Annotated in this window: 48 protein-coding genes (1 of these 48 running past the window's edge); 25 read left to right on the plus strand and 23 right to left on the minus strand. The window is 74.6% G+C overall.

The features are described 5' to 3' along the window. Positions 1-119: 119 nt before the first annotated feature. The 5 genes from ACF073_RS06320 to ACF073_RS06340 form a co-directional block, all read right to left on the minus strand. Positions 120-203: a putative leader peptide gene (locus tag ACF073_RS06320; RefSeq protein ID WP_309486338.1), complete on the minus strand. Its 84-nt coding sequence runs from the start codon at positions 201-203 to the stop codon at positions 120-122. Positions 204-330: 127 nt separating this feature from the next. Continuing rightward, complete coding sequence (locus ACF073_RS06325) at positions 331-903, minus strand: GNAT family N-acetyltransferase (RefSeq protein ID WP_392067194.1); 573 nt, start codon at positions 901-903, stop codon at positions 331-333. Positions 904-992: 89 nt separating this feature from the next. After that, positions 993-2327 carry a hypothetical protein gene (locus tag ACF073_RS06330; protein WP_392067195.1) on the minus strand — a complete coding sequence of 445 codons (1335 nt, stop codon included), beginning with the start codon at positions 2325-2327 and terminating at the stop codon, positions 993-995. 198 nt (positions 2328-2525) lie between these two features. After that, positions 2526-3791, minus strand: coding sequence for a GAF domain-containing protein (locus tag ACF073_RS06335; RefSeq protein WP_392067196.1), 1266 nt, complete (start codon positions 3789-3791; stop codon positions 2526-2528). Between the two features lie 305 nt (positions 3792-4096). Further along, positions 4097-5734: an acyl-CoA dehydrogenase family protein gene (locus ACF073_RS06340; protein ID WP_392067197.1), complete on the minus strand. Its 1638-nt coding sequence runs from the start codon at positions 5732-5734 to the stop codon at positions 4097-4099. A 215-nt stretch (positions 5735-5949) separates the two neighbouring features. On the opposite strand from ACF073_RS06340, the gene ACF073_RS06345 reads away from it, so the two are divergent. The 3 genes from ACF073_RS06345 to ACF073_RS06355 all read left to right on the plus strand — a co-directional run bounded on the left by ACF073_RS06345 (position 5950) and on the right by ACF073_RS06355 (position 8294). After that, the gene (locus ACF073_RS06345; RefSeq protein WP_392067198.1) at positions 5950-7143 is read left to right on the plus strand and encodes a YihY/virulence factor BrkB family protein; all 1194 of its coding nucleotides are present in this window, start codon (positions 5950-5952) and stop codon (positions 7141-7143) included. A gap of 160 nt (positions 7144-7303) precedes the next feature. Further along, positions 7304-7597, plus strand: coding sequence for a hypothetical protein (locus tag ACF073_RS06350; RefSeq protein ID WP_392067199.1), 294 nt, complete (start codon positions 7304-7306; stop codon positions 7595-7597). Positions 7598-7607: 10 nt separating this feature from the next. Then, positions 7608-8294: a helix-turn-helix domain-containing protein gene (locus ACF073_RS06355; RefSeq protein ID WP_392067200.1), complete on the plus strand. Its 687-nt coding sequence runs from the start codon at positions 7608-7610 to the stop codon at positions 8292-8294. Here the strand turns inward: ACF073_RS06355 and ACF073_RS06360 are convergent. The 4 genes from ACF073_RS06360 to ACF073_RS06375 form a co-directional block, all read right to left on the minus strand. Then, positions 8280-8678, minus strand: a complete 399-nt coding sequence (locus tag ACF073_RS06360) for a VOC family protein (RefSeq protein ID WP_392067201.1) — start codon at positions 8676-8678, stop codon at positions 8280-8282. The two genes, ACF073_RS06355 and ACF073_RS06360, sit on opposite strands and share 15 nt — an antisense overlap. Before the next feature lie 24 nt (positions 8679-8702). Beyond that, complete coding sequence (locus ACF073_RS06365; protein WP_392067202.1) at positions 8703-9560, minus strand: DUF817 domain-containing protein; 858 nt, start codon at positions 9558-9560, stop codon at positions 8703-8705. Positions 9561-9734: 174 nt separating this feature from the next. Next, positions 9735-10259 carry a hypothetical protein gene (locus tag ACF073_RS06370; RefSeq protein ID WP_392067203.1) on the minus strand — a complete coding sequence of 175 codons (525 nt, stop codon included), beginning with the start codon at positions 10257-10259 and terminating at the stop codon, positions 9735-9737. A gap of 121 nt (positions 10260-10380) precedes the next feature. Further along, positions 10381-11013 carry a VOC family protein gene (locus ACF073_RS06375; protein WP_392067204.1) on the minus strand — a complete coding sequence of 211 codons (633 nt, stop codon included), beginning with the start codon at positions 11011-11013 and terminating at the stop codon, positions 10381-10383. Positions 11014-11074: 61 nt separating this feature from the next. On the opposite strand from ACF073_RS06375, the gene ACF073_RS06380 reads away from it, so the two are divergent. The 3 genes from ACF073_RS06380 (at position 11075) to ACF073_RS06390 (ending at position 13132) form a co-directional block, all read left to right on the plus strand. Continuing rightward, positions 11075-11626 carry a membrane lipoprotein gene (locus ACF073_RS06380; protein ID WP_392067205.1) on the plus strand — a complete coding sequence of 184 codons (552 nt, stop codon included), beginning with the start codon at positions 11075-11077 and terminating at the stop codon, positions 11624-11626. A 253-nt stretch (positions 11627-11879) separates the two neighbouring features. Next, positions 11880-12743: an oxaloacetate decarboxylase gene (locus tag ACF073_RS06385; protein WP_392067206.1), complete on the plus strand. Its 864-nt coding sequence runs from the start codon at positions 11880-11882 to the stop codon at positions 12741-12743. Then, positions 12740-13132, plus strand: a complete 393-nt coding sequence (locus ACF073_RS06390) for a hypothetical protein (protein WP_392067207.1) — start codon at positions 12740-12742, stop codon at positions 13130-13132. Before ACF073_RS06385 ends, ACF073_RS06390 begins: the two co-directional genes overlap by 4 nt. 190 nt (positions 13133-13322) lie before the next feature. On the opposite strand, the gene ACF073_RS06395 is transcribed toward ACF073_RS06390, so the two are convergent. Further along, a complete protein-coding gene (locus tag ACF073_RS06395) occupies positions 13323-13544 on the minus strand; it encodes a hypothetical protein (protein WP_392067208.1) in 222 nt (73 codons plus the stop codon). 205 nt (positions 13545-13749) lie between these two features. Between ACF073_RS06395 and ACF073_RS06400 the strand changes: the two genes are divergently transcribed. Then, positions 13750-15315 (plus strand): carboxylesterase/lipase family protein, encoded by a 1566-nt coding sequence (locus tag ACF073_RS06400; protein WP_392067209.1) that lies wholly within the window; start codon positions 13750-13752, stop codon positions 15313-15315. 80 nt (positions 15316-15395) lie between these two features. On the opposite strand, the gene ACF073_RS06405 is transcribed toward ACF073_RS06400, so the two are convergent. Next, positions 15396-15608 (minus strand): hypothetical protein, encoded by a 213-nt coding sequence (locus tag ACF073_RS06405; protein ID WP_392067210.1) that lies wholly within the window; start codon positions 15606-15608, stop codon positions 15396-15398. Positions 15609-15871: 263 nt separating this feature from the next. Between ACF073_RS06405 and ACF073_RS06410 the strand changes: the two genes are divergently transcribed. Then, positions 15872-18562: a hypothetical protein gene (locus tag ACF073_RS06410; protein ID WP_392067211.1), complete on the plus strand. Its 2691-nt coding sequence runs from the start codon at positions 15872-15874 to the stop codon at positions 18560-18562. Between the two features lie 104 nt (positions 18563-18666). Here ACF073_RS06410 and mmuM read toward each other — a convergent pair whose 3' ends face one another. Further along, positions 18667-19590, minus strand: a complete 924-nt coding sequence (gene mmuM, locus ACF073_RS06415; RefSeq protein WP_392067212.1) for a homocysteine S-methyltransferase — start codon at positions 19588-19590, stop codon at positions 18667-18669. Positions 19591-19844: 254 nt separating this feature from the next. Between mmuM and ACF073_RS06420 the strand changes: the two genes are divergently transcribed. Next, the gene (locus tag ACF073_RS06420) at positions 19845-21584 is read left to right on the plus strand and encodes a DUF2264 domain-containing protein (RefSeq protein ID WP_392067707.1); all 1740 of its coding nucleotides are present in this window, start codon (positions 19845-19847) and stop codon (positions 21582-21584) included. A gap of 178 nt (positions 21585-21762) precedes the next feature. After that, a complete protein-coding gene (locus ACF073_RS06425; RefSeq protein WP_392067213.1) occupies positions 21763-22575 on the plus strand; it encodes an isocitrate lyase/phosphoenolpyruvate mutase family protein in 813 nt (270 codons plus the stop codon). Here the strand turns inward: ACF073_RS06425 and ACF073_RS06430 are convergent. From ACF073_RS06430 to ACF073_RS06455, 6 genes are all read right to left on the minus strand, one after another. Further along, on the minus strand, positions 22509-23225 hold the full coding sequence (locus tag ACF073_RS06430) for an alpha/beta fold hydrolase (RefSeq protein WP_392067214.1): 717 nt from the start codon (positions 23223-23225) through the stop codon (positions 22509-22511). The two genes, ACF073_RS06425 and ACF073_RS06430, sit on opposite strands and share 67 nt — an antisense overlap. Continuing rightward, on the minus strand, positions 23222-23800 hold the full coding sequence (locus tag ACF073_RS06435; RefSeq protein ID WP_392067215.1) for a TetR/AcrR family transcriptional regulator: 579 nt from the start codon (positions 23798-23800) through the stop codon (positions 23222-23224). Before ACF073_RS06435 ends, ACF073_RS06430 begins: the two co-directional genes overlap by 4 nt. A gap of 112 nt (positions 23801-23912) precedes the next feature. After that, positions 23913-26771: a glycoside hydrolase family 2 TIM barrel-domain containing protein gene (locus ACF073_RS06440; protein ID WP_392067216.1), complete on the minus strand. Its 2859-nt coding sequence runs from the start codon at positions 26769-26771 to the stop codon at positions 23913-23915. 113 nt (positions 26772-26884) lie between these two features. Then, positions 26885-27178, minus strand: coding sequence for a hypothetical protein (locus ACF073_RS06445; protein ID WP_392067217.1), 294 nt, complete (start codon positions 27176-27178; stop codon positions 26885-26887). Further along, a complete protein-coding gene (locus ACF073_RS06450) occupies positions 27175-28419 on the minus strand; it encodes an ROK family transcriptional regulator (RefSeq protein WP_392067218.1) in 1245 nt (414 codons plus the stop codon). Before ACF073_RS06450 ends, ACF073_RS06445 begins: the two co-directional genes overlap by 4 nt. Before the next feature lie 170 nt (positions 28420-28589). Then, positions 28590-29840: an FAD-binding protein gene (locus ACF073_RS06455; protein ID WP_392067219.1), complete on the minus strand. Its 1251-nt coding sequence runs from the start codon at positions 29838-29840 to the stop codon at positions 28590-28592. Positions 29841-30013: 173 nt separating this feature from the next. On the opposite strand from ACF073_RS06455, the gene ACF073_RS06460 reads away from it, so the two are divergent. From ACF073_RS06460 to ACF073_RS06485, 6 genes are all read left to right on the plus strand, one after another. Next, entirely contained in the window at positions 30014-31372 is a 1359-nt protein-coding gene (locus ACF073_RS06460) for a radical SAM protein (protein ID WP_392067220.1), read from the plus strand. A 235-nt stretch (positions 31373-31607) separates the two neighbouring features. Then, positions 31608-33104, plus strand: coding sequence for a cellulose binding domain-containing protein (locus ACF073_RS06465; protein ID WP_392067221.1), 1497 nt, complete (start codon positions 31608-31610; stop codon positions 33102-33104). Positions 33105-33358: 254 nt separating this feature from the next. Continuing rightward, positions 33359-34453, plus strand: coding sequence for a ribosome small subunit-dependent GTPase A (gene rsgA, locus ACF073_RS06470; protein WP_392067222.1), 1095 nt, complete (start codon positions 33359-33361; stop codon positions 34451-34453). A gap of 608 nt (positions 34454-35061) precedes the next feature. After that, positions 35062-36450, plus strand: coding sequence for a bifunctional transcriptional activator/DNA repair enzyme AdaA (locus ACF073_RS06475; protein WP_392067223.1), 1389 nt, complete (start codon positions 35062-35064; stop codon positions 36448-36450). 59 nt (positions 36451-36509) lie between these two features. Then, positions 36510-37043, plus strand: coding sequence for a methylated-DNA--[protein]-cysteine S-methyltransferase (locus tag ACF073_RS06480; RefSeq protein WP_392067708.1), 534 nt, complete (start codon positions 36510-36512; stop codon positions 37041-37043). Positions 37044-37171: 128 nt separating this feature from the next. Beyond that, positions 37172-38452, plus strand: a complete 1281-nt coding sequence (locus tag ACF073_RS06485; RefSeq protein ID WP_392067224.1) for an SGNH/GDSL hydrolase family protein — start codon at positions 37172-37174, stop codon at positions 38450-38452. A 169-nt stretch (positions 38453-38621) separates the two neighbouring features. On the opposite strand, the gene ACF073_RS06490 is transcribed toward ACF073_RS06485, so the two are convergent. Then, positions 38622-39623, minus strand: a complete 1002-nt coding sequence (locus tag ACF073_RS06490; RefSeq protein WP_392067225.1) for a helix-turn-helix domain-containing protein — start codon at positions 39621-39623, stop codon at positions 38622-38624. A gap of 402 nt (positions 39624-40025) precedes the next feature. Here ACF073_RS06490 and ACF073_RS06495 point away from each other — a divergent pair, with 402 nt between their 5' ends. The 3 genes from ACF073_RS06495 (at position 40026) to ACF073_RS06505 (ending at position 43997) form a co-directional block, all read left to right on the plus strand. Then, the gene (locus ACF073_RS06495) at positions 40026-41414 is read left to right on the plus strand and encodes a protein phosphatase 2C domain-containing protein (RefSeq protein WP_392067226.1); all 1389 of its coding nucleotides are present in this window, start codon (positions 40026-40028) and stop codon (positions 41412-41414) included. A gap of 69 nt (positions 41415-41483) precedes the next feature. Further along, a complete protein-coding gene (locus tag ACF073_RS06500; RefSeq protein ID WP_392067227.1) occupies positions 41484-43226 on the plus strand; it encodes a pyruvate dehydrogenase in 1743 nt (580 codons plus the stop codon). A gap of 327 nt (positions 43227-43553) precedes the next feature. Beyond that, the gene (locus ACF073_RS06505; protein ID WP_392067228.1) at positions 43554-43997 is read left to right on the plus strand and encodes an ATP-binding protein; all 444 of its coding nucleotides are present in this window, start codon (positions 43554-43556) and stop codon (positions 43995-43997) included. 144 nt (positions 43998-44141) lie between these two features. Here ACF073_RS06505 and ACF073_RS06510 read toward each other — a convergent pair whose 3' ends face one another. Then, positions 44142-45185, minus strand: a complete 1044-nt coding sequence (locus ACF073_RS06510; protein WP_392067229.1) for a DUF2637 domain-containing protein — start codon at positions 45183-45185, stop codon at positions 44142-44144. A gap of 282 nt (positions 45186-45467) precedes the next feature. Continuing rightward, a complete protein-coding gene (locus tag ACF073_RS06515; protein WP_392067230.1) occupies positions 45468-46310 on the minus strand; it encodes a (2Fe-2S)-binding protein in 843 nt (280 codons plus the stop codon). 176 nt (positions 46311-46486) lie between these two features. On the opposite strand from ACF073_RS06515, the gene ACF073_RS06520 reads away from it, so the two are divergent. Next, the gene (locus ACF073_RS06520; protein ID WP_392067231.1) at positions 46487-47269 is read left to right on the plus strand and encodes a GntR family transcriptional regulator; all 783 of its coding nucleotides are present in this window, start codon (positions 46487-46489) and stop codon (positions 47267-47269) included. Between the two features lie 354 nt (positions 47270-47623). Here ACF073_RS06520 and ACF073_RS06525 read toward each other — a convergent pair whose 3' ends face one another. Together ACF073_RS06525 and ACF073_RS06530 are read right to left on the minus strand one after the other, a co-directional pair. Then, positions 47624-48388, minus strand: a complete 765-nt coding sequence (locus ACF073_RS06525; RefSeq protein ID WP_392067232.1) for a hypothetical protein — start codon at positions 48386-48388, stop codon at positions 47624-47626. Between the two features lie 167 nt (positions 48389-48555). Then, positions 48556-50229, minus strand: a complete 1674-nt coding sequence (locus ACF073_RS06530; RefSeq protein WP_392067233.1) for a PucR family transcriptional regulator — start codon at positions 50227-50229, stop codon at positions 48556-48558. Between the two features lie 356 nt (positions 50230-50585). Here ACF073_RS06530 and ACF073_RS06535 point away from each other — a divergent pair, with 356 nt between their 5' ends. The 5 genes from ACF073_RS06535 to ACF073_RS06555 all read left to right on the plus strand — a co-directional run. Beyond that, the gene (locus tag ACF073_RS06535) at positions 50586-51479 is read left to right on the plus strand and encodes an FAD binding domain-containing protein (protein ID WP_392067234.1); all 894 of its coding nucleotides are present in this window, start codon (positions 50586-50588) and stop codon (positions 51477-51479) included. Further along, a complete protein-coding gene (locus ACF073_RS06540; protein ID WP_392067235.1) occupies positions 51479-52060 on the plus strand; it encodes a (2Fe-2S)-binding protein in 582 nt (193 codons plus the stop codon). Before ACF073_RS06535 ends, ACF073_RS06540 begins: the two co-directional genes overlap by 1 nt. Before the next feature lies 1 nt (position 52061). Continuing rightward, positions 52062-54446 (plus strand): xanthine dehydrogenase family protein molybdopterin-binding subunit, encoded by a 2385-nt coding sequence (locus ACF073_RS06545; protein WP_392067236.1) that lies wholly within the window; start codon positions 52062-52064, stop codon positions 54444-54446. Between the two features lie 209 nt (positions 54447-54655). After that, the gene (locus ACF073_RS06550) at positions 54656-56116 is read left to right on the plus strand and encodes an NCS2 family permease (protein ID WP_392067237.1); all 1461 of its coding nucleotides are present in this window, start codon (positions 54656-54658) and stop codon (positions 56114-56116) included. Positions 56117-56163: 47 nt separating this feature from the next. After that, positions 56164-57142 carry the 5' portion of an XdhC family protein gene (locus ACF073_RS06555; protein ID WP_392067238.1) on the plus strand. The gene runs 173 nt beyond the window's last position, so only the first 979 of its 1152 coding nucleotides appear in the window; its start codon is at positions 56164-56166; its stop codon lies off the right edge, out of view.

Here is a 57142-nt window from a genome sequence, read left to right on the forward strand (position 1 = left end):
TCCTTCGGGACTGGCGGGAAAACGGCTCTGACCTGCGCATACGAGCGCATACGACAAGCGTGCGCGGCAGGCGCGCACAGATGATCAGGTGCGAGGAGGGGGCGGCGTTGCTGGAGGCGTCAGCTCGCCGGACATATGGCGCTGGACATGCGGCCGAGGTCGACGTGCCGCCGACTCACCAAGGCAATTCCAGTTCCAGACATGACGGAAGCGTGTCACGCCAATCTGGACAGAGTCCAGCTTCGTCCAATAAGTGGACACCCTTGTCTCGAAATGTGGAACAAGGGTGTCGTCGCTCACATGCGTCGTCAGGGGGCTTGTCGTAGCAGGTCAGGCGGGGTATGCCCCGGGCCACGGCCCGGGCGTCGCGGCCTCGGGCTCCAGCTCCACCTTGGTGTCGAACAGCTTGAACCCGCGCCGCTGGTAGTTGTCCATGGCGTGCTCGCCGTCCTTGCTGCACGTGTGCAGCCACACCCGCTTGGTCGGCGCCCGCCCCGGCCACCGCTCGGCCAGGTCCCAGGCGCGGGCGGCGCCGTACGCCAGCAGGTGGCCGCCGATGCGCCGGCCGCGGAAGGCGGGGATCAGCCCGAAGTAGACGATCTCGACCACGCCGTCGTCCTGCGGCTCCAGCTCGGCGTAGCCGGCCGGCGTGCCCCGGTCGTAGGCCACCCAGGTCTCCACGCCGGGCCGCTCCAGGTGCTCCTGCCACCGCGCGTACGTCCAGCCCAGCCGGTCGGTCCAGCGGATGTCGCCGCCGACCGAGGCGTACAGGAACCGGCTCAGCTCGGGGGAGGGCACCTCGGCGCGGACGATCCGGACGTCCCCGTCGGGGGCGCCGGCGGGCAGGAGATCGGCCGGGGACGTCTGTTCGAGGGACCAGGTGGTGACAGGGACGCTGCTCATGCGGGCCAGGGAATCATCCCCCCGCCCGGTCTGTCGATCGGCCCGGGACGCCCCGGCCGGGACCGGGAGCGGCCGCCGTCCCGCCGGGGTCAGTCCACGGAGCCGTCGAGGGCGGCCAGGGGCAGCGCGAACAGCATGCGGTCCGAGAGCGACCACACCTCGCCCGTCTCCTGCCAGTAGGAGAGGGAACCGGCCCCCTGCGCCCAGCAGCGCTCCGAGGCGTCGGCGCCGCAGCGGGCGGCCCGGGCGTCCGCGGTGTCCTGCCGCCACATTCCGCCGTGCCCGTCCTGAGTGCCGGGCAGCTGTCCCACATACCAGGACGACCGGTCCGCGCCCGGGGCCCGGTACGACAGCACGCCCCGGATCCCGGCCGCCCGGGTCCGGTACGCCTCCACCGGGTCCGCCCGCCCTGCGGCATCCGTGGCGAGCAGCCCGGCGCGCGCCGGATCGGTACTGAACGCGTACCGCCACAGCCGGGCGGGCCGGTCGCCGCCCGGCGCGGTCCACTCCGCGGCGGTCAGGCTGTCGGGCGCCGTGCCGCGGTCCAGGGCGAGCGCGCCGGGGCAGGGCGGCCCGGCGGCGGCGCAGGGGCCGGAGGTGTAGCGGTACGAGCCGACCGCGGGCAGGACGTAGCGGTAGCCGCCGGCGGACCAGCCGCCGGGCACCCGGCCGATCGCGGGGGCGTCGGCCGTGGTGCGCTGGATGCGGTCGAGGTCGTAGACGTAGAGCGCGTCGGCGCTGCCGGCCGTGGTGGTGACCAGCAGTTTGTTCTCGTACCAGACCATGCCGGTGATGCCCGAGGCCAGGCCCCGGTAGTCCCGGCCGCCGTCGACCGGCACCACCAGCAGCGCCCAGCGGTAGGCGAGGTGCGCGGGGTCGTCCGCGTCGACGAGGGCGATCCGGGCCAGGCCGCGCTCGCCCGGGCGGCCGGCGGTGGTGCTGTGGGTCCACCCGGCCAGGACGACCCGGTGGCTGCCCCAGACGCCGTCGTCGTCGGCGTCCCCGGAGGTGGTCACCGAGGCCGGCCGCCAGTCGGTGGTGGCGGTGTCGGCCGGGTCCCAGCAGTAGGCGCGGGCCGGGTCCGGCTCGACGGGCAGGGAGGCGCGGTCGCCGGCGGAGCAGTCGGCGGCCTCGCGCAGCTCGCGGTCCGCGTCGCGCAGTACGGCGTCCACGCCGACCGGCCGGCCCATCGAGGCGGCGAGCCGGTCCAGGGTGCGGGCGGGGACCAGCCGCTCCTGGAGCCGGAGCCGGCCGGTGTCCGCCGCGGAGGTGAGCGGCTTGAGCGTGCCCGGATCCTCGGTGACCTCCGCCTGGGACGTGCTGATCAGCGTGGCGGTGGCGGTGAGCGCCAGGGCGGCACCGGTCAGGACGGCGCGCAGGGCCGCGCCCCGTCTGCGCCGGCGGTGTCTGCCGCGATGCTTCATCTCTCCTCCAGAGGGCGGGCCAACTGCGCCTGACGTGCCGTACGTTGACGCGCGGAGCAGGTGGGGAGGCCCGTACGGGATGCTACGGCAGGAAGGGGGCCGCCCGGGCCAAGACCCCGCAGATGGGCGGAAGGTGTCCGGACGGTGCCGGTGCCGCGGAGGTGGATGCCCAGGTCGGAGCGGTCCGGTCCGATCGTCCTACGGGGCGTTCCGCTTCCGCGCGACGGCCGGTGCCGTCGACTGGGGGAGCAGGGCGCGGGGATCGTCCGGAAGGACAACTTCCACTTCCGTGTTGTCGCAGAAACGATACGGCCGATGTTGCAGAAGTTCCCCGAGGTACCGCCTGATTCTGGACATCTCCGCCCGTACGGTAACCGTTCTGGACGGATCGCCGAACAGGTCCTCGGCCAGTGCCGCCGCCCCGCGCCCGGCGCGGTGTTCGGCGAGCAGGAACAGTAATTCGGCGTGCCGCGGACTGAGTTCCCGCGACCACGAGCCCGCCGAGGCCGTGACCGTCACCGTGCAGCGGGACGGCCGGGAGAGGTCCAGCAGGATCCGGCGCGCTGCCGTGGCGAGCGGTTCCTCCTCCGCCCGCAGCAGCCAGCCGTCGGCCAGCGGCTCCACCCCGCAGGAACCGAGCGAGGGCAGCCACCGGCGGCCCGGCGTCAGCGACTTGGGCAGCGACACGCGCCGCACATAGGGCATCCCGGTCACGGCCGCCGCCCAGCCGTGGCGGTCCACCACCAGCGCCCGCCCGGTCAGCCGGGCCAGCACCGGCGCCGCCACCGCCCGCAGCCGCTCGAGCGAGCACAGATGCAGTTCCCGCAGCCGGGCCTCGCCCAGCTTGGCCACCGAGTCCACCCAGGCGAGCGTGGCCGGATGCATCGTCTCCAGCGGGCCGCTGACATCCACCACACCGAGCAGCCGGCCGTCCCGCGGATCGGTGATCGGGGCGCCCGTGCAGGTCCAGGAGGTCTGCGACCGTACGAAGTGCTCGGCGGCGAACACCTGGACGGGCCGCCGTACGACCACCGGGGTGCCCACGCCGTTGGTGCCCACGACGTCTTCGCGCCAGTCGGCGCCGAGTTCGAACCCGAGCCCGTCGGCCTTGCGCAGCACCTGCGCCGAGCCCTCCCGCCACAGCACACGTCCCTCGGGGTCGGCGACGACCATGATGTGCTGGGCGACGTCGGCGACCGAAAGCAGCCCCTCCCGGAGCACCGGCAGGATGTGCCGCAGCGGTGACTCCTCCCGTCTGCGCCGTACCTCGTCGGAGGGCAGCAGGCGCGATCTGACGTCGTGTTCGGGGTCGACGCCGCCGCGCAGCATCCGCCCCCAGGACTGCTCGATCACCGGCCGGGGCGCGATCCGCGCACGTTGTCCGGCGAGCGTCGCCTCGCGCACCTCGTTCAGCAGCCGTGCCGCCTGCGCCGCGTCCACGGCGGCCAGACGCGCCACGTTCACCGGCGGGTTCCCCACTGCGGTCCTCCCGGAAAGGGCTTCGAACACACTTGTCAAGCCGTCCGGGCGGCGGTTTCCGGTCCGGCTGTGGCTTCCATACTGCCGCTCCGGGAATGGCGGAGGCACAGACTCCGCGCATGTGCCCCCATAAGTTGCAACCCCCTGCAACCCTGGTGAACCGCCGAAAGGTGGCTGAGACTTGACCCCGGCCGCCCGCGGGCGGCGCCTTCGGCGTCCCATGGGCCCGAGAGGCGGGGGTGGTGCCGTGTCGGCGCAGCACCACCCCCTCCGTAAGACCCGGCGGCGGATCAGGACACCGGGCGGGCCCGTTCCACGATCGCCGCCAGGTCCAGGCTCGGGGGCAGCGTGCCGAAGGACGCGCCGTGGTCGCCGCCCAGGCGGGAGGCGCAGAAGGCGTCCGCGACCTCCGGCGGGGCGTGGCGGACCAGCAGCGAGCCTTGGAGAACCAGTGCGAGCCGCTCGGCCAGGCGCCGGGCCCGGCCCTCGACGGCGTCCAGGTCGGCGAGGTCGCCGAAGAGGTCCTTCACCGCGCGGTCGAGGCGGTGGTCGGCGCCGTGGGCCCGGCCGATCTCGGTCAGACACGCGTCCAGCGCCCCCGGCGCCCGCCGCAGCGCCCGGAGCACATCCAGCGCCTGGACGTTCCCGGCGCCCTCCCAGACCGAGTTCAGCGGCGACTCCCGCACCAGCCGGGGCAGGCCGGACTCCTCGACGTACCCGTTGCCGCCCAGGCACTCGGCGGCCTCCACGGCCACGGGCGCACAGCGCTTGGTGATCCAGTACTTGGCGGCCGGCACCGCGAGCCGCAGGAAGGCGAGCTCCTGCTCGCTCGTGTCGTCGCAGGCCGCCGCGAGCCGCAGCGCGAGCGCGGTGGCCGCCTCCGACTCCAGCGCGAGATCGGCCAGGACGTTGCGCATCAGGGGCTTGTCGGCGAGCTTCCCGCCGAACGCCTCCCGGTAGGTGCAGTGGTGCACCGCCTGGGCCACCGCCTGCCGCATCAGGCCCGCCGAGCCGAGCGCGCAGTCGAGGCGGGTCGCGGCGACCATCCCGAGGATCGTGCGCAGCCCGCCGCCCTCCTCGCCGACCCGGCGTGCCCAGGTGCCGGCGAACTCGACCTCGGCGGAGGCGTTGGCACGGTTGCCCAGCTTGTCCTTCAGCCGCTGGAGGAGGAAGACATTGCGTTCGCCGTCGGGCAGGACCCGCGGCACCAGGAAGCAGGTGAGCCCGCCCGGCGCCTGCGCGAGCACCAGGAACGCGTCCGACATGGGCGCCGAGCAGAACCACTTGTGCCCGGTCAGCAGGTACGTGCCGGGCTCGGCGAGCGGCACCGCGCGCGTGGTGTTGGCCCGGACGTCGCTGCCGCCCTGCTTCTCGGTCATGCCCATCCCGAAGAGCGCGCCGGGCTTCTGCCCGGCGGGCCGCAGCTCCTGGTCGTAGAGCGTGGACGCCAGCCGGGGCTCCCACTCGGCGGCCAGCTCGGGGTCGGTGCGCAGCGCGGGCACGGCCGCGTGCGTCATCGACAGCGGACAGCAGGTGCCCGCCTCGACCTGGGTCCAGACCAGGAATCCGGCCGCCCGGCGCACATGCCCGGCCGGCCGGGTCCAGGCGTCGGTCAGCCCGGCGGAGACGCCCTTGCCGAGCAGCCGGTGCCAGGCCGGATGGAACTCGACCTCGTCGATCCGGTGGCCGTAGCGGTCGTGGGTGCGCAGCCGGGGCGGGTGCTCGTTCGCCTGGGTCGCCCACTGCTGCAGCTGCGCCGAGCCGGCGGACCTGCCGAGCGCGGACAGCTCGGTGCGCACCTCCGCCAGGACGTCCGGCGCGGCGTACCGCTCGACGGCCTCGGTGAGGGCGCGGTCGGCGGTGAAGACGTCGTAGCCGGCCAGCGGGGGCGGCTGGTTCGTCACGGTGTGGGTGGAGGTGCCTGCCATGATGGCGAACCTACCCGGGACAGGACGGTGCTGACCTCCAGAGTGGCACAGGACGCCACGGAGTGCCCGGACCGGTTCCGCACCGCCGCCCGCCCCGGTTCCCGGCGGTGCCGGGCCGCTCCGAGGCCGGTCCGGACCCGCTTTCCGGCCATGGCCGATCCGGCCGCGGGCCCCGGAAGGTGAGGACGGTCCCGTGTGGCGGATACCTTTGGGTCGTGCAGCCAGCAAGTGATACCCCCGAGCGGCCGGCCGGTCGGCTCCACCGGGCCAGGGCCCTCTACCGGAACGTCTCCAAGCGCAGGACCGTCTGGCTGCTGCTGAAGGACACCGTCAACTCCTGCATGGAGTACCGCATCCTGGGCCTGGCGGCCGAGGCGGCGTTCTTCACGCTGCTGTCGGTGCCGCCGCTGCTGCTCAGCCTCATCGGGCTCCTCGGCTACGTCGACGACTGGACCGGCGCCGACACCATCCAGAGCCTGGAGACCAACCTCCTGGAGGCCTCGCGCACGGTCCTGTCGGACAAGGGCGTGAAGGAGATCGCCGAGCCGATCCTGCACGACGTGATGCAGGGCGGCCGGCCCGACGTCATCTCCATCGGCTTCCTGTTCGCCCTGTGGTCGGGCTCGCGCGCGGTGAACGTCTTCATCGACACCATCACCGTCATGTACGGCCTCGACGGCGTCCGCGGCATCGTCAAGACCCGGATCATGGCCTTCCTGCTGTTCATCGTGGCCCTGCTGATCGGCTCGGTCGCGCTGCCGCTGATGGTGGCGGGACCGGACGCGGTGGTGCGGTTCCTGCCCTGGTCGGAGACGGTCGTCCAGGTGCTGTACTGGCCGGTCGTCATCGTCCTGTCCATCGTCTTCCTGACGACGCTGTACCACGTCTCGGTGCCGGTCCGCTCCCCGTGGATCGAGGACGTGCCGGGCGCCCTGGTCGCCCTCGCGATGTGGGTCCTGGGCAGTTTCCTGCTGCGCATCTACCTCACGCACACCATCGAGGGCGCGACCATCTACGGCTCGCTGGCCGCCGCCGTCGCCGTGCTGCTGTGGATCGGTGTGTCCGCCTTCGCCGTGCTCGTCGGCGCGGCCGTCAACGCGGCGATCGACCGGGTCTGGCCGGCCGCGGCCACGGCCGCCGCGCGCGAGGCCAACGAGCGGCTGCGCGAGGCGCAGGTCGTCGAGTACGTCGCCCGCGCGGCGGCGGCCCGCGAGTACGACCCCGACCCCGACGACCCCGACATGCCGTCCGAGTTCCCCGAGCGCTGGTCCCGTTTCCTGCCCCCGGAGGACGTGACGGCCCGCCTGCGCACTCATGCGAAGAACCCCCACCACCACACGCACCGGGCGCACGAGGTGAACGGCACGAACGGCACGAACGACGGGACACCGCCCCCTCACGGGCACTGACCGCCGGCCGAGCCCGCCGGCCGGGTCACGGCCCGCCGCGCCCGCTCACGGCTTCCGGGCGCCGCCGCGGCCGTCGAGCGGGGGCCGGCAGACCTTGCTCCGCGCGTGCCGCGAGCCGCCGTGGGCGGTGCGCGGGGCGGACCGGGCCCCGCTGACGGCGATGCCTGATCATCCCGAGGGCGGCGAGCCGGCGATCGCGCGCGGCTCCGCCCCGTACACCTGCGGTGACGCCCCGGGCAGCGCCCCGCAGGTGCCGGGGCGACCGCCCGGACGCCCCGACGGTGACGCTGATCGGCGCCTGCCTGGCCCCGGCGCCGACCGGCCGCGTGACACCGAGGACACCCTCGCCGCCCTCGCCCGCGGGGCCGGCTGCGGCAACGCCTTCGCCCTCTCCAGCGCCTTCGGGCGGGTGTACGGGGTCGGTCCCCGGGAGCACCGCACGCGCGCGGCGTAGCCTGGCGTACGTGTACGAGGAGCGCCCGTCCCGGCTGGCCGGCGCGGTGGTGTGGCACCGCGGGCCGCAGGACCCGGCGGACGTCCGCCCGGTGCTGCCCGACGGCTGCATGGACCTGCTGTGGAGCGAGGGCCGGCTGCTGGTCGCGGGACCCGACACCCGCCCCTACGCCCCGCAGGGCCCGGCCCGTTCCTGGGCGGGCGTCCGCTTCTTCCCCGGCACCGCACCCGCCCTGCTCGGCGTACCGGCACACGAACTGCGTGACCTGCGCGTGGAGCTGGCGGATCTGTGGCCCGCCGCACGGGTTCGGCGGCTGTCCGAGCGGATCGCGGCGGCCCCCGACCCGGTGACCGCCCTGGAGGACCTCGCCCTGGACCGGGCGGCGCGGACAGGGGCCCCTGACCCGGCGCTGCGCTACGTGGTGGAGTGCCTGGAGGCGGGCCGTACGGTGGCCGCGACGGCCGCCGGACTCGGCATCGGAGAGCGCAGGTTGCACCGCCGCTGCCTGACCGCGTTCGGCTACGGCCCGAAGACCCTGGCCCGCGTCCTGCGCCTGCAGCGCGCCCTGGCCCTGGCCCGCTCCGGCGTCCCGTACGCCGAGACGGCGGCCCGCGCCGGATACGCGGACCAGCCGCACCTGGCCCGTGACGTACGGGAGCTGACGGGGGAGACGCTCGGCGGGCTACTCGCCCGCTAGCGGGGCGAACAGGTCGACGCCGTTGCCGTCGGGGTCGTGCACGACGGCGTACCGCTGCCCCCAGAAGGCGTCCCACGGCTTCAGCTCGCCGTGGTGGCCGGCGCCCACCAGCTCCTCGTACCGGGCGTCGACCTCGGCGGGGGAGTCGCAGCGGAAGGCGAGCGAGACCCGCCCCGCGCCGGCGGGCGGCCGCCATCCGGGGTGGAAGGAGCGCAGGGTCTCCTCGGTGTCCAGGGCGAGCACGAGCCCGCCGGGCAGTTCGGCCTCGACATGCGGCTGGTCCTCGGCTCCCGGCGGGAAGACCAGCCCGAGGCGGCGGTAGAAGGCGAGCGAGGCGGCCAGGTCGGAGGCGACCAGGCCGATCACGGCGAATCGTACGGTCATGCGGCCACCGTAGGCGGCGGCCGGTCAGCCGGTCTTGAAGGAATCGGACACCGGCGGCGGACGCCGGTCCGGTGCCGGGCGCACCGCGGGGTGTTCGGGTCCGCTCGCGGCGAGCCGCTCGACGAGGACGAACGTCACGCTGATCAGCAGGGACCAGGCGCCGAACTTGGCCGGCGGCACCGGCTGCCAGCCGCCGAGCTGCTGCGGATAGCTCCAGGCGCCCGCGTAGGTCGCGGCGTTCTCGGCGACCCACAGGAAGAAGCCGATCAGTACGAACGAGACGGCCAGCGGCATCCGGTAGCGGTGGGCGCCCACGCTGAAGCCCACCCAGGTCCCGGCGGTCGCGGCGGTCATGGCGAGGGCGAGCGGCCAGCGCAGGTCCGGTATCCAGTGGTGGGTGAAGAAGTTGAGGTAGACGGCGGCGGCCACCAGGGTCGTGGCGGCGGCGCGGTAGCGGGTGAAACGCAGCCGCATCAGCCGCCGGGCCCGGCACACGTAACTGGCGACCGCCGCGTACATGAAGCCCCCGTACAGCGGCACACCGGCGACCTTGGTGAGCGCGTCCTCCGGGTAGCTCCACGATCCCAGGCGCACCTTGACCAGCTCGAACAGCAGCCCCAGCAGATGGCACACGGCGATCACGGCGGTGTCCCGCCGGGTCTCCCAGCCCACCCGGCGGGCGACCAGGGTGAGCAGGACGCCGTACACCAGGACCAGGTCGTAGCGGGCCACGGGCAGCGGGGGCAGCAGCCGGGACGCCCCGATCCCGGTCAGCAGCGCCACGGCGAAGGCGCAGGCGCGGGCCTGGACCGCCCCGAACCGCACGAACTGCGCGAGCCCGTGCCGCAGCCGCCTCGGCACGGCCCTCTCCTCGTTGCGCATGCCCCCTCCTCCGCACGCCGGCGAGGGCCCGATCCTAGAGGGGTAATTGAACGTGTTCAAATAGTGGGGCGGGTGACGGGTGCGCCGAGCCGTGGGGAAGGGCGCGGCAGGCCGGCGGGCGGGACCGGTTCCGGTCCCGGGCGGTGTCCCTGCCGTCCCGCCGGGCGGCCCGTCCTAGCCCGCCCACTCCCGCAGGAGTTCCTCCCGCTCGGCAGCCCGGGGCGAGCCGCCCTCCCAGGCGCGGCCCCACTTCGCCATCGCCGCGAGCGTCGTCGCCATCGTCGCGGCGCCCTCCGTGAGGCGGGCCAGCAGGGCGCGGGAGAGGTCGACCTCGGTCTGGGGGTAGCCGACGGCGGCGGCGACGTAGGCCGCCAACTCGTGTTCGCCGCCGGCCGATCCCACGCGCACGGTCAGCTGCGGCGGAGCCTCGTCCGCCACGCCGCCCAGGGGCAGGGCCAGCTCCCGCACCGTCCCCAGAGCCAGGCCGGCGACCGCGCCGACCTGCCGCCTCAGCGTCTTCACCGGGACGTCCGCCACCGTCAGGGCCCGCACGTCCTCCCACAGGAAGAGACCGGACTGCCGCTCGCCGAGCGCCACCACGCCCTCCGGTGCCAGCCGCACCCCGGGGGCCAGGCCCGCAGGCTTCGCGCCCACGTACACATCGCCCTCGGCGATCCAGAACAGGCCCACCATGGCCATGGTTGCTCACTTCCCCCGACGGCGGCGGCGCCGCCGTTCACACGACGAACGGTCAGGTCGCCTTCCGCAACGCGCGAAGGAGCAGGGAAGTTCCCGCCTCCCGTGCCCCGGCCGCGCGGCCTCAGCCGAAGGAGACCGGCCCGTTCGGGGTGTCCAGGGTGAAGGAGAGCGCGACCGGTCCCGTGGCGAGCGCCAGCGAGGTGCCGAGGGCCGCCAGCGGACCGCGCACCCGTTCCGGGTCGGGCGCCGAGGCCGACACCGCCAGCAGCGGCGTGACCGGCAGCCCGGAGGCGGCCGGGTGCGGCGAGTCGCCCCAGTCGATGAGGAACGGCACCAGGCCCGCGCCCTCCCCGGGGCCGGTGTCGGTCAGCCGCCACCGCAGTACGGCGCCGTCCGGGGTGCGGCGGCTCATCGGCCGTACCGGACCCGGGTCGTGGCCGACCGCCCGCGCACCGGCGACCGCCGCGTCCAGATCGGGCGGGCTGATCGCCCAGGTCAGTACGGCGGGCGCGGCCAGCCGGTCGACGCCGAACGGCCGCGGCCCCGTCGGCGCGGGCTGCTCCGGGTCGGGCCCGATGATCTCCAGATAGCTCCGGCCGCCCAGCCCCACCAGCTGGTTCCGTGTGCCCAGTGCGAGGTGCACCCCGCCGGGCGCCGGCACGATCCCGGTGCGCCGCGCGAATTCGGCGACCGTCGCGCCCAAGTCCGGCGTGGCGAGGACGAGATGGTCCAGCAGGGGCGGAATGGCGTTCATCGCGCGAGAGGTTACGGGATCGGGGCGGCCCTGTGAAACGGCTGTGCGGCACCATGGGCGCATGATCCGTACCGCACGCGCCGCGCTGCCGCTGCTCGCCCTCCTGCCCGCCCTGCTCACGGCGTGCGGCACCGGGAAGGCGGGGTCCGGCGACGGCCGGGACCCGGCACCCGCGGCCGTCTCGCGGTCCGAAGCGGACGCCCGGCTGCGCGCGTCGGGCATCGCACCGGAACTGGTCTATCTCACCGAGGCGCCCGGGTTCACGCTCGCCGAGCAGTCCGTCGGGGTGAACGGGGACGACGGGTTCTCCGTCGCGTACTGGGCGAAGGACGGTGCCGTGCTGCACCTCTACGCCGAGCGGGGCAGCGCCGCCGACTGCCCCGAGGGGTATGTCTGCCGGGCTCCGGCGAAGGGCCGGGTGGTGCGGATCAGCGGGGAGAAGGTCGCACCCGGCGTGCTCCGCCGGGCCGCGGACGCCGTCCACCGCCCCGCCCCGGAGGAACTCGCCGCCATCCTCCCGCCGGCCCGCACGGCAACGGCCCCGGTGGAGCGCGGCGACCTCCCGGCGTACGGCGACGGGGCGCCCGACAACAGCGTGGGCGAGGGCGGGTGAGCCGGGCCCGCGACGGCGGCCGAGGCGGTGAGCGGACGGGGCGCCCGCCGCTCACCTGAACGGCGGCCTCACCTGGCCGTTCGGCTCGCCGAGTGACGTTTCTGCGGTGAACCGCCTCCGCCATTGGGGTGAGTAAAGCTGGCGTAGACGGAAGGTCACGTGACTATCTAGAGATGCTCTTGTCTTGGCAAAGGGCGTCGAGACGCGTGGCCCATCCGGTCCCGTGTCACCCACCCACCGGAGGAGCCGGACCTTGACTTACGGGAAGAAGCTGCGCGAGCGCATCGCCGGGCCCGGGACCACACCGCTGATCGGCGTGTACGACATGTACTCGGCGTCGATCGCGGCCAAGCACTACGACGGGATGTTCGTATCGGGCTTCGGTTTCGCGGCCTCGTACTACGGTTTGCCGGACATCGGGTTCATCGCCTGGCCCGACATGGTGGCCTTCGTCCAGCGGCTGCGGGGCGCGTTCCCGCAGCACCATCTGCTGGTCGACATCGACGACGGCTACGTCGACCCCGAGGTCGCCTGCCATGTCGTCGAGGGGCTGGAGCGCATCGGCGCCTCCGGTGTGATCCTGGAGGACCAGAAGCGGCCCCGCCGCTGCGGTCACGCCGACGGCAAGCAGGTGCTGCCCCTCGACGAGTACCTGGAGAAGCTGGAGAAGGTCCTGGCCACCCGCCACGACATGGTCGTCGTCGCCCGTACGGACGCCACCGACGAGCACGACATCCTGCACCGGGCCGAGCGGCTGGCCGCGACCGACGCCGACGTGGTGCTGGTCGACGGTGTGCGCAGCGTCGAATGGATCGACCGGATCCGGAAGGTCGTCGGGAACAAGCCGCTGCTGTTCAACCAGATCGCCGGCGGCAAGTCGCCCCGCCTGTCCCTCGGCGAACTCTCCGACCTCGGCGTGGACGTCGCCATCTACAGCACCCCGTGTCTGTTCGCCGCGCACGAGGCGATGGACTCCGCGCTCTCCGAACTGAAGTCGGCCGACGGGCGGCTGCCGGAGGTGGATCCCGCCAGCGGGGTCGGCGTGAAGGCCTCCACCACCCTGCTGGAGCGCAACATCGCCCGCGACCGGCGCACCTCCGAGGGCGTGGGCGTGTGACCGGTGCCGTACCCCGGCTCGGCCTGGCCGCGGCGGTCGCCGCCGCGCTCCTCGGGGCCGGTGCGGTACCCGCCGCCGCGGCCGGGAGCCTGATCACGGTGATCGACAACTCCCATGCCGATTCCTGGCTCGAAGTCGATCGCGCGGGCAACGTGGAGAACGGCAGCGGTACCGCGGGCAGCGACCACGACGGCAGCGCCGTGGACGTGGTCGAGGCCCTCGCCGAGGCGTCCGGCCGGTCGGCGCCCGCCGAGGCTCCCGCCCGGCCGGAGCGGGCCCGGACCCCGGTCCGGTCGGAGCCGCCGCAGCCCCCCGTCCGGTCGGCGCCGGCTCAGGCCCCCGACGGGGCGGAGGTCTCGCAGGCTCCCGTCCGGTCCGAGGAGGACTGAGGGGCGGCCGGCCCGAGGAACGGCTGTTCCGGGGAGCCGCTGTCCCCAGCCGCGGCTTTCCCGGGGTGGCTGTTCCCACGGGCGGCTTTCCCAGGGGCGGCTGTTCCGAGGGGCGGTGAGCAGGAGGGCGGCCGGGCACTCCGTGCGGGGGAGGCCCGGCCGCCGCCGTGCCGGCGGTCCGCCCCGGGGCTCAGTCCTCCTGGAGATCCGGCAGGCCGTTCTCGTCGGTCTCGACGTCCTCCTTGGGATCGTGCTCATCGGCCGGGCCCGCCGGGTCCGCCGGGCCGGCGACGGCGGGGCGCTGCTGTGCGGGGGCGAGGGTGCGGGAGACGGCGTGTGCCGTGCCGTAGGCGGCGACCAGGGCGACGGCGGCCACGGCGAGGACCGCGGCGATACGCGTGGTGTGCTTCATGGTCCGCAAACGATCTTCACCGCCGCCGCGTCACCGTACCCGCCCCGAACGGACCGCCGATGTCACGCGGTCGGCCGGGTGTCCACCGAACGGCCCAGTGGGTGGCCTCTGCACCCGGAATACCCGGGCGCCCTGTGATGCTCTGACATCACGGCGCACAGGGCCGCTGTGCGGGTGCGGGAGCGCGGTGAAGGGCTGGTGGACGATGACGGCGGACCGGACGGGCCCTGTGGTCACCACGCCCCACGGGGCGGTACGCGGCCGGTACGAGCGGGGGATCGCGGTCTTCCGGGGCATCCCGTACGCCGCGGCGCCGTTCGGGCCCCGGCGGTTCCGGCCGCCCGAGCCGCCCGAGCCCTGGGACGGGGTGCGGGACGCCGGTGCCTTCGGGCCGACCGCGCCGAAACCGCCGTACTCCGAGGCGTTCGCCCGGTACCTGTCCGACCCGGAGATCCCCGGCGAGGACTGCCTCAACCTCAACGTCTGGACCCCCGAGCCGGGGCCGGGCGCCCGGCTCCCGGTGCTGGTCTGGCTGCACGGCGGCGCGCTGACCAGGGGATCGTCGGCCGTGCCGGTGTACGACGGCGGCCACTTCGCCCGCGACGGGGTCGTCTTCGTCTCGGTCAACTACCGGCTGGGCGTGGAGGGCTACGGGCTGTTCCCCGACGCGCCCCCGAACCCCGGCCTGCGCGACCAGCTCGCCGCGCTGAGCTGGGTGCACACGGCGATCGGCGCGTTCGGCGGCGACCCGGACCGGATCACCCTGTGCGGCCAGTCGGCCGGTGCCATCAGCGTCGGCGCCCTGCTCGCCGCGCCCCGGACGCGGGGCCTGATCCGGCGGGCGGTGCTGCAGAGCGGGGCGCCCGAGGCCGTCGACCGGGACAAGGTACGGCGGATGGTGCGCCGGATGGCCGCCCGGCTCAGGATCCCCGCCACCGCCGAGGCGTTCGCCGCCGTCGACCGCGCACTGCTGCTGCGCACCCAGGCCGAGGTCGGCCGGCTCAGCAGCCCCTTGCTGGGCGGCCCCGCGTTCGGCATCGTCGTGGACGGCGAGCTGGTGCCCCGGGATCCGCTGAAGGCGCTGACCGAGGACGGCGCCGCCGGGGGCGTCGACCTGCTCGTGGGCTGGACCCGGGACGAGTACCGGCTGTGGCTGGCGCCCGGCGGCCTGGTGGAGCCCATCGACCGGCTGGGCGCCGTCGCCCTCGCCGGGGCCATGGCCCGCTGCCGCGCCGGGCACGAGGTCCCGCGCGGCTACCGCGCCCTGCACCCCGACGCCGGGGCCGCCGAGACCGTCGGCCAGATGGTCACCGACCACCTGCTGAGGCTGCCGCTGCACCGGCTGGCCGACGCGCACCCCGGCGCCTCCTACGTGTACGAGTTCGCCTGGCCGTCCCGGCTCCCGGGCCTCGGCGCCTGCCACGCGCTGGAGCTGGGGTTCGTCTTCGGCACCGGGGACGCGCCCGAGTCGAAGAGGCTGGCCGGCGAGGACACCCCGCCGCAGCTGTGCGAGGCGATGCACACCGCGTGGGTGCGGTTCGCGACGACCGGGGACCCCGGCTGGCCGGCCTGGGACGCCACGCATCCGGTGCGCGTCTTCGACGACGGCGGCCCGGATCTCGTCCACGGCCCGCGCGACGCGGAGTTCGCTCTGTGGTCGACGGCCCCGCTGCCGGAGCCCTCCCGGCACGCCGTCCCCCGCGCCCCCGGCGCGGAACTCGCCGCCGCGATGCGCCGCCTGCGCCGCTCGGTGGGCACCCTGCGCCGCTGAACGGCCCCCGGCGACGGGCCGGCTCGCGGGAACCCGCCGACGGCGCGCGGGCGGACGGCGCACCACCGGGCGGCCCCGGCTCAGCGCAGCAGTAGCGCTCGTACCGCGCGCAGGGTCTCCTGGGCTCCCCGCAGCAGGAGGACGAGGACGCGATGGGCCGCTTCGCGGCGGTACGGACGGTGTGACCAGACCGCGGGGAGCACCACGCCGGCGAACCCCAGCAGGAGTGCCAGCAGCACCAGGGTGCCGGCGGGTGTGAGGAGAGCGACGGCCTGGACGGCGACTTCGGGCATATGGACTCCTGGGGGTGATGAAGGACAGGCATCCCGGACGTACGGACCTCCACGCCGCGCCAGAGGCAGGGGAATGTGCCGGATGCGGTCCGGTCGACTGCCGCGCCGGGTGGTGCGGCAGGTCCAACTTCCCTGTCCGGCGGGGCGTTTCGCGACCGTCCTGGACAGGTGCGTCGCACACCGGACGTCGTGCCTGGTGGGCGACCTAGAATCGGGCAGGTGTCCAGTGGTCTGGGCTGGACGGGTTGGACGGGGAGGACGGATTGCCGGAAGGGTCGCGCGGCGGCGACAGTGCACAGGACGCCCTCTTCGCCCGGCTGCGCCGGCTCGGTGAACTCCACGCGCGCGTGCGGCGGGCCGGGCAGCCGAGCCTCGCCGTCCTCGCGCGGGCAGCCGGGGGGCGGGCGAAGACGACGGTCGGGGAGTGGCTGAAGGGCAACCGGCTCCCGCAGCACCTGGAGGACCTGCTCGGCGTGGTCGACGCCCTGCGCGCCGCCGCGCTGCGGCACCCCGAGGGGATCGACGACGCGGACCGCGAGCTGTTCGACGACGACACCTGGCGCGCACTGCACACGGCGGTGGCGCAGGGGCGTGCCCGGCTGACCGGAGAGACCGTCAGGGCCGCGGGCCTCGGCCGGGCGCGGGACCGGCTGGAGGAGCGCCAGAGCTACGCGGACCTGCCCGACCGGCCCCGCCCCGTGGCCCGGTGGGACCCGCGCGGCCTCGGCGTGCACCCGGCGATCTCCGGTGCGCACGGCTCCGACCACGGCGCCGCCTTCGTGCTCCCCACCTATCTGCCCCGCGAACACGACCGGCGGCTGCGGACCCTCCTGGACCGGACCGTGCACGACGGTGACACGCTGTTCGTCCTCGTCCAGGGCGAGTCCTGCACGGGCAAGACGCGGGCCGCGTACGAGGCGGTGCGCGCCTGCCTGCCGGACTGGGACCTGGCCTTCCCCAAGGGCTCCGAAAGCCTGCTGGCGCTCCTCGCCGCGGACGCGGTCGGCCCGCGCACCGTGCTGTGGCTGGACGAGGGGCAGGATTTTCTGACGGCTGAGCGGGGCGAGGAGGCCGCCGCCGGACTGCGCAGACTGCTGGAGCTGCCGGGACCGGTCGTGGTGCTCACCACCATGTGGCAGGAACACCGCAGGACACTGCTCGCCCGGCCCACGGCCCCCGTGCGTGACCCGCATCCGCAGGCTCGGGCGCTGCTGACCGCGGGGGTCACCGTGCACGTCTCGGCCGCCTTCCCACCCGACGTGATGCGGGATCTCAGACGCACACCCGACCCCTCGCTGTACACGGCCGCGCTGACGAGCAGGGACGGGGAACTCACCCAGACGCTGGCGGCGGCCCTCGAACTGGTCGCGTTCCACGAGACGTCCGACACCGTCCCGGCCTGCTACGGCAAGGCAGTTGTCACGGCCGCCATGGATGCCCGCCGTCTCGGACACGGCCCCGAACTTCCCGACACCCTTCTGCGCGCCGCCGCCCGCGCCTACCTGAGCGAGGCACAGCGCGCCGCGGCCGCCCCCGGCTGGTTCGAGCAGGCCCTGGCCCACGCCGGGACCCGGGTCAAGGGCGTCGTCGCTCCGCTCGGTGACGTTCCCGACCCCGGTGGGATGGGGGCGCGGCCGAGGACGCGCAGGCTCGCGGACTACCTCGACCATCACGGCCGTACGGCCCGCTCCTACCTCTGCCCCGCCGCACCGTTCTGGGAGGCCGCCGCACAGGGGGCGGGCACCGCGGCGGATCTGGACGCACTCGCCGACGCCGCGGACCGGCGGGGTCGTTACGAGGTCGCCGACGACCTGCGGCGCCGGGCGGCGGAGCGGGGGCACGCGCCTGCCTGGACCGACATGGCGCAGTTCCGCAGGGACCGCGGCTGCCGTCCGGAGGCCGTCGCCCTGGTACGGAAGGCCCACGCCGCGGGCGACACCGGTGCGCTGACGACGCTCGCCCACTGGTACCTGGAGGACCAGGAGCTCGACCGCGCGCTCCGGCTGGTCCCCGAGATCGAAGGTACGGATGCCCCGCAGAACCTCCTGCACCTGGCGCAGACCCCGGAACTCGCGGGCGGCGACGAGGAGGTGGAACGGCTCGCCCGAAAGGCCGCGGATCTCGGCGACGCGGAGGCGCTGACCTTCCTGGGCCGCCGCCGCCTGCTCGCGGGGGACGAGAAGGCGGCGGAGCGGCTGTTCCAGCGCGCGATCGCCGCCGGGGACCACGGAGCCGCTTTCGAGCTCGCGAGGATGAGACTGGTGCACGGGCGCGACGTGGCGGCGGCCGCGGCCGCGGCAGGACAGGCCGCTGAACTCGGTGACTTCTTCACCATGGGGATGATGGCCCAGCTCGTCATCGCCATCGATCCCGCCGAAGGACGCCGCATGGCACGGCTGGCCGCTGACCTCGGTGGGGTCTCCCCGGCCGATACCGTACGCCTGTCGGCCTGGGAGAACATGGTCCGTCAGCAGGGCCTTGCCGTACTCGCCCAGCATGCCGAGGAGACCGCGGGGGAGGGCGCGGGCGAGGCCGTGCTGCTGGCCGCCGTCGAGGAGGGTGACCTGCACGTCATGGCGTGGCTCGCCCAGCGCAGGCGGCAGTCCGGCGACCGGGCCGACGCCGAGCGGCTGTACCGGCGGGCGGCCGAGGGCGGCTACGCGCCGGCGCTGCTGTCACTCGCCTCGTCGCGCCGGGAGGCCGGGGACGCGGAGGAGGCCGAGCAGCTGTGCCGTACGGCGATCGACGCGGGCCAGTACGAAGCCATCGGGGCTCTCGCCCAGGTGTACGAGGAGCGCGGTGAACGGGAGCGGGCGGGCCGTCTGGTCCTGTACGGCCTGGACCCCGACGGCACCCTTGCGGCCCCCTGGCTGCCCCTGCGCGAGGGACACGAACCGGCCAGAGGCCACGATGCGGTCGGAGGATGGATCACGATCAGGCACGCCGCGGACTGACCGAGGCGTCCGGCGTCCCGTGGCCCGTGCCCGCGAGGGGAGCCCCTGCCGGCCGGGTCCCGGTGACGGGCCCCGATCCGGAGGGGTTCGGACGGCGGGGCCGACTAGGCCGCCAGCGTCCGTGCGATCGAGCCGATCGCCTGCGGCCCCACCCGGCAGCACCCGCCGATCAGCCGGGCTCCCGCCGAGCGCCATGCCGTGACCTGTCCGGCGCTGAACGTCGTGCGGCCCTGCCAGGCGCGTGCCCCGGCGTCCCAGCCCTCGCCGCTGTTGGGATAGACCACGACCGGCCGGCCGGTGACCCGTGCGGCGATCTCCGCGGCGGGCTCCACGTCGGCCGGGGCGCAGCAGTTCACGCCCACCGCGATCACCTCGTCCACGTCGGCGGCGAGGGCGAACGCCTCCTCCAGGGGCTGGCCGGCCCGGGTGTGCCGGCCGTCGACCGTGTAGGAGAGCCAGACCGGCACGCCCAGCCCGCGCACCGTCCGCAGCAGCGCGGCGGCCTCGTCGGTGTCCGGGACGGTCTCCAGCGCCAGGACGTCCGGCGCGGCGGCGGCCAGTGCCTCGACCCGGGGCCGGTGGAACCGCTCCAGCTCGGCCGTGCTCAGCCCGTACCGGCCCCGGTACTCGGAGCCGTCCGCGAGCATCGCCCCGTACGGTCCGACCGAGGCCGCCACCCACAGCGGCCGTCCGACGCCCGTGTCCGCCGCCTGCCGTGCGGCCGTGCGGGCCAGTTCCACGCTGCGGGCGAGCAGCCGCGCGGTCCGGGCACGGCCGATGCCGCGCCGCGCGAAACCTTCGAAGGTGGCCTGGTAGCTGGCCGTGATCGCCACGCTCGCGCCGGCGAGGAAGTAGGCGAGGTGGGCCTCGGTGACCGCCTCGGGCCGCTCGGCGAGCAGCCGCGCCGACCACAGCTCGTCGCTCAGATCGTGCCCGGCCGACTCCAGCTGGTTGGACATGCCGCCGTCGAGCACGAGCGTCCCGGCGGCGAGGGCGGCGGCGAGGCTGGGGGAGGTGTCGCTGGTCATGGCACGACGCTAGTCGAAGCGGCGCGCGCCCGGTCCGGGGGGAGCGGGAAAGGGCTCCCCGGCGCCTCGCCGGGGCCGCTCCGCCGCCCGGCGGTGTCCGGTCGGCGCGAACGGCGGCGGACGCGCCGAATCCGAGGCACGGGCTGCCGGCGGGGTTGTGGTTGGCGCAGCGGTACGGGTGGGATGGACCCCCGGGGCGCCCCACCGCGACCGGAGCGCTCCGGCTTCCGCCAGGAAGGACGGACACCGCCGTGATCGAACTGCCCGCCGACGAGCGCGCGTCGAGCCCGTACACCGGCTACACCCGGGCCCACTGGGAGGCCGCCGCCGACGCCCTGCTCGCCGGCGTCGAGCCGTACGCCACCCCCGACCGCGCCCTCTACCACCTGCCGGGCGACCGGGTGAGCTACTCCGGCCGCCTCTCCGACGGCCTCGAGGGGTATGCCCGGACGCTGCTGCTGGCCGCCTTCCGGCGCGACGAGACCGTGCTCGGCCGGTACGCCGAGGGCCTTTCGGCCGGTCCGGGCGGCGTCTGGCCGCGGATCGCGGACCGCGGCCAGCCGCTGGTCGAGGCCGCCTCCGTCGCGCTCGCCCTGCGGCTCACCCGGCCGCTGCTGTGGGACCGCCTGGACGACGCCGTCCGCCTGCGCACCGCCGACTGGCTCGCGGACGCCCTCGCCGCCGAGCCCTGGCCGTGCAACTGGGAGCTGTTCCCGGTCACCGTCGGCGGCTTCCTCGCGGAGATCGGCCACCGGGAGGAGGCGGCCCGCAAGGCGATCGACCGGGGGCTCACGCGGATCGAGGACTGGTACCGCGGCGACGGCTGGTACACCGACGGCGACGGCCGGAAGTTCGACTACTACAACGGCTGGGCCATGCACCTGTACCCGGTCCTGCACGCCTGGCTCGGCGACGACGCGGGGCTGCTCGCGCACTACGGCCGGCGGCTGTCGCGCCACCTCGCCGACTACGCCCGCCTCTTCGGCGCCGACGGCGCCCCGCTGCACCAGGGCCGCTCCCTGACCTACCGCTTCGCGACGGCCGCCCCGCTCTGGCTCGGCGCCCTGACCGGACACACGCCGCTGCCCCCGGGCGAGACACGGCGCCTGGCCTCCGGCGCGCTGCGCTACTTCCTCGACGGCGGCGCGGTCGACGAGCGGGGCCTGCTGCCGCTCGGCTGGCTCGGCCCCGACACCGCACTCGTGCAGGACTACTCCGGTCCCGCCTCCCCCTACTGGGCGAGCAAGGGCTTCCTCGGCCTGCTGCTGCCGCCCGGACACCCGGTGTGGACGGCGCGGGAGGAACCGGGCCCGGCCGAACGCGCGGACGAGGCCCACCCGGTGACCGCCCCCAACTGGCTGCTGCAGAGCACCCGTCGCGACGGCCTGGTGCGGCTGCACAACCACGGCAGCGAGGACGTCCGCTACGACCCCTACTACACCCGGCTCGCCTACTCGACGGCCACCGCGCCCGTCCCGTCGTACGACAACAGCGTGATCGTCGGCGGCGATCCGGGCCGGACCGGGATCGAGCCGCTCGGCACGGGCGAGGGGTGGATCGCCTCCCGGCACACCGTGCGCCCCGGGGTCACCGTCACCAGCCTGGTGGCCGTCCGGGGCGCCGCGGAGGTGCGGGCCCATCTGGTGGCGGGGGCGGCGCCCGGGACGCCGGTGCGGGTGACGGGCTGGCCGGACGGGACGGCGGCCCGGTCCGAACTCGTCCCGGTCAGCGGGCTTTCGGCGGAGCTGGCCGGGGTGACGGGGGACGGCGGGGCCACCCTCTTCGTGGCGCTCGCCCGGCTCACCGGGGAGCCGGACCCCCGGCCGCTCACCGAGCTGGTGTCCGTGGCGGTGCGGGAGGCGGCGGACGACGGGCCCGAGGGGCCCGGCCACGAGGTGCGGGTGAACTGGGCGGCGGGGCCCGTCGCCGGCTTCCGGTTCACGGCGTCGCACGCGCGCGGTGCCGGCCCGTCGTGGTCGGTGACGCCCGGGTGAGCGCGGGCGCGTTCGACGCGGGCGGGGTGCCGGGCGCGGGCACGGGCCGGGACACCGCCGGGGTCGCGGGGCACGGGCTGGCGCCCGGCCGGAGCGGAGGGGGCGTCCGACGGGACCCGGCGGGCCTGTCGCGCACCGTTCGGCGGGGGCCGAACCGAACCGGGCCCAGCATGGGGTCATGACCGCAGAACCTGTCCCCGCCGTGTCCTTCGCCGGTCTCCACCACCGGCCGGGCGAGCCGCTGCTGCTGCCCAACGCCTGGGACCACGCCTCGGCCGCCGCACTCGCCGGCCGGGGCTTCCCGGCCATCGGCACGACCAGCCTGGCGGTGGCGGCGGCCGTCGGCCTGCCCGACGGCCGCGCCGCGACCCGCGAGCACACCGTGCGCCTCGCCCAGACCCTCGGTTCCGGGCCGTACCTCCTCTCGGTCGACGCCGAGAACGGCTTCAGCGACGACCCCGGCGAGGTCGCCGAGCTGGCCCGCGAGCTGTGGACCGCAGGCGCCGCCGGCGTCAACCTGGAGGACGGCCTGGGTCCGGCCGGCCGGCACGCGGCGAAGATCGCGGCCGTGAAGGCCGCCGTACCCGGCCTGTTCGTCAACGCCCGCACCGACACCCACTGGGCGGGCGACGGCGACGAGCGGGACACCCTGCGCCGGCTCGACGCCTACCAGGAGGCGGGCGCCGACGGCGTGTTCGTACCGGGCGTGACCGACCCGCACCGGATCGCCGCCCTCGTCCGGCACACCGCCGTGCCCCTCAACGTCCTCTACTCGCCCGCCGGACCCCCGCTCGCCCGCCTGGCCGGCCTCGGCGTGCGCCGCGTCAGCCTCGGCTCGCTGCTGTACCGGCGGGCGCTCGGCGCGGCCCTCGACGCGGTGGCGGACATCGCGGCCGGGCACGCGCCGCGCGGTACGACCCCGTCCTACGCCGACGTCGACGCGCTGGGACACAGCGTCTCGGCGAGCCGGTCGGCGAACTCCACCGGATGATCCAGCGTGCCGAGATGGCCGCCCGGGAACTCGGCGCGGGCACTGCCGAGACGCTCGGCGAGGGCCTGGGCCGTACGGTCCAGGAGCTGACCGCGCGAGGCGGCACCGACGGCGAGCGTGAGCCGGCCGCCAGGCGGGGCGGCGTCGGGCAGGTACGCGCTGAACGGACGCAGGACCCGGGCCAGGAACACGCCCATCGGGGTCGCCGATTCGCCCTCGGCGGGCGGCCGTCCGGGCCCGTCGAGCTGCTCGATCAGCTCGGCCCGCCGCGCCGCCCCGTCCGGCAGCACCGTGACGCACGGCGGCTCGTGCGCGACGGCGTGCGCCACCCGCCCGGGGCGGCGGGCCAGCAGGTCGAGGACCGCGATGCCACCGGAGCTGGTGCCGAACACGTACGCCGGCTCACCGCCCGGCAGCACCGCGTCCAGCACCCGCAGCGCGCCCTCGCTCCAGTCCGCCACCCGCTGCTCGGCCACCGGCCGGCCGAGCCTGCCGTGCGCGAGGCCCAGCGGGTCGTACGTCACCACGGTGAAGCGCGTCGCGAGCCGCTCGGTCAGCGGCCCGAGGCCCATCGGATGCCCGGCCCCGCCCGGTACGAGCAGCAGCACGGGACCCCGGCCGGTGATGTCGTGGTGGGGCGTGTCGCTCATCGGGTCCGCTCCCGGGGCCAGTGTTCGAGGGCGAGGTGCAGGGCGTCGACCGCCTTGTCCCAGGAGGCCCGCACGTCCCGGTCCGCGCCGAAGCCGCCCGCGCTCTCCAGGACGCAGTAGCCGTGGAACGTGCTGCGCAGCAGGCGCACGGCGTCGGTCAGGTCCGGTTCGTCCAGGCCGTACGCGCGCAGCATGCCGTAGGTGATCTCCGCGGTGCGGCGCAGCGCCGGGGAGTCGGCGATCAGGGCCTGGTCGACGCGGATCTGGGTGGCCGCGTACCGGCCCGGGTGCGCCAGCGCGTAGTCCCGGTAGGCACCGGCGTACGCCGTCAGCGCGTCCTTGCCGGACCGGCCGGCCACGGCCTCGGCGATCCGGTCGATCAGCTCGCCGCCCGCGTACAGCGCGAGCCGGGTGCGCAGGTCCTGGAGATTGCGTACGTGCGAGTACAGACTCGCGTCCTTGACGCCGAAGCGCCGGGCCAGCGCCGAGACGCTGAGCTTGTCGAAGCCGGCCTCGTCCGCCAGCTCCGCCGCGGCTGTCACCAGCCGTTCGACGGTGAGTCCCGCCCGGGCCACACGCCCACCTCCTTGGATACCTAGGAAATATCCTAGAGCATCTAGGAAGTGGGCGCCGTTCACCTCCCGGCAGGCGCTCGCCTCCGGGCAGGCGTTCGCCTCGCGGCGCCGCTCACGCTCCCGCGTCCGTGAAGACGAACGAGAACTCCGCCGGTTCGGCCCGCAGATGGTATTGGGGCAGCGGCGCCGGGCCGCAGGACTGCGAGCCGATGCCGTGCTGGCCGTGGTCGAGGTGGACCCAGACCGTGTCGCCCGGCACCAGGTCGGTGCGGTGGGCCGCGGCGTCCAGCTGCTCGGTGGTCCAGCGGCGGGCGGTCAGGGAGAACGCGGGATCGCCCTCGATCCGCAGGCCGCCCAGCTCCGCCCAGCGGACGTCGATCCGGGCGCCGTTCTCCTGCGGGCGGACGTACGGCGTCTGCAGCTCGTCCACGGTGGACTGCCAGCGGCCGACCGCGGCGGCGGCCCTGGTGTCCGGGTACGCCTCGCCGGGACCGCCGCCGTACCAGCGCACCCGGTCGGCGGCGGACAGTCCGAAGCGGATGCCGAGGCGGGGCAGCGGGACCGTCCAGTCGCCCTCCGGGACCGTGGACACCGCCAGCCGGAGCCGGTCGCCGTCCGACGTCCAGCGGTACACCGCCGAAAGACCCAGCTCCCGGGCGGCCGGCGCCACCCGGGTCCGGACCGTCAGCGCGTCCGCGCCCGCCTCCACCGCGTCCAGCCGGTGCCGCATCCGGTGCAGTCCGAGCTTGCGCCACAGCAGCCCGTAGCGCAGGTCGCTCTGCCAGGCGGCGCCGTCGTCGTTGTCGGTGACGGCCCGCCACACGTCCAGGCGCAGCCCCGTGACGGGCACCCCGCCGATCGCCCGCAGCGCCCCGGTCCCGGCGTCGAACACACCCGGGCCCAGGGTGATCAGCCCGTCCGCGGACACCGGCCGGGCGGTCGCGGCGACGTACGGCGTCGCGCGCTCCGCCACCGGGATCTGGCCCCAGGCGACGACATGGTCCCGCGGCGCCCACGAGGCGGCGGCGGCGAGCACCGCGCGGACGGTCCAGTGCGCCTCGCCCGCCGGCGCCCCCGCCGGCACCTCGGGCAGCTTGACCTCGGCGGACTCACCGGGCGCGAGCGCCGGCACGGACAGGGTGCCGGACGCCACGGCCTCGCCCTGGACCTCGTACGACCACGCGAAGGCCAGCGCCGACAGGTCGGCGAAGTCGTACTTGTTGGTGACGCGGACCGTGCCGTGCGCGCCGTCGCCCGCGAGGGCGACCGGCTCGATCACCTTCTTGAACTCCACCAGGCCGGGGGAGGGCCGGCGGTCCGGGAACAGCAGGCCGTCGCAGACGAAGTTGCCGTCGTGCAGTTCCTCGCCGAAATCGCCGCCGTAGGCGTACCCCAGCCCGGGGTGGGCGATGCCGTGGTCGATCCACTCCCAGACGAAGCCGCCCTGGAGCCGTTCGTACGTCTCGAAGAGCCGCTGGTACTCGGCGAGGCCGCCGGGGCCGTTGCCCATGGCATGCGCGTACTCGCAGAGGATGAAGGGGAGGGCCCGGCGCCGCCGCGGCCCGCCGTCCAGGCCCCGGCCGATCCGCTCGACCTCGGCGTGGTCCGCGTACATCCGGGAGTAGACGTCCGTGTCCCGGCAGGTGTGGTCGCCCTCGTAGTGCAGCGCCCGGGAGGGGTCGCGGTCGCGGATCCACCGGGCCATCGCGGTCAGGCCCCGGCCGGTGCCCGCCTCGTTGCCCAGCGACCAGATGACCACCGACGGGTGGTTCTTGTCCCGCTCGACCATTCGGGCCGCCCGGTCGAGCAGGGCCGGGGTCCAGCGGTCGTCGTCGACGGGGTTGTCCCGCCAGCCCTGCTCGGTGAAGCCGTGCGTCTCCAGGTCGCACTCGTCGATCACCCACAGGCCGTACTCGTCGCACAGGTCGAGGAAGGCCGGGTGCGGCGGGTAGTGGGAGGTGCGGACCGCGTTGACGTTGTGCCGCTTCATCAGCAGCACGTCCTCGCGCATGGTCGCGAGGTCCAGGGCCCGGCCCCGCTCGGGGTGCCACTCGTGCCGGTTGACGCCCTTGAACAGCACGGCCCTGCCGTTGACCTTGATCAGGCCGTCCGCCCGCTCCACCGTGCGGAAGCCGATGCGCAGCGGCACCCGCTCGCCCTCGGTGGCCAGCACGCCGTCGTACAGCCGGGGCGTCTCCGCCGACCACGGCTGGACGGGGACGGTCACCGGCTCGCCGGTCGCGGTGTCGACGCCGAGGTCCGGGACGGTCACCCGGCCCGGCACCTCGGACTCCACGCACAGCGTGCCCTCGCCCGTGGTGTGGTCGTAGGAGGCGTGCACGAAGAAGTCGCCGGCGCCGCCCGCCGGGCGGTGCAGCAGGGTGACGTCCCGGAAGATGCCCGGCAGCCACCACTGGTCCTGGTCCTCCAGGTACGAACCCGCCGACCACTGGTGGACCCGCACGGCCAGGACGTTGCCCGCGGGCTTCAGCAGGGCGCCGACCGCGAACTCGTGCGGCAGCCGCGAGCCCTTGAACTCGCCGAGTTCGGCGCCGTTCAGCCAGACGCGGGCGCACGAGTCGACGCCGTCGAAGCGGAGCACGGCACCGCCGTCGGCCGGCCAGTCCGCGGGCAGGTCGAAGACGCGCAGGTGGTCGCCGGTCGGGTTCTCGGTCGGTACCCGGGGCGGATCGACCGGGAACGGGTAGAGGTGGTTGGTGTAGGCGGGGGAGCCGTGCCCCTGGAGCACCCAGTGCCCGGGGACGGTGACCTCGGCCCAGCCGGCGGCGTCGTACCCCTCGGCCGCGAAGGAGTCGTCCTCGGCGTCGGCCGTGTCCGACAGCCGGAAGCGCCAGCCGCCGCCGAGGGACAGGGACATGGCGTCCGAGGACGCGTACCGGGCGCGGGGTGGCAGCGCCCCGGAGCCCGGTGAGACGTCCTCGACGTACGCGGTGCTCGTGCGGATGGACATCGTTCTCCTTGGCTCAGCTCTTGATGAGTGGAAGAGGCGGCTTCCGCCCGGCCCTGGCCTCGCCGCCGCCGGTGCGGGCCGCGCGGACCTCGTCGACGATCCGGCCGCGGGAGTCAGGGGGCCCGGCGCCGGGTGCCGTCACCGGCCGCCGCGAGCCCCGAACGCCCCGCCGCCGGACACCCGTCGGCCCCCTTGAGGGTGCCCTGCGCCTCGTACGACCACGCCTGCCCTGCCCCGCCCGCACGCGTGCCGCCCGCGGCGCCCGAGGCACCGGCGGCCGGGCACCCGCCCGGCCGCGCGCCCGGCCGCGGGGCCGCCGGCGCACTGACGGCCAGCGCGGCCGTGGCGGTCAGCAGGAGGGTTCTCCTGGTGCGGGGCTCGGGCACGTGCATCCCTTCCGTCGTCATGAAGGCGGTGCGGTACGGCTCCTCGCGGTGCTGGTGCGTTGCGCGGTCCGCTGTCCGACGGACCGCAGCGCCCCCTCCAGCGCGAACGTGGCCGCGCCCAGGGACACCGGGTCGGTGGGGATCGGCGAGAGGACGATCTCGGTGGCGGCGAGCGGCCGGCGCAGCGCGTGCCCGGCGACCGCCCGGCGGACCTCCCCGAGCAGCGGCTCGCCCAGCCGGGCGGCCACCCAGCTGCTGAGGACGACCACTTCGGGGTTGAGGAGGTTGATCAGATCGGAGATGCCGGCGCCGAGGTAGCGGGCCGTGTCCTGGAGGACCTTGAGCGCGACCGGGTCGTCCTCGGCGGCCGCGCGGGCCAGCGCGTCGATGGTGGCCGTCTGGTCGTCAGGGTGCAACAGGGCCGAGTCCGGGCTGAGTTCGCGCAGATTCTGCATGATGCCGGGGGCGCCGACGTACGTCTCCACACAGCCGTGGTCGCCGCAGTGGCACAGCCGCCCGTCCAGCACCAGCGTGGTGTGCCCCCACTCGCCCGCGCTGTTGCTCACGCCCCGGTGCAGCCCCCCGCCGAGGGCGAGTCCGGCGCCGACGCCGGTGCCGAGGTTGACCACCACGGCGTCCTCGCGTCCCCGGGCCGCCCCGAACCACAGCTCGGCCACCGTGCAGGCGCGCAGCGGATTGTCCAGGTAGAGGGGGGCGTCGATGTGTTCGGCGAGCAGATCGAGCAGCGGCACATCGCGCCAGCCCAAGTTGGGCGCGTAGGCGGCCACCCCGGTGTCCCGGTCCACCTGGCCCGGCACGCTCACCCCGACGCCGAGCACCCGGGCCGCCTCGACACCGGCCTGGGCGACCACCGACGCGACCGCGGCGGCGACCCGGCCGGCCACCTCCTCGGGCCCGCTCTCACCGGGCCGCATGTCCTCGTCGGCCCGCGCCAGCACGTTCAGCGCCAGGTCGAACAGCTCGACCTGGACGTAGGTCTCCGCGATGTCCACGCCGATCAGCGCGCCCCCCGGCGCGTTGACCGCGACCAGCCCCCGGGGCCGGCCGCCCGCCGAGTCCTCGAACCCGACCTCGGTGATCATGCGCAGGTCCAGCAGCTCGCCGACGAGCGTGGCCACCGTGGCGAGGCTCAGGCCGGTGGCCGCCGCGAGTTCCTGACGGGAGGTGGGGGACTCGGCGATGATCTGACGCAGCACCTCGTAGCGGTTCGCGGTGCGGATGTCACGTGATGTGCGCTTCACGCGGCTGCCCCTCCCCCTTCCATTCTGACCAGTCGAGGCCGGGGCGGGAGCGGCACCGGCGCGACCACCACGCTAGAGGCCGGGAGGACTTTCGACAAGGGGTTAGGAAAGGGGGTGTAGGAAGGGGGCGGCGGAGGGCGAAGCGGGGGAGTCCGTCGCTCGGGCCCGCGTCAGCCGTCGAGGAGGTCCCGTACGAAGGCGTTGGCGAACGTACCGGCGGGATCAAGGGAGCGGGCGAGGGCCGCGAAGTCGGCGAGCCGCGGATACCGGGCGCGCAGCACTGCCGGCGGGACGCCGAAGACCTTCCCCCAGTGCGGGCGCGGGGCGAACGGATCCAGCACCTCCTCCAGCCGGCGCACCACCGGCAGCACCGCGGCCTCGTCCCGCACCCAGGTGAAGTGCAGCGCCACCGAGTCCCGTCCGTGCGCCGGGCTGAGCCACTGCGCGTCGGCGGCCACCGTCCGCACCTCGCAGGTCAGCAGCGCGCCGGCGACCGTCTCCCGGATGCCGTCGACCGCCCGCAGCGCGTCCGTCGCCGCGGCCCGCGGCAGCAGGTACTCGGACTGGATCTCCGCGCCGCTGCTGGGCGTGAACTCGGCCCGGAAGTGCGGCAGCCGCTCGTGCCACGGACCCGGCACCCCGAACTGCTGGGTGCAGTTGACCGCCGGCATCCCCGCCACCGGGTGCAGCGCCTCGGCGGCCGGCGCGGCCCAGGGGAAGTCCACGGGCGGCTGATCGGTGCGGCGCTTGACCCACACCTGCCGGAAGCCCGGCGCCCGCCAGTCGGTGAACAGGCTCACGCTGTACGCCGACGCCGCGACCGCGGCGAAGTCGAGCCCCGCGAGCGGGAGTTCGGTGAACACGTACTGCTCGACCGTGTACGACGGCTCCAGGTCCAGGGTGAGCGCGGTGACCACGCCCAGCGCGCCCAGCGAGGTCACGGCACCGTCGAAGCGGGGGTCCCCGCGGCCGATCGACACCGTCGAGCCGTCGGCCGTGAGCAGCTCCACCTCCCGTACGGCCGCCGCGAGCGGTCCGTTGCCCACGCCCGAGCCATGGGTGCCGGTCGCCACCGAGCCGGCCACCGAGATGTGCGGCAGCGAGGCCATGTTGGGCAGCGCGAGACCGCGCGCGTCGACCGCACGGGCCAGCTCCGCGTACCGGACACCGCCCGCGACCCGGACCGTACGGGCCGCGGTGTCCACGTCGAGCACCGGCGGCAGACCGGCGATCGACAGCAGCACGCCGTCGCCGCCGGGGTCGCTGATCCGGTTGAAGGAGTGGCCGCTGCCCAGCACCCGCACCCGCGCGCCGCCCGCGACCAGAGCCCGCAGCGCGTCGAGCGAGGCCGGGCGGTGGAATCCCTTGACCGTGCAGGTGACGGTGCCCGCCCAGTTGGTGACCCGCGCCGCTTCCGCCATGCCCGCTCCTCCCGGAGTGCCTGCCCCCGACCCTCTCACGCACGGTCCCCCACCGTAGAGAGCGGTTGCCGCGCGGCGTACGGGAGTGCGTCGGGCGGGGACCCGGCACAGGCGGCCCGACGGCGGGGGCATACGGTGAGAGGCGCACGCCTGAGCCGGGAGGAGACAGACGGATGGGCAGTCGTACCGCGCTGGTCGAGGATCTGATGGAGCGGTTCCCGCATGTCCCGCGGGAGGCCGTTTTCAAGGAGGACCTGCTCCGGGGCGGTGTCGCCTTCGACCCGTCCGCCCTCAGCGACAACGAGAGCGGCGAGGTCAAGCCGAAGTCCTACTTCATCTTCTCCTTCGACCACGGCACCCTGCCCGAGCTGGGCGAGGCCGCCCTGCGCCGGCCCCCGGAGGAGATCATCCTCACGGGCGGCCCGTACGACCTGCGGCGTACGGTCGTCTCCGTACGGGTGAACCCCGCCTCGCCCTACCGGGTCGCCGCCGGCGAGGACGGACTGCTCGGGCTGTACCTGGACGGCAAGCGCATCGCCGACGTCGGCGTGCCGCCGATGCCCGAGTACTACCGGCACACCCTGTCCAACGGGAAGTCCGTCATGGAGGTGGCCCCCACCATCCAGTGGGGCTATCTGATCTACCTGACCGTCTTCCGGGTCTGCCAGTACTTCGGCGCCAAGGAGGAGTGCCAGTACTGCGACATCAACCACAACTGGCGCCAGCACAAGGCCGCCGGACGGCCGTACACCGGGGTGAAGGACGTCGAGGAGGTCCTGGAAGCCCTGGAGATCATCGACCGGTACGACACCCAGAAGGCGTCCACCGCCTACACCCTCACCGGCGGTGCCATCACCAAGACGGTCGCCGGCCGCGACGAGGCCGACTTCTACGGCCAGTACGCCAAGGCCATCGAGGAGCGCTTCCCGGGCCGCTGGATCGGCAAGGTCGTCGCACAGGCGCTGCCCAAGGACGACGTGCAGCGGTTCAAGGACTACGGGGTGCAGATCTACCACCCCAACTTCGAGGTGTGGGACCGCCGGCTGTTCGAGCTGTACTGCCCCGGCAAGGAACGCTACGTCGGCCGCGACGAGTGGCACCGCCGGATCCTGGACTCCGCCGAGGTGTTCGGCGCGCGCAATGTGATCCCGAACTTCGTGGCCGGCGTGGAGATGGCCGAGCCGTTCGGCTTCACCACCGTCGACGAGGCCATCGCCTCCACCACCGAGGGCCTGCGCTTCTTCATGTCGCACGGCATCACGCCCCGCTTCACCACCTGGTGCCCGGAGCCCACCACCCCGCTCGGCAAGGCCAACCCGCAGGGCGCCCCGCTGGAGTACCACATCCGGCTGCTGGAGGCCTACCGGGCCACCATGGACGACTTCGGACTGTCCTCCCCGCCCGGCTACGGCGAGCCCGGACCCGGCCGCGCCGTGTTCTCGGTCAGCTCCTTCATGGACAGCCTGCCCGCCGTCGAACCGGCGGCCGAACCGGCCGGGGGCCCGTCGGCGGAGGCGTCGGCGCCGGCGTGATCCCGGCGTGATCCCGGGCTGGCGCTGAGCCGGACGGAGTCCGCGTGCGTACCAGAGGCGGGAGTCGTGGGCGCCTCGCGGACACGCCCACGCCGTCACCGACGGTGACCGGTTGTGAGCAGTCCGCTTGTCAGCCGTGTCGGCTACGTGAAAGGCTCTGGGCCTGCCGCGAGGTTTCCCGCAACTCCCCCCTTTCCCTTGGTGAGTTGACCTCGCACGTGGATGCAGGAGTCCCATGCCCGACCTGCCGACCCCTCAGGACGACACCGAGGCCGCGCTGTTCTCGGAGTGCTGGGACGCGGTGCTCTCGTACGCGGACCTGTGCACCTCCGGGTCCCTGACGGCCCAGCAACTGGCCACCGAGGGCTTCGCCCTCGGTATGCGCGAGGTCCGTGCCGCCGCGCGCACCCATGTGCGCGGCGCCGGCCGCCGCGCCGGCCGGCTGCCGGTGATCCCGGTGCTGCTCACCGCCGTACGCGACACCGCCGCCGCCTGGGAGGCCGCCGGGCAGGGGCACCGGCTCGACCCCGACCTGCGGCTGTGGCTCAACTCCGAGGCCGCCGCCCGCTTCTCGGGCCCGCCGTTGCGGCGGCCGGTGGCGCTGCGCGGCCTGCGGGACATGCAGGAGGCGGACGCGGCCCTGCTGTGGCTGGCCGAGGTGGAGGCACTTCCGCTGTCCACCGCGGCCCGCGGCCTCGGCCTCGACCCGGCCACCGCCGCCGCCGAGCTGGACCAGGTCCGCACCCTGTTCCGGGACCGCTGCCACCGCGCCCACCTCGATTCCCCGCTGGACGCGGAGTGCCGCAGCTACGCCCGGCTGCTCGACGCGGTCACCCGCTCGCCCGCCGCCGAGGCCCCCGGCGACCTCTCCCGGCACCTCGCCACCTGTGTGACCTGCGCCGAGGCCGCCGCCTGCCTGCGGCTGCACGGCGGAGGACCGCCCGCCGCGCTGGCCGGCGGCGTGATCGGCTGGGGCGGCCTCGCCTACCTGGAGCGCCGCCGCCGCGCCGCCGAGGTCCGCCTCGGCGCCGGCCGCCCCGACCCCGGCCCCGCCGACCCCGCCGAGGGCACGGGCCGCAGCCGCGTGCTGCGCGGCGGGCTGCTCGCCGCTGCGGTCCTGCTGTCGGCGCTGGCGCTCGGGGTGTCGATGATGCCCTTCGGCGGCTCGGGCGCGGACACCGCCGTCGCCCAGGACGACCGGCTGCCGGTCGCCGGCCCGGGCGCCTCCCGCGCCGCCGCCCGCCCCTCCGCCCGCCCCTCCGCGACCGACTCGCCCACCGCCCCGCCCTCCGCGACCGCCACCGTCCGGACACCCCGCCGGGAGAAGCCCGACCCCGAACCCGAACCCCGGGGCACCGCCTCCGCCGCCGACCGCGCCGCCCCCGCGGCCACGAGCGCCCCTCCCACCCCGCGGGCCGCCGGCTGCCGGGTCGCCTACGGACTGGACAGCCAGTGGACCGACGGCTTCCAGGCCACCGTCACCGTCACCACCGACCGGGCCCTCGCCGGCTGGCAGGTGTCCTGGACCTTCGCCGACGGCCAGCGGGTCGGCCAGATGTGGGACGCCACCGCCCGCCAGGACGGCTCCCGCGTCCTCGCCACCGCCGCCGAGTACGACAGGACGCTCGCCGCGCACGGCACCCTCTCCTTCGGCTTCGTGGGCACCTGGGCGCGGGCGAACCGGACGCCACGCGACTTCACGCTCAACGGGGAGCCCTGCACGGCCGGTTGAGGGCCGGGGGAGGGGCGGTCCCGGCCGGGCGGAAAACGTTTTGACACACGTCCCCGCCCCCGGGCTACAGTTGCCCCGCACGCCGAGGTGGTGTGCGCAGGCGCGAGCGAGGACGAGGAGGTGTCGACGATGACAGTCACTGTGCCGGGCACTGCCCTCATCCAGGAACTCCTCAAGTCCACCTCCGTGGCCACCGGCTGAACCCACCGCGCATCCACGCGCCCGCCCGGGGCCGCCCTTGTGAAGGGTCTCCCTTGACTTCCACCTCCGCTCCGTCCACCACCCTCGCCTCCTACGGCTGGGACCAGGGCTGGGCCGACGCGTTCGCCCCCCACCTGGCCGACGGGCTGCTGCCCGGCCGGGTCGTCCGGGTCGACCGCGGCCAGTGCGACGTCGTCACCGCGGACGGCACCGTCCGCGCCGACACCGCCTTCGTCACCCCGCACGACCCGATGCGGGTGGTGTGCACCGGCGACTGGGTCGCCGTCGACCCCGGCGGCAACCCCCGCTATGTCCGCGCGTATCTGCCGCGCCGCACCGCCTTCGTCCGCTCCACCTCCTCCAAGCGGTCCGAGGCGCAGATCCTCGCCGCCAACGTCGACCACGCCGTCGTCGCCGTGTCCCTCGCCGTGGAACTCGACCTCGGCCGCGTCGAGCGCTTCCTCGCCCTCGCGTGGGAGTCCGGCGCCCAGCCCGTCGTCGTCCTCACCAAGGCCGACCTCGTGCCCGACCCCGTCACCCTGGCCCATCTGGTGCAGGACGTGGAGACGAGCGCGCCCGGCGTGCCCGTCCTCACCGTCAGCGCCCTGCACGGCGAGGGGCTCGACGAACTGGTCGAGCTCGTCGGCTCCGGGACGAGCGTGCTGCTCGGCCAGTCCGGCGCCGGCAAGTCCACCCTGGCCAACGCGCTCGTCGGCGCGGACGTCATGGACGTGCGGGCGGCCCGGGACATCGACGGCAAGGGCCGGCACACCACGACCACCCGCAACCTGCTCGCGCTGCCCTCCGGGGGTGTCCTCATCGACACCCCCGGGCTGCGGGGCGTCGGCCTCTTCGACGCCGAGGACGGGGTCGGCCAGGTCTTCTCCGAGATCGAGGAGCTGGCCGAGCGGTGCCGGTTCCACGACTGCGCACACGAGACCGAGCCGGGCTGCGCGGTGCGCTCCGCCGTCGACTCCGGGGAACTGCCGACCCGGCGGCTGGAGAGCTACCACAAGCTCATGCGGGAGAACCAGTGGATCGTGGCCAAGAGCGACGCCCGCCTCCGCGCCGACATCAGGGACGACTGGCGGCGCAAGCAGGCCGCGGGCCGAGCCGCGGGCGAGGCGAAGCGGAGCGGCCGGCTGTAGAAACCCTGAGGCCCGGTGCCCGCGGTCCCCGGCCGTGCGTGCCGGGAACCGCACCCCGGCACCGGCACGCCCCGGGGGAGTCCCCCTCCTGAGCCCCGCCCGCTCACTACCGGGCGCCGGCCCAGCCGGGGGGACCCCCTACCGGGCCCGCGCGCCCTCCGGGCAGGTTCCCTGGCCAGGGGGTGGCCGCTCCGCGCCGAGGGGGCGGCCGTGTCGGCGGTGGCCCTCCCTACGCCGGGCTCGCGCGTCCTCCGCGCCGGGCCGCCGGTCGCGGGTTCGCGGCCGGTCCGGCGTCGGCCGCCCCGCTGGGCGTCGGCCACCTCGCCGAGGGCCGGCTATTCACTGCCCGGCGCCGGGCGCTCCGCGCCCAGAGGGCGGCCCCGCCGGGGTGGCCCTCCACGCCGGGCCTTCGCCCCCGCCGAGGGGGCCGCGTTGAAGGGCGGCCCCCCCGCGCCCGGGCTCCCCCGCCGGACGGCGCCGCTGGTTCCGGGGGCGGCCACCCCATGCCGCCGTCGCTGGGCCCCGGCCGCCCCGTGTCGGGGCGGTGGGGAACGTCATGTCCGATTTCCGCTGGCCCGTACCCCTCCGGGCGTCCCACACTGGGGGGTGTGAAGGACGAAGACAGCAGGTACGAGGCGGTGCGCAGCCGGGACGGGCGGTTCGACGGCGTGTTCTTCTTCGCCGTCGAGACCACCGGGATCTACTGCCGGCCCAGCTGCCCGGCCGTCACGCCGAGACGGCACAACGTGCGCTTCTTCGCGACGGCCGCCGCCGCACAGGGCTCCGGCTTCCGGGCCTGCCGGCGCTGCCGGCCGGACGCCGTGCCGGGCTCGGCGGAGTGGAACGTCCGCGCGGACGTCGTGGGCCGGGCCATGCGCCTGATCTCCGACGGCGTCGTGGACCGCGAAGGCGTCGCCGGGCTCGCCGCGCGGCTCGGCTACAGCGCCCGCCAGGTACAGCGGCAGCTCACCGCCGAGCTGGGCGCCGGACCCGTGGCCCTGGCCCGGGCCCAGCGGGCGCACACCGCCCGCGTGCTGCTGCGGACCACCGGACTGCCGGTCACCGAGATCGCGTTCGCGTCCGGATTCGCCAGCGTGCGGCAGTTCAACGACACGATCCGGGAGGTGTACGCCGCGACACCGACCGAGGTGCGGGCCGCCGCCCCCCGCGACAGGACCGGGCGCCGGGCGGCGCCCGCCACGGGCATCCCGCTCCGGCTCGCCCACCGCGGCCCCTACCAGTCCACCGCCGTCTTCGACCAGCTCGCACGGGAGGCCGTGCCCGGCGTCGAAGAGGTCACCGGCACCGCCGGCACCCGCACCTACCGGCGCACCCTGCGCCTGCCGTACGGCACCGCCCTCGCCGCCGTCCAGGAGCGCACCCGCGCCCAGCGGACCGGCACCCACCCCGGCGGCTGGCTCGACGCCCGGCTGCACCTCACCGACCCCAGGGACCTCACCACCGCCGTACAGCGGCTGCGCCGGCTCTTCGACCTCGACGCCGACCCGTACGCCGTCGACGAGCGGCTCGGCGCCGACCCCCGGCTCGCCCCGCTGGTCGCCGCCCGCCCCGGGCTGCGCTCGCCCGGCGCCGTGGACCCGCTGGAGCCCGCCGTACACGCCCTGGTCGGACGGGAGGGGGCCGAGCGTCTCGTGCACCGGTACGGCAAGCTGCTCGACGCGCCCCAGGGCAGCCTCACCCATCTCTTCCCGGAGGCCGCCGTCCTCGCCGAGGCCGAGCCCGGCGGCGCGCTGGGCGCGCTGGCCGCCGCCCTCGCCGACGGCACGGTGCGGCTGGACGCCGGCGCCGACCGGCACGACGCCGAGCAGGCCCTGCGCGCGCTGCCCGGCATGGACCCGGCCACCGTCGCCACCGTCCGCGTGCGCGCCCTCGGCGATCCGGACGTCGCCCCGCCCGGCGCCGGCCTCCCCGACACCTGGCGGCCCTGGCGGTCGTACGCGGTCCAGCATCTGCGCGTGGCAGGAGAGCTGACCTGATGAGCACCGATCCGATGAGGACCCAGCCGATGAGCACCGATCCGATGAACAGCGCGTTGATGAGCGGCGAGCCGACGGACACCGGTTTGCTGGGCGGCGGTCCGACGGGCACCGTCTACTGCACCCACCTGGACACCCCGGTCGGGCAGCTGCTGCTCACAGCGGACCCGGACGGCGCGCTCACCTCGCTGTCCGTGCCCGGGCAGAAGGGCGGGCGGACCGTCCTGGACGGCTGGCGGCACGACCCCGGGCCGTTCCGTGCCGCCGCCGACCAGCTCGCCGCCTACTTCGCCGGCGAACTCAAGGAGTTCCAGCTTCCGTTGCGTCCCTCCGGCACCGACTTCCGGCAGCGGGTGTGGGCCGCGCTGGACGCGGTGCCGTACGGCGCCACCGCCACGTACGGTGAGATCGCCGCCCGGATCGGCGCGTCCCGCACGGCCGTTCGGGCCGTCGGCGGGGCGATCGGCGCCAACCCGCTGCTGATCGTGCGGCCTTGCCATCGGGTGATCGGCGCCAACGGCTCGATGACCGGATACGCCGGGGGGATCGAGCGGAAGATCCGGCTGCTCACGCTGGAGGGCGTGCTCCCCTGAGGAGCCCCCGTACGCCCCGGCCCACGGCCCGTTGCGCCGAGCGGGTGGACCCGCGCCGACGTTCCGCCGGCGCGGCCCCCGTGTGTGGCACGGTCGCCTCCGACAAGGCACAGGGAAGGGCGGCACACTTGGGCAACAAGGTCGTACGGGTCCTCGGGGTCCTCCTGCCGGCACTGGTGCCCGGCCTGACCGCGCCCGCCGTCGCCGAACCGGCGCCGCTGCCCTGGGCCGGCAGCTGGGAGACCGCTCCCTCCGGCACCGCCGCCGCGCTGCCCGGCGCAGCCGTCCGCAACGTCGTCCACCTCAGCGTCGGCGGTGTCGCCGTCCGCGTCCGGCTCAGCAACCGGCTCGGCACCAGGCCCCTGCACCTCGGCGCGGTCACCGTCGCGCTGCGCCGCGCGGACGGCCCCGACGCCGCAGCCGGCACCCTGCGCACCGCCACCTTCCACGGCGCCCGGGAGGTGACCGTCCCGCCGGGCGCCGACACGGTCACCGACCCGGTGCCGCTGCCCGTACCGGCCGCCGCCGATCTGCTCGTCACCGTCTACACCCCGGACGACTCCGGTCCCGCCACCCACCACCGCACCGCCCTGCAGACCAGCTACGTGGCCCCGGCCGGCGCCGGCCGGGCCGCCGACGAGGACGGCGCCGCGTACACGGCGGCCATGAGCCGCTGGTACTACGTCACCGGGGTCGACGTCCGCGGGATCACCGCCGGCAGCGTCGTCGCGTTCGGGGACTCGCTCACCGACGGCAACGGCTCCACCCCCGACACCAACCGCCGCTGGCCCGACCGGCTCGCCGAGCGGCTGCGCGGACTCCGCCTCGGCGTCCTCAACGCCGGCATCTCCGGCAACCGCCTGCTGCGCGACGGCACCGGTCCGAGCGCCCTGGCCCGCCTGGACGCCGACGCGCTGGACCGGGCCGGGGTCCGGGCCCTGGTCGTCCTCGAAGGCATCAACGACATCAAGGGCTCCCCGGAGGCGAGCGACGCCGCCGCGTACGCGGACGCCTACCGCACCCTGGTGGCCCGCGCCCACGCCCGCGGCATCCGGGTCATCGGCGTCACGCTCACCCCGTACCGCGGCTACTCCGCCTGGACCGCGGCCCGCGAGACGGTACGGCAGCGGGTGAACTCCCTCATCAGGACGGGCAAAATCTTCGACGCGGTCGCCGACGCGGACGCCGTGGTCCGGGACCCGGCCGACCCCGTCCGCATCCTGCCCGCCTACGACCCCGGGGACCATCTGCACTTCAACGACGCCGGCATGGCCGCCGTCGCCGACACCGTCCACCGGGTCCTGGTCCGGCCGGCGGGTGCCCGGCCGCCCGGCCGTCCCCGGCCCACCGTGCCGGACGGCCCCACGGCACCGCACCCGGCCGCGCCCCCGCGATCAGCAGGCAGGTGAACAGCCCGGCCGGCACGCGGGAGCCGCCGGCCCGCAGCGCCGCCGTCCGCGGTGCGGCCGGTGCCTCGCCGTGCCCGCCGGCCCGCAGCGCCGTCCGCGGTGGCCGACGTCTCGCCGTGCCCGCCGGCCCGCGGCCGCTCTTCCGGGCAGACCGGCCGGCTCGGAAGGGTCAGCGGGCAGGCGGTCGGGGATCCTCCCGGGTCACCCAGCCCCGCTCCCAGGCGTGCCAGCCCAGTTGCAGCCGGGTGCTCACCCCGGCCAGCTCCATCAGCCGCCGCACCCGGCGCTGCACGGTCCTGAGACCCACGTCGAGCTGTTTGGCCACGCTGGCGTCGGTCAGCCCGGCCAGCAGCAGCGAGAGCACCTCCAGATCGGTGGCGTCCGGGCCCTCCGGCCGCTCCTCGGTCACGCCGGCGGCGCCGAGCCGCAGCGGCAGCGCCTCCCGCCACACCGACTCGAACAGCCCGGCCAGCAGCTCCAGCAGCCCGCTGGAATGCACCACCAGCGCGGCGGGCTCCGCCGTCCGCGAGGTCAGCGGCACCATCGCGAGCGAGCGGTCGGCCACCACCAGCTTCGTCGGCACCCGGTCCACCACCCGGACCCGCTCGTCCCGGCCGAGCGCCGCCGTCAGCTCGGTCAGGCCGTGCGGCAGGTCGAGCACCGAGCGCTCCACCACCACCCGGTAGCGCACCCCGCGGCCGGCCGCCTGCTCCTCGGCGTCGTTCTCCATGCCGGACACGACCACCGGGGTGCCGGTCACCAGCGCGCACACCTCCTCGACGGCGCCCAGCTGGAGCTGGAGGAAGCGCTGGGCGACCGCGGAGGCGCCGGTCACCACCTCCACCAGGTCGTGCACCGCCGGTTCGGCCGCCGCCGCCCGGTACTCCTCGGCGAGCAGCGCCGCCGCGAGCTCCGCCTTCTCCAACTCGTGCCGCTGCTGGGTGAGCAGCGCGCCGAGCGCGACCCCGGGCGGGGCGGCCACCCAGCGGCCGGGACGCGCCGGGGACTGGGCCGCGAGACCGTGCCGCTCCAGCCGGCGCAGCGCCCGCTCGGTGTCCTGCTCGGCCAGCGCAAGGCGCCGGGCCAGATCGGCCACGTCGGCCGCGCCCACGGACACCAGCGCCCGGTACGCCGCCTCGTGCGTCTCGTCCAGCCCTATCGCTGCCAGCATCGCCCTGGGTCCCTCCTTGCCGACAAGCCGACGGAAGCGGGACGGCCTGGCGGAAACCGGCCACGGCACAAACCCGCCGCCGAACATCATCGCCGTAGCGGTGGCGACTCTGCCAAGGTGGCAGTGCCGAGGGACGTGCGGCTCTGTGCACGATCCACAGTCGCGTCCCGGGCAAGGAAGCCATGATCCGGCCATTTTGATTCGGTGCCGCCCGTCGCGCCCCGGTCACCCAGGCCGTCGCCGGGCGGTCCTCCCGTGGGGGGTGGGGCCGCCCGGCGGCCATCAACCCTTTCTCGTACGGCTGTTCAGGGGATCACCCGACACGCCGTTCGCCGGGTCCGGTGCGCCCGATTTTCCCGATGCCCCGTTTTCATTTGGCCCGTGCGGTGGACAATCAGGGGCATGAGCCAGCAGGGGGGAAGCCCCGCCCGTCATGAGGACGACTGGTGGGGGCAGTTGTACGACGACTCCACCGAGGACACGGGTCCCACGGCGGCGCCCGATTCCCTGGACGACCGCTTCGCCTCGGCACGGAACACGGTGGCGGGACGGCCGGCGGGCACGGGGGCTCCGGCCCCGCCTGAGCCCCCGCCGCCCGCGCGACCGACGCCGCGGAATCCCGCGGTGCCAGCACAGCGGGCCACACCGGCCCCGCCCGCCCGGCCCCCGGCACCCCCGCAGCCTCCGCTGCCCCCGCCGCCCCCGGAACCTCCGTCACCCGCCGCACCCCCCGGCGTCACCGAGCACACGGTCGCCCCCTCCACCCCCTCCACCCCCGCCTCCGTTCCCGCCCCCACCCCCGCCACCGTCGACTACGTGGGCTCCGGACCTCCCACCTACGACCCCGAGCCCACCGCGCTCCCGCCCGCCGATCCGGACGCCCTGGGCGAGCTGGTCGCGGACACCGTGCTGGACGGCGCCCGGTACGGGGCGTGCACCCTGCGGGCGGCGTCGCTGCGCGGGGACTCGGCCCGCTACCGGGGCGAGCCGCGCAGGGACGCGCTGCTCACCGCCCGGTTCGGCGCGGGGGACCAGGCACTGGTCCTGGTGGCGATGGCGACCGGCGCCCGGTCGTCGCCGAGCGCGCATCTGGCGGCGGCCGAGGCGTGCCGGTGGATCGCGCGGGCCGTGGGCCGCAGCCATCAGCGGCTCGTGGAGGACCTCCGGGCGGCCCGGCGCGGCGATCTGAAGTCGGGTCTGCACCGGCTCACCGACCGCAGCGTCGGCAGGCTCCGGGCGAGCGCCGCCGAACAGGGCGCCGACCCCGAGCAGTACACGGCGGACCTGCGCTGTCTGCTGCTGCCCGGCGACCGGGACTGCCGTACGCGCGTCTTCTTCGGAGTCGGCGACGGCGGGCTGTTCCGGCTGCGGGACGGCGCCTGGCAGGACATCGAGCCGCGCGTGTCGCCCGGCACCGCCGCCGGCGGTCCCGGCACCGGGTTCGGTTCACCGCCGGAGCGGACGGCCGACGGCGACCGGCTGACGATGGACCTCGGCATCCCGGCCCCGCCGAGCCCCTACGAGCCCTCCCCCGGGGGAGGTGCCTGCGTCGACCCGTCCCGCGAGCCGTTCCGGTTCCGCGCCTCGGTAGCCCGGCCGGGTGATGCGCTGGTGATGTGCACGGCGGGCCTCGCCGAACCGCTGCGCGGCGAGCCCGCCCTCTGCGCCTACCTGGCCCGCCGCTGGTCCGGCCGTACCCCGCCCGGCCTCGCCGCCTTCCTCGCCGACGCCCAGGTACGGGTCAAGGGCTATGCCGACGACCGTACGGCGGCAGGCGTGTGGGAGGCGTAACCGCGGCCCCTGTGGATTGATGGAACGGGACGGGAGTGTTCCGGGACAGCGAAGGGGCAGCCGAGAGCCATGGCCAAACAGAACGTCGCCGAGCAGTTCGTCGACATCCTTGTCCGCGCCGGCGTACGCCGGCTCTACGGCGTCGTGGGCGACAGCCTCAACCCGGTCGTGGACGCCGTGCGCCGCAACTCCGCCATCGACTGGGTCCATGTGCGCCACGAGGAGACCGCCGCCTTCGCGGCCGGCGCCGAGGCCCAGATCACCGGCAAGCTCGCCGCCTGCGCCGGCTCCTGCGGCCCGGGCAACCTGCATCTGATCAACGGCCTGTACGACGCCCACCGCTCGATGGCCCCGGTGCTCGCGCTCGCCTCGCAGATCCCGTCGAGCGAGATCGGCCTCGGCTACTTCCAGGAGACCCACCCGGACCGGCTGTTCCAGGAGTGCAGCCACTACAGCGAGCTGATCTCCAGCCCGAAGCAGATGCCCCGGCTGCTCCAGACCGCCATCCAGCACGCGGTCGGCCAGAGCGGGGTGAGCGTGGTGTCCCTGCCGGGCGACATCGCCGCCGAACCGGCGCCGGAGAAGGCCGCGCAGAGCGCGCTGGTCACCTCCCGGCCCACCGTGCGGCCGGGCGACGACGAGATCGACCGGCTCGTCGAGATGATCGACCGGGCCGGCAAGGTCACCCTCTTCTGCGGCAGCGGCACGGCCGGCGCCCACGCCGAGGTGATGCGGTTCGCCGGCCTGGTCAAATCCCCCGTGGGGCACGCCCTGCGCGGCAAGGAGTGGATCCAGTACGACAACCCGTACGACGTCGGTATGAGCGGACTGCTCGGCTACGGCGCCGCCTACGAGGCCACCCACGAGTGCGATCTGCTGATCCTGCTCGGCACCGACTTCCCGTACAACGCGTTCCTGCCGGACGATGTGCAGATCGCGCAGATCGACGTACGGCCCGAGGTGCTCGGCCGCCGCTCCCGGCTCGACCTCGCGGTGTGGGGCGACGTCCGCGAGACGCTGCGCTGTGTGATCCCGCGGGTGCGGGAGAAGACCGACCGGCGCTTCCTCGACAAGATGCTGAAGAAGCACGCCGACGCGCTGGAGGGCGTGGTCAAGGCGTACACCCGCAAGGTCGAGAAGCACGTGCCGATCCATCCGGAGTACGTGGCCTCCGTGCTGGACGAGATCGCCGCGGACGACGCCGTGTTCACCGTCGACACCGGCATGTGCAATGTGTGGGCCGCGCGCTACATCTCGCCCAACGGCCGCCGGCGGGTCATCGGTTCCTTCTCGCACGGCTCGATGGCGAACGCGCTGCCGATGGCGATCGGCGCCCAGTTCACCGACCGCGGCCGGCAGGTGGTGTCGATGTCCGGCGACGGCGGCTTCACCATGCTGATGGGCGACTTCCTGACGCTCGTCCAGTACGACCTGCCGGTCAAGGTGGTGCTGTTCAACAACTCCTCCCTCGGCATGGTCGAGCTGGAGATGCTGGTCGCCGGTCTGCCCTCGTACGGCACCGCCAACACCAACCCCGACTTCGCCGCCGTCGCCCGCGCCTGCGGTGCCTACGGGGTGCGGGTGGAGAAGCCCAAGCAGCTCGCCGGGGCGCTCAAGGACGCCTTCAAGCACAAGGGTCCCGCCCTGGTGGACATCGTCACCGACCCCAACGCCCTGTCCATCCCGCCGAAGATCAGCGCCGAGATGGTCACCGGGTTCGCCCTGTCCGCCTCCAAGATCGTGCTGGACGGCGGGGTCGGCCGGATGCTCCAGATGGCCCGTTCCAACCTGCGCAACGTACCGCGCCCCTAGAGGCCGGTGGGGGAGCGCATTTCGGCCAGTTTCACGGGACGTGACGGCCCGCCGCCCACCGGTGCCGGTGGGCGGCGGGCCGCCGTCGAGGGGCGTCCGTGGCGTCCAGCGGCGCACGGGAGTCCATGGCACGGACGTGGCGCTGTCCGGCAGCCGGCCCGGCCGGGGTGCGGATATGGCCGAACCGCCGGTCATCGGGCATGCGCCAGGACTGCCCTGGAGCCCGCTGGGCAAGCATCCCCCCGTGAACGTGTTCGACCAGGAGGGGCAGGGACCGGCGGCGTGCGGGCGGGGGTCATGAAGAGGCAGGCACGAGGGGGCGGTCCCATGACCGCAGGGGCCTCCTCGGCGACAACGGGGGCAGAGACCGACACCATCACCGAACACGTGCGGCGGATCCGGCGCAGGCTGGGCCGGGCGGACCTCAGGGCGGTACCGGAGGCCCGCCGGGAACTGCGCGAACTGCTGCGGCACTGGGGCAAGCCGGGCCGCTCGGAGATCGCCGAACTCCTGACCAGCGAACTCGTCACCAACGCGCTCGTACACACCGACGACGACGCGGTCCTCACCGCCGTCGTGGAACCCGGGGGACTGCGGGTGGAGGTACGGGACTTCGTGGCCCGCAGACCCGAGCCGCAGGTCCCGGAGGCGGCGGAGGACACCCACGGCCGGGGCCTGATGCTGGTGCAGTCCCTCGCCGATTCCTGGGGGGTGCGGCCGCACGGGGTGGGCAAGTCGGTGTGGTTCGAACTCGGCGCCGAGGCGGCGTGACGCGGGCGCGGGACAGCGGACGACAGCCGGCGCACGGCGGCCGAGGACATGCGGTACGGCGACGGGGCGGGGGCGTGACCCGTGTGGTCACGCCCCCGCCCCGTGGTGTCCGGTCGCCGGCTCCGCCGCCGGGTCGCCGGAGCCTCAGCCGAACTGCTGCTCCAGGTCCTTGAGCTTGCGCTCCAGGGAGTCGAGGCGCGGCAGGGCCATGGTGTCGTCCTCGGCGGTGAGGTCGACGGTCACCGGTTCAGCTCCGCTGGGGACGCGCTGGAGGGAGGGCCGAGAGCGGACGGGCAGCTGTTCCGCGGGGGATATGGCAGGCTCCGCGGTCGCCTGGGCGGAGCCGCGCTCGACCGCCTGCACCTCGACCTGGCGGGTGGCGCCACGGCCGGCGAAACCGCGGGCGCCCCGGCTGATCGCCTTCAGCTGGGCCCGCTCCACGCGCTGCTGGTCGCGCCGGCGCTGCCGGGTCTCGTCCTTCTGCCGCTTGTCCTCGCGGACCTCCTCGACCGCCTCGTCCAGGCTGCGCACACCCTCCAGGAGCATCAGCGACCAGGCGCGGTAGGTCTCGCGGGGGGCCCGCACCCAGCGCACGATCCGGATCTGCGGCAGCGGACGCGGCACCAGGCCCTGCTCGCGCAGCGCGGCCCGGCGGGTCTGCTTCAGCGCCCGGTCGAAGAGTACGGCGGCCGACAGCGACATACCGGAGAAGAACTGCGGGGCTCCGGCGTGCCCCACGCCGCGCGGCGCGTGCACCCAGTTGAACCAGGCGGCGGCCGCCGCGAACAGCCAGACCAGTATCCGCGAGCCGAGGGCCGCGTCACCGTGGCTGGCCTCGCGCACCGCGAGGACGGAGCAGAACATCGCAGCGCCGTCCAGGCCGAACGGCACCAGGTACTGCCAGCCGTCGGTCAGCCCCAGGTTCTGCTCGCCGAAGCCGACGAGGCCGTGGAAGGACAGGGCCGCCGCCACCGCCGCACAGCAGAACAGGAGCACATAGGACGCCGTGCCGTAGACGGCCTCCTTGCGCCTGCGGCGCTCTTCGCTGCGCTCCCACGAGTCCTCCGCACTCGCGCTCTCCCCGGAGGAGCGCTTCCCGCGCGCGAGCACCGCCACCGCCGCCAGCACGCCCAGGAGCAGCACGGCGCCCGGAAGCAGCCAGTTCAGCGATATGTCGGTCAATCTCATCAGGGGTCCCTTGCATTGGGATAGGGCGTAACGCCCGCCATAGTGGCCCACTCCCGATGGCCCTCAGGGGGTTTCGGGGCAAGAGGCCGCCAAGGAGGTGCAAGGGGATGCCCAGGGCGGCGTTCTGCTCGAACTGCCGCTTGAGGGGCGGGAGTTGAGTTCGAATAAGACTACCCGTACGGGTGGTTCCACGGAAAGTTCCCACGACGGGTGAGGAAGTTGTGAACCGCCCGCGCGCTGATCCTAGTGGACCCGGAGCCGTGCTCCGGCCCTGACGGACCCTCAAGCGGCGGCGGCCGGGACGGGTTTGGCGTCCTGCCCGCTCGCGCAGGTGCGCGGGCACGTGGCGCAGATGTCCTCCGGGCGAACGGTGTAGAACATGCAGCAGCTCACCCGGTCCCGGGTGCGCTGCGGCGTGCCGTCCTGACCCGTCCGCGTCCGGAATCCGGCGGATCCGGTGTACGGCCGGGTGGACCCCGGCAGCAGCAGCTCCAGCTCGCGCGCGGCCCGCGCCGCCTCGTGCTCGCCGAGCAGCTGGGCGATGTACCACAGCCCCTCCACGATCTCGTCGGTCGCCATGCCCCACAGCGCGCGCCCGCGCCGCCGCATCCGCGGCCCGAAGGCGGCGAGCACCGGCTCCAGGTGCTCGGCCACGGCCGCCCGCACCTCGGCGCGCAGCGCCTCCTCGTCCGCGACGACGACGGCGCCGGGCAGCGCGGCGGCGGGGTCGCCGGGCAGGCAGGCGACGGAGACGGGGCGGCGTACGGCGATCCGGCCGGCCGGCCGGTCGTACGAGACGTGCGTCACGGGCAGCCGGGGCACCCGGCGGTGCAGGAACCACGGGACGGTGATCAGCAGGCAGGCGGGCCAGGCGTAGCGGTGCAGGCCGAAGCTCGCGACGACGTCCGGGCGGGCCGGGCGGCCGTAGTCCCGCACCACTTGCGCCTCGTCCCAGGCCAGGAAGGCGTCCAGGGCCGCGCCGCCCGCCGCGAGCCCTTCGGCGCCCGTCCAGTCCCCGCCCGTGGGCGCCGGGTCGTCCGGGCCCAGCTCGGTCACGGTCAGACCGGGGAAGGCCGCGCCGAGGCGGTCGTACGCGGCGGTGAGCGGCGAGGCCGCAGCGGGCATGACGAACCACCGATCCCTGAACGCGTCCGTGTCACGGACCTGGTCACAAAGGTAAGCCTTACCTTACCCCCCTGGTCGGAGTTTGAACTACCGCCCGGTACGCCTAAGGTGCTTGACGGACAACCGACAACCCGTCGTTAATGACCCCAAGTGCCGACAAGCCGCCAGGAGGACCCGTGAAGCAGGGCGTGCAGGGCTGCCCGGGCACGCCGGTGGCCGCCCGGGTGCCGGCGCAGCAGCGCCCGACCGTCGACGGTGACCCCCGCCGGGAGCGGGACGCCGCGGTGCCGGGAGCGGCACGCGGAGAGCACACGCACGGCGAGCGGGCCCTTCCCGGGCCGCGCACCGCGGTGCAGCGCTCCTCTGTGCGCGGGCAGGTCCTGGTCGCGCTGCGCACGGCGCTGGCCGGCGGCGAACTGAAGCCGGGCGAGGTCTACTCGGCGCCGGTGCTCGGGGACCGCTTCGGGGTCTCGGCCACACCCGTGCGGGAGGCCATGCAGCAGCTCGCGCTGGAGGGCGCGGTCGAGGTCGTGCCCAACCGCGGCTTCCGGGTGGTCGAGCGGGGGGCGCGGGAGCTGGCCGAGCTGGCGGAGGTGCGCGCGCTCATCGAGGTGCCGGTGGTGCTGCGGCTCGCGCGCACGGTGCCGGCCGAGCGGTGGGCCGAGCTGCGGCCCCTCGCGGAGGAGGCGGTGCGCGTGGCCGCCACCGGTTGCGGGGCGACGTACGCCGAGTCCGACCGCGCCTTCCACCGGGCGCTGCTCGGCCTGTCCGGCAACGAGCAGCTGGTCCGGTTCGCCGAGGACCTGCACCGGCGGACGCAGCGGCCCGCGTCGCGGCCGGGCCGGGCCGGTCTGGTCGCCGACGCGGCGCAGCACGTGGCGCTGCTGGACGCGTTGGCCGCGGGGGACGCGGATGCGGTGCGGGGGCTGGTGGCGGAACACTTCGGCTCCGCCGGGTGAGGGCGGCTCGCGCGTGAGCGGCTCCGGGTATCGGGGGCTGCCGGGTGCGGCTTCGGGGCGCCCCTGAGGGGGGTGACGGGGGTTGTCGGGTGCGGGTTGGTGGTGGCTGGTCGCGCAGTTCCTCGCGCCCCTGAGGGGGTTGGTGGGGGCTGCCGGGTGCGGGTTCGTGGTGGCTGGTCGCGCAGTTCCTCGCGCCCCTGAGGGGGGTGACGGGGTGTGTCGGGTGCGGGTTGGTGGTGGCTGGTCGCGCAGTTCCCCGCGCCCCTCAGGGGGTTGGTGGGGTGTATCGGGTGCGGGTTCGTCGTGGTTGGCCGCGCAGTTCCCCGCGCCCCTTTGGGGGGCGCGGGGTGGGTTCTACGCCGTCGCCGCGCCGGGGGTCTGGGGTGTCAGCTGGTGGGTGAGCCAGGTGGGCACGCCGCCCAGGAGCCGGAACAGCCGGGCGGCCTCCTCGCGCAGTCGGGACGCCTCCGGTTCCTCCTCCGTCTCCGCCAGGGAGGCGAGCGCGGGCGCCGTGCCGACCAGGTAGCCCAGCTCCTCCCGGATCCGCAGGGACTCGGTGAAGCCGTGCCGGGCCTCGGCCAGCTCGCCGTCGCGCAGGGCGAGTCCGGCCAGATGGCGCCAGGTGAAGGAGAGCAGCAGCTGATCGGCGTGGGCCGCGGCGGAGGCGTGCGCGCGGCGGTACGCGGCACGGGCCGCCTGCGGGGACCGGGTCAGGTTCTCGGCGAGCAGGCCCCGGCGGAAGTCCAGCAGGGCCCGGCCCGCCGACCCCGGAGGGATCAGCGCCGCCGCCCGGCCCAGCGCGGCACGCGCCTCGTCGACCCGGTCCCGTACCCGGTGCAGCGTCGCCGCGTAGGCGAGCTGCCCCCGCTCGCAGGCGGCGGCCCCGCGCTCCTCGTCGCCGTGCGCCAGCGCCTCGGCGATCCGCAGGGCGTCCTCCGCCTCCTGCCAGCCCCGCTCGGTGTACAGGCACCGCTCCACCAGCAGAGCGGCCCGCTGCAGCGCCGGGGCGGCCCCGTCGGCCGGCAGCAGAGCCGCCGCGTCGACCCAGCAGGCCCGGCTGCGCAACCGCCATACCGCGGTCTGGAGTGGATCGTCACCGGTCGTTCCGTTACCAGACATGGCGGGATGCGCCACGTTGCCCTCCCCGAGCGCGCCATCGAGCTGTTGAGTGGTGGCGGCATTCCAGCACCAATCGCGGGGCCCGGCCAAGAGGGTGGGTGAAAGATTTCACAAAGTCGTGGGGCGCGGGCGTGACCGGGTTTGGCCGGCGGGCGCCCCCGCCGACCTCAGCTCATGCGCAGCGCCAGGAAGAAATCCAGCTTGTCCTCGAGGCGGGAGAGGTCCCGTCCCGTCAACTGCTCGATCCTGCCCACCCGGTAGCGCAGCGTGTTGACGTGCAGGTGGAGACGGGTGGCGCAGCGGGTCCAGGAGCCGTCGCAGTCGAGGAACGCCTCCAGGGTCGGGATCAGCTCGGCCCGGTGCCGGCGGTCGTAGTCCGTCAGCGGGTCCAGCAGGCGGGCCGTGAACGCGCGGCGCACGTCGTCCGGAACGAACGGAAGCAGCAGGACGTGACTGGCCAGTTCCTGGTGCCCGGCGGCGCACACCCGGCCGGAGCGGGCGGCGGCCACCCGGCGGGCGTGCCTGGCCTCCTCCAGGGCGCCGCGCAGGCCCTCCGCCGAGTGCACGGCGGCGCTGACGCCGAGGGTCAGCCGGCCGTCGTCGTTCAGGCCCGCGGACAGCGGCTCGCGCACCGCCTGGAGCAGGGAGTCGGCGAGCAGACCGGTCTCCGAGCCGTCGTGCTCCGCGGCGACCGCGGGCAGCGGGACCAGCGCGATCGCCTCGTCGCCGGTGTGCGCGACGGCGATCCGGTCGGACGGCTCGGGGCCGGTGGCCAGCGGGTCGACCAGCACTTCCTCCAGGAGCGACTGGGCGACCGGGCCGCCCTCGACGTCCTCGCCCGCCCACTCCACCCGGGCCACCACGACCTGCCAGTGCGGGGCCGCCCCGAGCCCGGGCAGCAGCACCGGCGCCGCCACCCGGAGGCGGGCGGCGATCTCGGCGGGCGCGGCACCCGTCTGCACCAGCTCGAGCACCTCCTGGGCGAGTCGGCGCCGGACCGTGCGGGCCGCGTCCCGGCGGTCCCGCTCCACGGCTATCAGCTGGGTGACGCCCTGGAGCAGGTCGAGCCGCTCCCCGGGCCAGTCGCCCGCGTCCGCCTCCACGGCCAGCAGCCAGTCCGACAGGACCGTCTCGCGCACATCGCGGGCGGCCTGCGGGGCGCGGCCGGAGGAGCGGATCGGGAAGAGGGAGTACGTGCTGCCGCCCAGCAGCACCCGGTGCGGGCCGCGCCGGCCGGTGCGGGTGGCCGCCAGGTGCTCGGCGGCGAGCCGGGCGCATGCCTCGGCGGGCAGCGCCGGACCCGCCTCCTTGGAGCCGGCGATCATCCGTCCGGTGGGGGAGAGCACCCAGGCGCGCAGGTCGAGGTCGGAGCCGAGCAGGTCGAGGACCACGTCCGGGCCGCCGCCCGCGGGGCCCGAGGTCATCATCCGCCGGTGCCGGTCCACGACGGCCGCCAGGTCTCCGGCGCGCTCGCCGGAGACCTGCCGGACCACATGCTCGGTGATCGTCGCGAACGCCACCGACTCGTGCACCGCGAAGAGCGGCAGCCGGTGCTTCGCGCAGGCCAGCGCCAGGTCGTCCGGCACATCGCCCAGCTCGGCCTCGCCGGCCGCGAGGGCCGCCACCCCGGCCTGCACCAGGATGCGGACGAAGGGCTCGGAGTCGGCGGAGTCCCGGCGCCAGGCCAGGCCCGTCAGGACCAGCTCGCCGCCGGAGAGGTAGCGGCTCGGGTCGCGCAGGTCGGTGGTCATGACCCCGCGCACCGCGCGGTCCAGCTCGTCCTCGCCGCCGAGCAGCCGCAGCCCCAGCGCATCGGTGTCCAGCAGTGCGCGCAGCCGCATTTCGTCGCCGCCGTTCTTTGTCTCGAAACCTACGATGGATCTTGGAAGATGGCTCTGGGGCCACCGGGAGGCAACCGGAACCGGCCGCTCGGGGACGCCTTCCGAGGTCCCAGGGCTGTTTCCCGTGTTTCCTCGGGAAAACGAAGAGGTTGCCGATGACCTCTGTTCATACGAATCTACAAGATGCCCACCCTGGCCAGCCAACTCCTTCATGGTTTCGGTGACTGACCCCGCTGGAGCACAGAGCGGTGTACTGAGTCCACTCCGCGTTAACAGGACATGAACGAGCCGGGCCCGCCGCACACGGATTGGCTCAATCTGCACGACTCACGAGACGAAGAAGAAGAGAGCCGGTCATGGACTTCCTTCGCCCCGCCAGCTGGGAGGAGGCGCTCGCCGCGAAGGCCGAGCACCCCACCGCTGTGCCGATTGCGGGTGGCACCGATGTGATGGTCGAGATCAACTTCGACCACCGCCGGCCCGAGTACCTCCTCGACCTCAACCGCGTCGGCGACCTCCTCGAATGGGAGGTCGGCGAGGACACCGTACGGCTGGGTGCCTCCGTCCCGTACACCAAGATCATGGAGAACCTCCGTGCCGAGCTGCCGGGCCTCGCGCTCGCCTCGCACACGGTCGCCTCCCCGCAGATCCGCAACCGCGGCGGTGTCGGCGGCAACCTGGGCACGGCCTCGCCCGCCGGCGACGCCCACCCCGCCCTCCTCGCGGCCGGCGCCGAGGTCGAGGTGGAGTCGGCGGCCCGGGGCACCCGGCTGATCCCGATCGACGAGTTCTACAAGGGCGTCAAGCGCAACGCGCTCCAGCCCGACGAGCTGATCCGCGCCGTGCACGTCGACAAGGCCGACGGCCCGCAGCAGTACTCGAAGGTCGGCACCCGCAACGCCATGGTCATCGCCGTGTGCGCGTTCGGTATCGCGCTGCACCCCGAGACCCGTACGGTCCGCACCGGCATCGGCTCGGCCGCCCCCACGCCCGTCCGGGCGAAGACGGCGGAAGAGTTCCTGAACGCGGCGCTCGACGAGGGCGGCTTCTGGGAGAGCGGAAAGATCATCACCCCGTCGGTCGCCAAGCAGTTCGCGGACCTGTGCTCCGCCGCCTGCAACCCGATCGACGACGTCCGGGGCACCGCGAGCTACCGCCGCCACGCGGTCGGCGTGATGGCACGCCGGACGCTCACCTGGACCTGGGAGTCCTACCGCGGCGCCCGCCGCGTCTCGGAGGGAGCTGCGTAATGCGTGTCAACTTCACCGTCAACGGACGTCCGCAGGAGGCCGACGACGTCTGGGAGGGCGAGTCCCTGCTGTACGTCCTGCGCGAGCGCCTCGGTCTGCCCGGCTCCAAGAACGCCTGCGAGCAGGGCGAGTGCGGCTCCTGCACCGTCCGCCTCGACGGCGTGCCGGTCTGTTCCTGCCTGGTCGCGGCCGGCCAGGCCGAGGGCCGCGACGTCGTGACCGTCGAGGGCCTCGCCGACTTCGCCAAGCAGCGCGCCGAGGGCGGCTGCGCGACCGGCGCCTGCGGCACCTCGCTCGACGCGGCCAAGGGATGGCAGGCCAAGGGGACCGACTCGCAGACCGGCGAGGGCACCGAACTCTCCCCGGTCCAGCAGGCGTTCATCGACGCCGGCGCCGTCCAGTGCGGCTTCTGCACCCCGGGCCTCCTGGTCGCCTCCGACGAACTCCTGGAGCGCACCCCGAACCCGACCGACGCCGACATCCGTGAGGCGCTGTCCGGCAACCTGTGCCGCTGCACGGGCTACGAGAAGATCATGGACGCGGTCCGCCTGGCCGCGGCCCGCCAGTCAGAGGGGGTCTGACATGCCCGCCAACGGCGCTCCTACGAAGATCACGCAGGGTTCGCAGACCAAGGGCGGCATCGGCGAGTCCACACTCCGCCCGGACGGCACCCTCAAGGTCACCGGCGAGTTCGCGTACTCGTCCGACATGTGGCACGAGGACATGCTGTGGGGCCAGATCCTGCGCTCCACCGTCGCCCACGCCGAGATCGTCTCGATCGACGTCTCCGAGGCCCTCGCCATGGCGGGCGTGTACGCCGTCCTGACCTATGACGACCTGCCCACCGCGGTGAAGAACTACGGCCTGGAGATCCAGGACACCCCGGTCCTGGCGCACGGCAAGGTACGCCACCACGGCGAGCCGGTCGCCATCGTCGCCGCCGACCACCCGGAGACGGCCCGCCGCGCCGCCGCCAAGATCAAGGTGGACTACAAGGAGCTGCCCGTCATCACCGACGAGGCCTCCGCGACCGCGCCGGACGCGATCCTCATCCACGAGGGCCGCGACGACCACCACATCGGCCACGTCCCGCACCCGAACATCGTGCACCGCCAGCCGATCGTCCGCGGCGACGCGGCGGCGGCCGCCGAGCGCGCCGATGTGATCGTCAAGGGCGAGTACACCTTCGGCATGCAGGACCAGGCCTTCCTCGGCCCCGAGTCCGGCCTCGCCGTGCCGGAGGAGGACGGCGGCGTCCACCTCTACATCGCCACCCAGTGGCTGCACTCGGACCTCAAGCAGATCGCCCCCGTCCTCGGCCTGCCCGAGGAGAAGGTGCGGATGACGCTGGCCGGCGTCGGCGGCGCCTTCGGCGGGCGCGAGGACCTGTCGATGCAGATCCACGCCTGCCTGCTGGCGCTGCGCACCGGCAAGCCGGTGAAGATCGTCTACAACCGGTTCGAGTCCTTCTTCGGGCACGTCCACCGGCACCCGGCGAAGCTCTACTACGAGCACGGCGCCACCAAGGACGGCAAGCTCACGCACATGAAGTGCAAGATCGTCCTGGACGGCGGCGCCTACGCCTCCGCCTCCCCGGCGGTCGTCGGCAACGCCTCCTCGCTCTCGGTCGGCCCGTACGTCATCGACGACGTCGACATCGAGGCCATCGCCCTCTACACCAACAACCCGCCCTGCGGCGCCATGCGCGGCTTCGGCGCGGTCCAGGCGTGCTTCGCCTACGAGGCGCAGATGGACAAACTGGCGAAGAAGCTCGGCATGGACCCGGTGGAGTTCCGGCAGCTGAACGCGATGGAGCAGGGGACCATCATGCCGACCGGGCAGCCGGTCGACTCCCCGGCCCCGGTCGCCGAACTGCTGCGCCGCGTCAAGGCGATGCCGATGCCGCCCGAGCGCCAGTGGGAGTCCAGCGAGGGCGCCGACGTACGGCAGCTGCCCGGCGGCCTGTCCAACACCACGCACGGCGAGGGCGTCGTACGCGGTGTGGGCATCGCGGTCGGCATCAAGAACGTCGGCTTCTCCGAGGGCTTCGACGACTACTCCACCGCCAAGGTGCGCATGGAGATCATCGGCGACGAGCCGGTCGCGACCGTGCACACCGCGATGGCGGAGGTCGGCCAGGGCGGTGTCACCGTCCACGCGCAGATCGCCCGCACCGAGCTGGGTGTCACCCAGGTGACCATCCACCCCGCCGACACCCAGGTCGGCTCGGCCGGCTCGACCTCGGCCTCCCGGCAGACGTACGTCACCGGCGGCGCCGTGAAGAACGCCTGCGAGCTGGTCCGCGAGAAGGTCCTGGAACTCGGGCGCCGCAAGTTCGGCTCCTACCACCCGGCCTGGGCGACGGCCGAACTCCTGCTGGAGGGCGGCAAGGTCGTCACCGACGGCGGCGAGGTCCTCGGCGACCTGGTCGACGTGCTGGAGGGCGAGACCGTCGAGATCGAGGCGGAGTGGCGGCACCGGCCGACCGAGGCCTTCGACCTGCGCACCGGCCAGGGCAACGGGCACGTCCAGTACTCCTTCGCCGCCCACCGCGCGGTCGTCGAGGTCGACACCGAGCTCGGCCTGGTCAAGGTCGTCGAGCTGGCCTGCGCGCAGGACGTCGGCAAGGCGCTCAACCCGCTCTCCGTCATCGGCCAGATCCAGGGCGGTACGACGCAGGGCCTGGGCGTGGCCGTGATGGAGGAGATCATCGTCGACCCCAAGACGGCGAAGGTCAGGAACCCCTCCTTCACGGACTACCTGATCCCCACCATCCTCGACACGCCGACCATCCCGGTCGACGTGCTCGAACTCGCCGACGACCACGCCCCGTACGGGCTGCGCGGCATCGGCGAGGCCCCGACCCTGTCGTCCACCCCGGCCGTCCTCGCGGCGATCCGGAACGCGACCGGTCTCGAACTGAACCGCACTCCGGTCCGGCCCGAGCACCTCACCGGGTCCGCGTAACACCCCACAGCTCTCCGGGCGGCGCAGGGAACGTCACACACTCCGCCGCGCCGCCCGGAGGAACCCCTTTGAGCGCCGCTCCGCTCGCGGTCCTCGAAGTACCTGGAATTCTGTTCGTCTCGGGCCGTCCCCCGGGTCGTCCATTCCCCAAATCCCGTGGCCGCGAGCGCGGCTGCACGGGTGCCCCTGTGAACCTTGGGAGATGGCCCATGACCCAGCAGTCAGTGGAGCCGAGGACCGCAGCCGAGGACGCCGCCGACGGCAGTCGCGTCCCGGCCGGGCGGTCCTGGCTCGACCGGTACTTCCACATATCCAGAAGAGGGTCCACGGTCTCGCGAGAGGTCCGCGGCGGCATCACCACCTTCATGGCGATGGCCTACATCCTCCTGCTCAACCCCCTGATCCTGTCCGGCAAGGACGCGGCGGGGGACACGATGGGCCAGAAGGCGCTCATCACCGCGACCGCGTTCGCCGCGGCCTTCACCACGCTGCTGATGGGCTTCGTCGGCAAGGTGCCGCTCGCCCTGGCGGCCGGCCTCTCCGTCTCCGGTGTGCTGTCCTCGCAGGTGGCCCCGGAGATGACCTGGCCGCAGGCCATGGGCATGTGCGTCATGTACGGCGCCGTCATCATGCTGCTGGTCGTCACCGGGCTGCGCGAGATGATCATGAACGCGATCCCGCTCGCGCTCAAGCACGGCATCACGATGGGCATCGGCCTCTTCATCGCCCTCATCGGCTTCTACAAGTCCGGCTTCGTGCACCAGGGCAAGGCCACCCCGGTCACCCTCGGCCCCGCCGGCGAACTCGCCGGCTGGCCGGTCCTGCTCTTCGCCGGCACCCTGCTGCTGATCTTCATGCTCCAGGCCCGCAACGTGCCCGGCGCCATCCTGATCGGCATCGTCTCCGGCACCGTCGTCGCCGCGGTCCTCAACGGGCTCGACGTCATCGACCCCAAGCAGTGGGCCAGCGGTTCGGCCCCGGCCCTGCACGGCAGCGCGGTCTCGATGCCCGACTTCTCGCTCTTCGGGCACGTCGAGTTCGGCGGCTGGGGCAAGGTCGGCGCGATGACCGTCGGCATGATCGTCTTCACGCTCGTGCTCGCCGGGTTCTTCGACGCGATGGCCACCATCATCGGCGTCGGCACCGAGGCCGGGCTGGCCGACGACAAGGGCCGGATGCCGGGCCTGTCCAAGGCGCTGTTCATCGACGGCGCCGGCGGCGCGATCGGCGGTGTGGCGGGCGGCTCGGGACAGACCGTGTTCATCGAGTCGGCGACAGGCGTCGGCGAGGGAGCCCGTACCGGTCTCGCCTCCGTCGTCACCGGCCTGTTCTTCGCGGCCTGTCTGTTCTTCACCCCGGTGACCGCGATCGTCCCGCAGGAGGTCGCCTCCGCGGCGCTGGTCGTCATCGGCGCCATGATGCTGATGAACGCCCGGCACGTGGACTGGGCCGACCGCGCGACCGCCATCCCGGTCTTCCTGACCGTCGTCCTGATGCCGTTCACGTACACCATCACCACCGGTGTCGCCGCGGGCGTCATCTCCTACGTCGCCATCAAGACGGCCCAGGGCAAGGCCCGCGAGATCGGGGCCTTCATGTGGGGTCTGACGGTCGTCTTCCTGATCTACTTCGCGCTCAATCCGATCGAGGGCTGGCTCGGCGTCCACTAGCCGCCCGCCCGACGCCCTTGCCACGCAACCCGTGAGGAGACCGAGAGATGCTGGACATCGCCGAGGAGCTGAACCGGTGGGTCGAGCAGGGCCGTGACTTCGCCGTCGCCACCGTGGTGGCCGTCGGCGGCAGCGCCCCGCGCCAACCCGGCGCCGCCCTTGCGGTGGACGCCGACGGCACGGCCATCGGCTCGGTCTCCGGCGGGTGCGTGGAGGGCGCCGTGTACGAGCTGTGCCGGCAGGCGCTTGAGGACGGGGAGACCGTGCTCGAACGCTTCGGGTACAGCGACGAGGACGCCTTCGCCGTCGGTCTGACCTGCGGCGGAATCATCGACATCCTCGTCACACCGGTCCGGGCGGACGGTCCCGCCCGGCCGGTGTTCGCGGCCGCGCTGGCCGCCGCCGCCCGTGGGGAGGCGGCGGCGGTCGCGCGGATCGCCGAGGGCCCGGCGCGGCTGCGGGGCCGGGCCCTGCTCGTCCGCACCGACGGTTCCTGCGACGGCGGCTTCGGCGCCCACCCCGAGCTGGACCGCACGGTGGCCGCCGAGGCCGGTGCCCTCCTGGACGCGGGCCGCACCGGCACCGTGGAGATCGGCGAGCAGGGCTCGCGCTGCGGCGCCCCGCTCACGGTCCTGGTCGAGTCCTCCGTACCCGCCCCCCGGATGATCGTCTTCGGTGCCATCGACTTCGCCTCGGCGCTGGTCCGGGTCGGCAAGTTCCTCGGCTACCACGTCACCGTGTGCGACGCCCGCCCGGTGTTCGCCACCCGCGCCCGGTTCGCCGAGGCCGACGAGATCGTCGTGGAGTGGCCGCACAGGTACCTGGAGCGCACCGAGACCGACGGCCGTACCGTCCTGTGCGTCCTCACCCACGACGCCAAGTTCGACGTACCGCTGCTCCGGCTGGCGCTGCGGCTGCCGGTCGCCTACGTCGGCGCGATGGGCTCCCGCCGCACCCACCTCGACCGCAACGAACGCCTGCGCGAGGTCGGCGTCACCGAACTCGAACTGGCCCGGCTGCGCTCGC

Source organism: Streptomyces sp. NPDC015171, from assembly GCF_043079545.1.
Taxonomy (GTDB): Bacteria; Actinomycetota; Actinomycetes; order Streptomycetales; family Streptomycetaceae; genus Streptomyces.

Coding starts and splice junctions, on each gene's coding strand:
- ACF073_RS06320 (WP_309486338.1), bottom strand. CDS start 203: ATGTCTGGAACTGGAATTGCCTTGGTGAGTCGGCGGCACGTCGACCTC.
- ACF073_RS06325 (WP_392067194.1), bottom strand. CDS start 903: ATGAGCAGCGTCCCTGTCACCACCTGGTCCCTCGAACAGACGTCCCCG.
- ACF073_RS06330 (WP_392067195.1), bottom strand. CDS start 2,327: ATGAAGCATCGCGGCAGACACCGCCGGCGCAGACGGGGCGCGGCCCTG.
- ACF073_RS06340 (WP_392067197.1), bottom strand. CDS start 5,734: ATGGCAGGCACCTCCACCCACACCGTGACGAACCAGCCGCCCCCGCTG.
- ACF073_RS06350 (WP_392067199.1), top strand. CDS start 7,304: ATGCCTGATCATCCCGAGGGCGGCGAGCCGGCGATCGCGCGCGGCTCC.
- ACF073_RS06360 (WP_392067201.1), bottom strand. CDS start 8,678: ATGACCGTACGATTCGCCGTGATCGGCCTGGTCGCCTCCGACCTGGCC.
- ACF073_RS06365 (WP_392067202.1), bottom strand. CDS start 9,560: ATGCGCAACGAGGAGAGGGCCGTGCCGAGGCGGCTGCGGCACGGGCTC.
- ACF073_RS06370 (WP_392067203.1), bottom strand. CDS start 10,259: ATGGCCATGGTGGGCCTGTTCTGGATCGCCGAGGGCGATGTGTACGTG.
- ACF073_RS06375 (WP_392067204.1), bottom strand. CDS start 11,013: ATGAACGCCATTCCGCCCCTGCTGGACCATCTCGTCCTCGCCACGCCG.
- ACF073_RS06380 (WP_392067205.1), top strand. CDS start 11,075: ATGATCCGTACCGCACGCGCCGCGCTGCCGCTGCTCGCCCTCCTGCCC.
- ACF073_RS06395 (WP_392067208.1), bottom strand. CDS start 13,544: ATGAAGCACACCACGCGTATCGCCGCGGTCCTCGCCGTGGCCGCCGTC.
- ACF073_RS06400 (WP_392067209.1), top strand. CDS start 13,750: ATGACGGCGGACCGGACGGGCCCTGTGGTCACCACGCCCCACGGGGCG.
- ACF073_RS06405 (WP_392067210.1), bottom strand. CDS start 15,608: ATGCCCGAAGTCGCCGTCCAGGCCGTCGCTCTCCTCACACCCGCCGGC.
- mmuM (WP_392067212.1), bottom strand. CDS start 19,590: ATGACCAGCGACACCTCCCCCAGCCTCGCCGCCGCCCTCGCCGCCGGG.
- ACF073_RS06425 (WP_392067213.1), top strand. CDS start 21,763: ATGACCGCAGAACCTGTCCCCGCCGTGTCCTTCGCCGGTCTCCACCAC.
- ACF073_RS06430 (WP_392067214.1), bottom strand. CDS start 23,225: ATGAGCGACACGCCCCACCACGACATCACCGGCCGGGGTCCCGTGCTG.
- ACF073_RS06440 (WP_392067216.1), bottom strand. CDS start 26,771: ATGTCCATCCGCACGAGCACCGCGTACGTCGAGGACGTCTCACCGGGC.
- ACF073_RS06445 (WP_392067217.1), bottom strand. CDS start 27,178: ATGACGACGGAAGGGATGCACGTGCCCGAGCCCCGCACCAGGAGAACC.
- ACF073_RS06455 (WP_392067219.1), bottom strand. CDS start 29,840: ATGGCGGAAGCGGCGCGGGTCACCAACTGGGCGGGCACCGTCACCTGC.
- ACF073_RS06460 (WP_392067220.1), top strand. CDS start 30,014: ATGGGCAGTCGTACCGCGCTGGTCGAGGATCTGATGGAGCGGTTCCCG.
- ACF073_RS06465 (WP_392067221.1), top strand. CDS start 31,608: ATGCCCGACCTGCCGACCCCTCAGGACGACACCGAGGCCGCGCTGTTC.
- ACF073_RS06480 (WP_392067708.1), top strand. CDS start 36,510: ATGAGCGGCGAGCCGACGGACACCGGTTTGCTGGGCGGCGGTCCGACG.
- ACF073_RS06490 (WP_392067225.1), bottom strand. CDS start 39,623: ATGCTGGCAGCGATAGGGCTGGACGAGACGCACGAGGCGGCGTACCGG.
- ACF073_RS06495 (WP_392067226.1), top strand. CDS start 40,026: ATGAGCCAGCAGGGGGGAAGCCCCGCCCGTCATGAGGACGACTGGTGG.
- ACF073_RS06500 (WP_392067227.1), top strand. CDS start 41,484: ATGGCCAAACAGAACGTCGCCGAGCAGTTCGTCGACATCCTTGTCCGC.
- ACF073_RS06505 (WP_392067228.1), top strand. CDS start 43,554: ATGACCGCAGGGGCCTCCTCGGCGACAACGGGGGCAGAGACCGACACC.
- ACF073_RS06510 (WP_392067229.1), bottom strand. CDS start 45,185: ATGAGATTGACCGACATATCGCTGAACTGGCTGCTTCCGGGCGCCGTG.
- ACF073_RS06515 (WP_392067230.1), bottom strand. CDS start 46,310: ATGCCCGCTGCGGCCTCGCCGCTCACCGCCGCGTACGACCGCCTCGGC.
- ACF073_RS06525 (WP_392067232.1), bottom strand. CDS start 48,388: ATGTCTGGTAACGGAACGACCGGTGACGATCCACTCCAGACCGCGGTA.
- ACF073_RS06530 (WP_392067233.1), bottom strand. CDS start 50,229: ATGCGGCTGCGCGCACTGCTGGACACCGATGCGCTGGGGCTGCGGCTG.
- ACF073_RS06535 (WP_392067234.1), top strand. CDS start 50,586: ATGGACTTCCTTCGCCCCGCCAGCTGGGAGGAGGCGCTCGCCGCGAAG.
- ACF073_RS06540 (WP_392067235.1), top strand. CDS start 51,479: ATGCGTGTCAACTTCACCGTCAACGGACGTCCGCAGGAGGCCGACGAC.
- ACF073_RS06545 (WP_392067236.1), top strand. CDS start 52,062: ATGCCCGCCAACGGCGCTCCTACGAAGATCACGCAGGGTTCGCAGACC.
- ACF073_RS06550 (WP_392067237.1), top strand. CDS start 54,656: ATGACCCAGCAGTCAGTGGAGCCGAGGACCGCAGCCGAGGACGCCGCC.